This window comes from Kineosporia sp. NBRC 101731 (assembly GCF_030269305.1).
Taxonomy (GTDB): domain Bacteria; phylum Actinomycetota; class Actinomycetes; order Actinomycetales; family Kineosporiaceae; genus Kineosporia.
Genome location: NZ_BSTC01000001.1, coordinates 1,464,943 through 1,522,613 on the forward strand (window position 1 = coordinate 1,464,943; position 57,671 = coordinate 1,522,613).

Genomic DNA, 57,671 nt, shown 5'->3' on the forward strand with positions numbered 1-57,671 from the left:
GCGGTGCCGTTCATCGCGCTCAGCACCGGGGCCGGGCTCGCGCCGTTCGCCGTGCGCTGCGGGGCGATGGTCGCCGGGGCGTGGGACGCGGCGGCCACGGTGGCCGGGGTCACCACCGGTGGGGTGGCAGTGACCACCGAGCCGTTGGCCCCGCTGGTGTGCGGCTGAGCACCGGGAGCACCGGGAACAGGGGACGCGGGATGCGGTTGCGGGGGAGCCGGCGCGGGTGGCGACGGGGCCGGGGCGACCGGGCTGACCGGGCCGTGCGTGGCCGCGGCCTGCATCGCGGGCGAGGGCATGGGAGCCGGTTTCGCGACCGGTGCGGGAACTCCCGAACGACCCTTGACCACCCGCACCGCCGTCGCCTTGAGGCCGCGCTCACCCTCGATCACGTCGAACTCCACCGGAACGCCCGGCTGGTACTGGTGCTTTTCCGCAAGCAACGCATTCGCGTGAAGAAAGACGTCTTCCCCACCCGAGTCCGGCGCAATGAAGCCGTACCCACGAATTTCGTCGAACCGCAGGATCTTTCCTGTCGCCACAGCAGTCGCATCCTTCTCGTCGTCAGGTGCGCGAGGTGGCCGATAATAGCGGATCCGTCCTCGCTGAATCCTTCTGGCGGACACTCTTCCAGATAACAGAATGCCTGATCAGGGGGGCTGCGAGAACTTTCCGCCGGGGGTCGGAAATAACTCGCGAGTATCTTCGGGGTATAACGATGTCAGTGGACTTTCGGTTCCGTTCAGGCAAGTGGTAAATCCGCCGAACGGCCAGATGCCAATGCCCGGAAGCGGGAGATCAGATCAGCCTGGCGGGACGGAAGAAACTCCTGGGCCAGAGCCGTCGCGTCGTCGTAGGCGGAGATCAGGAGTTTCCGGGCGATGGGTTGTCCGGTGCTCTCGATCAACGTGAGTGTTGCCAGAGTGAGGGCGAATCGCAGCCGAGGTGGAAGTGCAGCCGTGTGCAGTTCGCCGTCCCGCGGAATGTTGGGCACGCACTCGCCGAGATTGCTCATGGCGGCCGAGGCCAGGGCGTGCCGGGCTTCCGGATCGTTCTCCCCGGCGCAGGCCAGCAGGGAGTTCTCGGCGGTGGCGATGCGTGGATCGGGCTCGGGTTCCGGGTCGCGGGAGTGGATCACCTCCAGCCGGTCGAGTCCCTCGTGACCGCTGCGGATACTGCGGACGATCGGCGCACCGGACGCGCCCGGCGCACCTGGTGCGGGGAGCGGCTGCCGGGTCGGCTGCGACGTCCGGGTGGTCCGGGGGCCGCGGTTGACGGGAGAGGCGTGGGAAGTCGGCGGAGCCGGGGCCGCAGAGTGGGAGGGGCGAGGTGCCGACCCGGGCTGAGGCGAGCGGGCGCGAGGCGTGCGCGTCCGGCGGAGCGCCGGGTCCGGCGGCGGATCGTTGCGTGGGGTGCGGGTCACCGGGGTGGGTGGAAGTGAGACCTGGGGGAATGAGGCCGCATGGAACGGGGCCTGCGGGGGCGGAGCGGAAAGGAAGGACGAGGGTGGGGCCGCCGGAGAGTCCCCGGAGAGGTCCTGCGGGGACGGCTCCGCGAGGGACAGGTCTTGCGGATGCGCACCCGAGGGGAGCGGCCTCTGAGGGGCAGAGCGGGATCGGCGCATCCGCGGGAACGCGGGCGACGGGGATTCCTGCGGGTACGGGGTCGAGCCGGCCGAGCGGGCCGGTGGGGTGGAGGCCACGTGCGATCGGGATGAACGGGACCCGGCTGATCCGGCTGATCCGGCTGATCCGGCTGATCCGGCTGAGCGGGCCGATCGGGTCGACCGGCCCGATCGGGTCGGCTCCGCCGGAGCCGGGGGGAACGGAGCGGGGGCCTCGGGGCCCGACGGGGACATCGGCGAAGCGAGCGCATCGCTCGCCAAGGCGGGGGATGCGGTGCCCGGGGAGGGCTGGCCGGCGCCCGGTGCCCAGGAGGTGTCGTCGCGCGGGTCGTCCGAGGACGCCGGTGCCGGCGGCTGCCAGGGAGCCGGGCCGGCGGGGTCGGCCGATCTCCGGGGCTGCCGGGTGCGCGAGGAAGCGCCCGTGGTTCGGGCTTTGCCGGATGCGCGGGCCCGGCCGGGCTTCCCGACGATCGCGGAGTCGTCCGCGATGGCGAGGTTCTCTCCGGACGAGGGGTTGGCGCCGGTCGGCAGATCCTTTTCGGGCAAGGAGTTTCCGTGCTGCACCGAGTTTCCGGGCGGTGTCGGGTTCTTGCCGTGGGCCGATGCCCGGCCGGGCGCCTGACCACGGCCGCGGGTCGGGGAGTCGCCGGTCGGCCCACCGGCGGGCGGAGCGCTCGCACCAGCCGACGTGTAGCCGCCGCTCGTGTAACCACCACTGGTGAAACCGCTTGTTGTAGAACGGTTACGGGGCTGGTCGCCGCGTTCGGGGCGACGGGCCCGGGGCGTGGAGCGCGGGGGCCGCGGGCGTGAACGCGTCGGTCGCGTGGGCAGTGGTTCGGAGGGCAGTGGTTCGGAGGGCAATGATGCTTGAGGACGAGGTTCCTCGAGTGGCGCGGTCACCGTCGGCTGAGGGGGGCGGTGGCTCTCCGGGTGGTCGCCGAAGTCATCGAGGGCGGGGTCGGTGAGGTCCAGCGACGGCGGGGGGACCGGCGAGGAGACGGAGGTGATGCGGTGAGCCAGGGCGTCGGGATGCAGCACCCGGTAGCGCGGCGAGGCGGGGTGGGCCTGGTGGCGGGGGATCCGCTTGGTGAAGAGATCACCGTGCTCGTCCAGCACGAGCATCACCCGGGCCTCGTCGGTCTGGCAGTACGCGGCCACGGTCGCGGCGTCGAACTCCTGCAGTCCTGCCGCGGTCGACAGCACGTCCACGTCGATCACGGCGGTGGCCCCCTCAGGCGTTCAGCTACTCCTAGCGATCATGAGAGGCCATTCTCTCGACACACAGTGACCGTGGTCCGAGCGACACGCCCTGAACTTCTGTTACTGGAGAGATTCGGCTGAACAGTTGGGGTGCGCGGGCTGGAAGGTGAGCCGACCGCGATCGGTGCGCATCCGCGTCCTCAAGCAATAAAAAAGTTCGTGATCATGCAGAGCGTCCCCGGGGACACGCTGCATGATCACGAACGGGTGAGCGGTGGTGGATCAGCCGAGGAGGCCGCGGACCTCACCGGAGATCTGCAGATCTTCGCGGGCGGTGATGACGAAGGTGCGTGCCGTCGCGTTCTCGGCGCTGATCTCCAGGTCGCTGTGGGCCTGCTCGTTCAGGGCGCTGTCGACCGTGAGCCCGGCCCAGCCGAGCGCTGTGGCCACCTGGCCGCGGATGATCGGCGAGTGCTCGCCGACCCCGCCGGTGAAGACGAGCGCGTCGATGCCGCCGGCTGACGCGATCATCGAGCCGATGCTGCTGATCAGCCGGTGCACGTAGGTTTCGAGCGCCAGGATCGAGCGCTCGTCACCCTTCTCGAAGCCGTCCTCCACGTCCCGCATGTCGTTGCTGCCGGACAGGGCGAGCAGGCCGCCCTCCCGCTCCAGGCCCTGGGCCACGTCCTCGACGGACAGGCCGGCCTGCTGCTGCAGCCAGAGCACGATGTTCGGGTCGACCGTGCCCGAGCGGGTGGCCATGACCAGCCCCTCGAGCGGGGTGAACCCCATGGTGGTGTCCACGCTGTTGCCCCCGGCGACCGCGCAGAGCGAGGCACCGGCACCCAGATGGCACACCACCGTGCGCAGTTCCGACACCGGACGCCCGGCCAGAGCAGCGGCCCGGGCCGACGCGTAGGCGTGGGAGAGACCGTGGAACCCGTAACGGCGGATGCCGTAGGTCTCCCGCCACTGCGCCGGCACCGCGTAGGTGTAGGCGCCGGGGGCCAGCGTCGTGTGGAACGCCGTGTCGAAGCAGGCGACCGCGGGTACGTCAGGCAGCAACTGGGTCACTGCCTCCACCCCCGCGAGCGACTTCGGCTGATGCAGCGGGGCGAGCGGGATGGTGCCCCGCAGCTGCTCCATCACCTCGTCGTCGATCCGGGCGGGCCCGCTGAACTGCGTGCCGCCGTGCACGAACCGGTGGCCAACGGCCTGCGGTCTCGGCCATTTGTTCAGTGCCGCAGACAGTTCGGCCACATCAAAGCCGGATGTGTCTGCCGGCAGGTCTACGGTGCCGATCACCTCGTCCGCATCCCCGAGGAGACGGACCTTGAGGCTCGACGAGCCCGCGTTGACCACCAGTACGTGCATCGTTGTTACTCCTGCTCCGTGCTACCGCTTGCGTCGCTGTCACTGTAGGGCCAGGACCAGTCGGCGATCTCCGGGGCATCCTCGCCGTGTTCCCGGGTGTAGGCCCGGGCGGCGATCCGGAAGTCGTCGAGCTTCTGACGGAGCACGGCCCGGCTGCTGCCGAGCGCGGGCACCCGGTCGATGACGTCCATGGCCAGCCGGAACCGGTCCAGGTCGTTGAGCATCACCATGTCGAAGGGCGTCGTGGTGGTGCCCTCCTCCTTGTACCCGCGGACGTGGATGTTGTTGTGGTTCCGGCGCCGGTAGGTGAGCCGGTGGATCAGGGTCGGGTAGCCGTGGTAGGCGAACACCACCGGCTTGTCGGCCGTGAACAGCGCGTCGAACTCGTTGTCCGACAGACCGTGCGGGTGCTCCGACTCCGACTGCAGGCGCATCAGGTCGACCACGTTGATCACGCGGACCTTCAGCTCCGGCACGTACTGGCGCAGCAGGTCGACCGCGGCCAGGGTCTCGAGGGTCGGGATGTCACCGGCGCAGGCCATCACCACGTCGGGCTCGTCCTCGCAGTTCGACGCCCACGGCCAGATGCCCAGACCCCGCGTGCAGTGCGCGATCGCCTCGTCCATCGTCAGGTAGTTCAGGGCCGGCTGCTTGCCCGCCACGATGACGTTGACGTAGTTGGTGCTGCGCAGGACGTGGTCGGTGACCGACAGCAGGGTGTTCGCGTCCGGCGGCAGGTAGACCCGGACGACCTCTGCCTTCTTCTGCACCACGTGGTCGATGAAACCGGGGTCCTGGTGCGAGAACCCGTTGTGGTCCTGGCGCCAGACGTGGCTCGTCAGCAGGTAGTTGAGCGACGGGATCGGGCGCCGCCACGGGATCTCCGACGTCGTCTTCAGCCACTTCGCGTGCTGGTTGAACATCGCGTCGATGATGTGGATGAAGGCTTCGTAGCAGGTGAACAGGCCGTGCCGGCCGGTCAGGTTGTAGCCCTCGAGCCAGCCCTGGCAGAGGTGCTCGGAGAGAACCTCCATCACCTGGCCGCTCGGGTCGAGGTGGTCGTCACCCTCGATCGTGCCGGAGTTCCAGGCCCGGTCCGTGACCTCGAAGACCGGGGAGAGCCGGTTGGAGGCGACCTCGTCCGGCCCCATCAGCCGGAAGTTGGTCGGGTTGGCCTTCATCACGTCACGCAGCCAGATACCCATCTGGCGGGTGGCCTCGCTCGACGTGGTGGCCGGCGTCTTCACGTCGACCGCGTAGTCACGGAAGTCGGGCAGACGCAGGGCCTTCGTGAGCAGACCGCCGTTGGCGTGCGGGTTGGCGCTCATGCGCCGGTTGCCCTCGGGGGCCAGGGCGGCCAGCTCCGGCAGCAGCGAACCGTCGGGTCCGAACAGCTCCTCGGGGCGGTAGCTACGCAGCCACTCCTCGAGCTGACCGCGGTGGTTGGCGTCTTTCCGGGTACCCGTGAGCGGCACCTGGTGCGACCGCCACGAGCCTTCGACCTGATGGCCGTCCACGACCTTCGGGCCGGTCCAGCCCTTGGGGGTGCGCAGCACGATCATCGGCCAGGCCGGGGGCTCTTCGTGGGTGACACCGGTGCGGGCGTCGGTCTGGATGCGCTCGATGTCGTCGAGCGCGGCCTCGAGCGCCGCGGCGTAGGCCTGGTGAACCTGCGCCGGGTCATCGCCGGTGACCAGGTACGGCTTGTGGCCGTAACCCTCCATCAGCGCCACCAGCTGCGTCTCCGGGATCCGGGCGAGCAGGGTGGGGTTGGCGATCTTGTAGCCGTTCAGGTGCAGCACCGGCAGCACCGCGCCGTCACGGCGCGGGTCGACGAACTTGTTGGAGTGCCAGCTCGCCGCCAGCGGGCCGGTCTCGGCCTCACCGTCACCGACCACCGTCAGGGCGATCAGGTCGGGGTTGTCGAAGATCGCGCCGTACCCGTGAACCAGGGCGTATCCCAGCTCGCCGCCCTCGTGGATCGATCCAGGCGTCTCGGGTGCCACATGGCTCGGAATGCCACCGGGGAAAGAGAACTGACGGAACAGCTTTCGCAGTCCGGTCTCGTCCTCGGTGATGTGCGAGTAGACCTCGCTGTACGTGCCTTCGAGGTACGCGTTCGCCACCAGGCCGGGGCCGCCGTGGCCCGGGCCGGTGATGTAGATCGCGTTGAGGTCGCGCTGCTTGATCACGCGGTTCATGTGCGCGTAGATCAGGTTCAGGCCCGGGGTGGTGCCCCAGTGGCCCAGTAGGCGGGGCTTGATGTGCTCAGCTACCAGTGGCTCGTGCAACAACGGGTTGTCGAGCAGGTAGATCTGGCCAACCGACAGGTAGTTGGCGGCGCGCCAGTAGGCGTCGATTGCGGTGAGCTCCTCATCGGTGAGGGGCTTTTCGCCGGCCGCCGGGGCCGTACGGGTCGGGGTTACGTCGGTCATGGCTTCGGTCATCGCCTGGACCGCTCCTCTCGGATTGTTTGATCCGGTTTGATCCTCCCGAACCTTCAGGCGAGTGCCAACAGGACTTTCGTCGGGCCCGGGGTGGCCACTCGGCACCACCTGCGGCGGCAAGTGGCCCCCACCGGGCAGAACGGTCAACTTTGCTTGTCGGACAAGGGGTCCGGTTGTCCGGACATCCGTTCAGGCTGGTGGTAACCAAGGCCTGGCTCCGCACTTCGGAGCTGTTACCGATAATTGCGCGGGGTCACTGGTCCTGGCAGGAAGTGCCATGGGAGCGGTGAATTTTGGGTGGAGGTGTGTTCCCTGCTGGGCGGACGCCCTGAGCCGGCTGGACCGTCGACCTCTACTCCGTGGCGGGCCGGTCCCACGCGCTGACATAGACATCACCGGTCGAGCCGATGTCCAGATACGCCATGAACATCTGCTCCAGCTTTCCGGACGTCAGCCGCACGCCACCCGCCTTCGCCGACCGGTCGTCCTCGCTGAGGGTGACAGTGCTGCGCCAGGAGAGGGCCGACGAGAGCTCTTGGCCCGGCTCCAGCCGGAAGGTGCTCGGCCGGGGCGACGACATGCCGGTCGCGGCGGCCTCACCATGTTCGACCGTCACGTCCAGCGGACGCTGGAACTCGTCGACCACGGTCAGGTCGGGGTAGCCCTTCACCGTCCGGACGGCCGAACCACAGTTCTTCACCGTCAGCCCGGTGACGCGCAAACCCATTGCCGCGTCTGTAAAACCGACGGCGTAGGTCAGGCCGCCGGGTGGGCAGCCGGTAGCGGTGGCCGTGCTGTACGGCGTCTCCGGGGTGGCGTGACCACCCACGTACGGCGCCGGCTCGGTGGTGTACCAGGCCTGGGTCGGGGGTACGGACGAGGTGGTCGTCGGGGCTGTCGTCGCGGCGGTCAGGGTTGGTGGGGGTGTGCCTGCGTCCGCGGCTACCTCTCCGCAACCGGCCAGGAGTGCGGTGAGGCCGAGCAGGACAGTTGTCCGGACGGGGCGCATCGCCACAATCTAGGGCATGTTCTTCGGGGCCTACGGGGTCTGCTGTTCGGCGATGTCGATGACCGGGTCGAAGAGGTCGCGTACCGGGGCAGGAGGGGTCGGCCCCGTCAGCCGCTGCAGCTCGGCCGGCGGGACCGGCCCGATCCCGCCGGTCCCTACTGGAGGTATTGGCCCAGTTCAGCGGCCCATGAGCCCGTCGAGGAGTGGCCGTACTGGCCTCCGGGGCCGAACCTGAGCATTCCTACCGGAATCCGCAGGACTCCTTCGACCCACCAGAGGTCAGACGAGTGACCACTTCTGGTTTCCCCCGTCCGTGCACGTCCACACCTGGGTGCGCGTGTAGTCGGCCGAGGAGTTGTCCTTCAGGTCAAGGCACTTGTCGGCGTTGGGGTTCACCAGCTCACGGTCTTCGTAGTACCACTGCTGGGCGACGGTGCCGTTACAGGTGTAGATCTGCACCACGGAACCGTCGGTCGTGCCGCGATCCTTCACGTCGAGGCACTTTTCGCCCACTCGAACAGTGCCGTCCCCGGGGAACGTCCAGTCCTGGGTCGGTGCGCCGGTGCACGGGTACAGATCCACCGCAGTCCCGTCGGTCGTCGATCCGTTCGCGGCTCCCAGGCACTTGCTGTCGAGGCCCTGGATACGGTGCTGGCCGGTCGGGAGCAGCGTGGACGCAGCTGGCCCGGCGAAAACCGTGTATGCGTCCAGGTCGTCGAGCTTGGTAGGCGTGACCTGGGTGTCGGTGCAGTCACCATGAACGGTCTGGTTGTACCCGGCCTGGTACTGGTAGCTGTCGGCAGTCGCGTTCGTGGGGTTGGCCTGCGGTTTCGCCCAGACGACCGCACTCGTCGGCACCTGAGCGCACGGCACCGAGGTCCCCCAGTACTCACTGAAGTTGACCAGTCGGTCATTCGCGAGCCACGGGCTACGGTTGTGCAGATCACCGAGGTAGAGCGAGGTGCCGGCCGTGACATCGTCGATCCAGCCACCCCACCACTGACCGGTCGCATCAGTCTCGAGTTTCTTGACCCGGAACTTGTAAGTGCTGGAGACATCGATGGCCGCTGCCGCCCGGCAGGACAACCCCACGCCTTCACCGCCGAAGGTGATGCACCGGCCTTGCTGGTTGCGGAAGGCATCGGCGTTCCAGACGGAGAAGATCGCCATCTCCCCCTTACTGCCGTCGGGCCGGGTGGCATCGGTCTGGAGACCCATGTAGCCCTGCTGCTCGCCCGCGTCGCCGCTAGCGCCCGTCATCCCGTAGAAGAGCGACCAGTACGACGATTTCGTCTTCTTCTTGATAGTCATCTTCTGGTGGACCTCGGTGAGGTTCTCGGCCCCCTTCATGTTCCACCAGACATCCACATGCGTACCGGTGGCGGTGCTCATGCCATCGCCGGCTGCGGCAGGGCCGGCGGCGGCCGCTACCACGAGACCGGACGTCAGCAGGGCTGCCGCCAGGATCCCGGCAGTTCGCTGCGGCTGCAGTCTCAGGGGTATGCGAATCATTCAGGGCTCCAGGGTCATCGAATCTATCTGAAAACGCCCGGACAGTAACAGCAATCGGTTCGGATGATCTAAAGGGAAGGATTTGGCGTTCATTCTTACCCTGATGTCTTCGGTCCCGTCCTGCCGCCGCCGAGTGGGAACGCACGGGGGGACCTTCGGCTTCACCTGCAACTCTTGCGTACAACGGTCTCAAGGTGCCCACGTGAACCGATTCCGAGCGATGTCTTGGCTCTCGTCGCCACCGGATAGGGCGCATTCATTCATCGGTGCATCAAAATGGTTTCACAGTAATACTTTTCGTCACATCCAAGGAATCTGGGCGACGGCTTACGCGGCGAGGCCGCAGCCCGATCGTCCAGCCGTCGCCGGCCCAAGGCGCCGATCCGCAGCGTGCATACACTGACGACGTGCTCAAAAGATCAATGACAGTAGTCTTTGTGCTTGCTTTCGCGACAGCGTGTGGCAGCACTTCGACCGCCTCGCCGACCGTTACCGCGTCCACTACAGAAGCCCAGGGTGCGGGTGCCTCGCCGACCGCGACCGTAACATCGGGTGCAGTGGCCACTACCGACGCCACCGATGCGGCCGGCACACCGACCAGTGGCGGCGCCCAGCCGATGGGGACCGTGCAGCGGATCCACACCACGAAGTTCGATGCCGACGTGACGGTGACGGAAGCCACCGATCTGACGCAGGAGGAGCTCGGCGACCCTGCCTATGCGGTGGACGTCAAGGTGCAGATGATCCGGGGGGACTGGACCGTCCTCACCTCACCGATTCAGTTCGTCTATGCGAACGGTGCCGTCTTCGACCCGATCGATGTCCCGGGCGAAGAGGACGGAACCCCCGAAGTTCTGGAGGGGGAGAGCAACACCTGGAGATTCTTCTACGAGACCTCGGCCGGCGCCGGGATCGGCGATGGTGCCGCCGTCACCATCAAGTCCAGCACCGGGAAGCTCATGGCCACCTGGCTGACCTGACCGGGTTGCTGAGGGGCCGTCCGGAAACCGGACGGTTCCTCAGCCTGCCGCATCCTTGCCCAGATACGATCCTCGAGGTCTACAGACACGGGCAGGTTTTTCGGAGCCTATGTGGTCTGCTGTTCGGGGACGCCGATGACTGGATCGAAGAGACCGCGTACCGGGGGGAGGAGGGGCTGGCCTTTCTTGCCTCGTCCTCGGTGTGCCCGGACGGCTGTTCGCTGGGCGTTGGCGGCGAGGCCTTGTGCCTTGAGTCCTGATGCACACATGGCTCTTTCGATCTCGGCGACCATTTTCTCCGGGCGAGCGGTGCCGATGGGCCAGTACACGAAGCGTGGTTGGCGGCCTTGCTTGAACCCGCAGACGACGATGCCCCGGTCGGCCAGGCCGGCGTGGTGGGTGGGTGAGAGGGAGTTGAATTCGGGGTGAAAGCCGGCGGAGAGAAAGTTCTCCACGATGTGGACCCGGCCCGGATCGATGGTTGTCCAAGGGACGAGCGAGCGGCCGCTATGCGCCTCTTCTAATCTGCGCAGAGATGTCCAGATCAGGGAAATGGAGCTGAGCACCCCGGCCGGATGCGAACCTGTGCTTTCGCCTCCGGAAGGTGACGCTCATGGTCGCCAGTACAGCTCACGGCGTGAGTGTTCAGATGGGGCTCACCGCACTGATGGCCTGGTCGAAAGCGGTTCCAAAGCGAGCGATTTCCGCTGTGGAGATGCCGTTCCGACGGGCGACCGACTGCCGGTCCTCCGTGGCCTCGGCGACTTCCCGGAGGACAACGCGTGCCTGTGCCTTCGTCAAGCCGAAGCTGTCCGCGTAGAGAAGGAGCGCGCTGACCTCGTCGGCCGGAGTGCTCGCTCCGCCGATACTGGTCACGCGCTGCCCGGCAAGGTCGGGGTTGGGGTTTATGTCAAAAGCGGGTGACAGTTTCCAGCCGGAGCTGTGACGCAGGAACCCGTGGTTGCGGAGGTGGTCGTCGGTGTTGTGGATGGCGATGGAGAATGCGATGCGTCGCCACAGCTGACGGAGGTCGTCAGCGGGAGCGGAGCTGTTCTCCGGGAGAGCCTCGGCGATCTCGGTGTAGTCGCGGGGCTGCCCGTCCCGGCCCTCGAGCAAGGTCGTGGCGCTGATGTAGCCGACCCGACGTCCTTCATCCCGGTCGAATCGGTCGAGCAGGAGTACAGGGTTTCCTTCGATGCCGACCAGGCGTCTGCCGGGGACGGAGATTCCCGCTGCCTCGGCCAGGTCAAGAGCGGTCTTTTCCCAGGCAATGACACTCCAGTCATCGGCATGGTGCGGAACTTGGCGATCATGAGCCGGTCGCCGTCGCGAACTGACGCCTTGGGCCGGGCTCCGCCCAGCGAACCGGTTCCGGCATCCAGGAGTGTCTTGATCGCTTCCATGTTGTCCGGCTCGTTGCGCGAGACCGCGTTGGCCGCGTGCAACAGAGAAGGAAGGGCGATGAGTTTTGGCACGTCCGGCGCCGGGTGCTGGAAGACGTCATCCTGATCTGTCTTGAAACGTATTGCACCCTGACGAGTCTCATCACTTACCCCGAGCAGAAAATCCCGGTCGTTAAGGACAGGTGCGGGTCGGCCCTCGGCGCCGGCCTCGGCACGAAGGCGCCTGGCGATCAGGTTCCGGCCCATCGGTCGGGAGCAGCGTCGCCGAAGGCTCCGGGGAGTCCTTGCGGTAGCGCCCAGGAACCCGTGGTGAGACGAAGTGAGGGGTCGATGGCGTAGGCGCCGGGCCGCGCGATGTAGGCGCGATCATAGGAAAAGGTGCCGGTCAGGCGGCCACGGCGAAAGTTGAAGTAGGCATCCCCGGCAGGGACGACGCGATCGTCGATCTCGAGGTAGGCGAGAATCCGGCTCACTGGCGTACTCGCTTCGGCAGGGTTTCGTCGGCGCGTGCTCGGCCGAGGTCGGTCTCGTAAGGATCGGTGGCGGTCACGACGGCATCCAGCACTCCGAGGGCTCGGGCAACGCCGAGGAAGGCCTGCAGGCTGACGCCGGTGTCACCAGTCTCGACCCGGCGCAGCGTATTCCGTGAGATCCCCGCCCGCTCGGAGACCTGGACCGTGGTGAGCCTCTGCAGCTTGCGCCAGGTAACCAACTGCTCGCCGATGCTGCCAGCGGCAGCGGTCACGCGTGCGGAGGGGCGGGGCATGACAGCTCCTACGATATACGGGTCATGATGGTCGCCACTATACGCGTTAAGGAGCAGCATCCTGACCATAAATTAAATCGCGGCCGCGGCCGCACGGAGGGATGGCCCCGCCGGGCCGGCAGCTGATGCGCGGCACTCACAGCACTTTCGAGCTCGAAAGGCATGATCTGGGTGCCATCCGGTGCACAAGGCGGCGAAGATGTCAGCGCCTCCCGGCGGTCAGCAGCAGCACGCCGTCTTCCCGTGTGGTCTCCGGGTCGGCAACGGATAGAGGAGGCGCTGGGACTTCCGAAGATCCAGCAAGGTCCCACACGTGATCGGGAAGCCGGCCAAACTCAGGCTCGCCCTCGGCGAGAAGGACCATTGCAGCTCGTAGAGCGTCGTTCAGCACCGGACACCAGCAGAAAGGCCGCTGATCAGGTTTCCCTGGTCAACGACCCTTTTGTTGTTCAAGCGATGGTGCCCCCGGCAGGATTCGAACCTGCGCTTTCGCCTCCGGAGGGCGACGCTCTATCCCCTGAGCTACGGGGGCTCGGGTGTCCCCGAGACTAGCAGTCCGGCGCCTCCGACCGCCAATGCGTTGCCGCCGGGTCGCCCGATACCTACTCGACGCCCCGCCGGACCTCGAGATCCAGGGCGACCGCCCCGTCTTCCATGTCGCTGCCCGCGATCAGGGCGTCGAGGAAGGCCGCGGCCTCGGCGGCCGCCGCTTCGGCGTCGCCCATGATCACGGCATCCACCAGGGCGTGGTGGTCGTCGTCGCCGGGAGCGATCACCGCGACGTTGAACCGGACATTCTCCTGCAAGGCATCGACCAGGTTCTCGTAGAGATCGATCATCACCGGGTTGTGCGAAGCCTGCACGATCGCGCGGTGCAGGCTGACGTCGCTGACCACGAGCTCGTCCACATCACCCGAGTCGCGGGCGTTCTGCCGGTCGGCATGTAGCTCGCGCAGCAGGGCGATGTCGGCGGGGGTGCGGCGGCTGGCGGCGAGACGGGCCGCGCCGACCTCCAGCGTGCGGCGGACCTCGAGCACATCAAGACGTCGCGCCCCGGCAACCCGCCGGCTGACGGCCCCCGCCAGCTCGCTCGCGGCCAGGACATAGGTGCCCGACCCTTGTCGTCGTTCCAGCAGTCCGGCGTGGACCAGTGATTGCACGGCCTCGCGGACGGTGTTGCGGCTGGTGGCGGTGAGCTGGGAGAGCTCGGTCTCGGTCGGGATGCGTTCTCCGACGGCCCAGGCACCCGAGGTGATCTGAGTGCGGAGCTGCTCGATGACCTGGTCGATGAGACCGGCTCGCCGGGTGGTGCGCAGCGAACTGGGAGCCTCACTCACCGGGGCTGACATCGCTTGGAACCTACCCATCGCTGATAACCGGGTGTTACCTGTCGTGGTGCCGTGCCGAACGTCGTCCGGGTCGGAACAGGCCGGTCATTTCCCGCCGGTACTTGACGCGGGAGACCTGCTGGTGCGTCAAGACTGCCACGTTCCAGGGGTGCCCGTTGCCGATGAAGGACGTTCCGGTCACCGTCCGGCCTGTCGGCCGGTTCGCGGTCCGGGTAGGTGAGGAGACGTGTGTTCCCCGGCCACGTCGTCCGGATGTCGCCGTCACTCCGGGGATTTCGCGCACCGGCCGAATGCGGTTACGCAGGTGTTTTGGGGCAGGAGTTCTTCGATGTCTCAAAGTGGGGGCCTGAAGACTCCTGGTGAGTATGAGGCTGCTCCGACGTAGGGGGATGTGGAACGCGAGGGGTGTCGGCGGGGGCCCTTGGCAGCCAGAACGTTATTCGTCCGTCATCCAGCTGAGCCCTGACCTCGTACGATGTGGCAGGTGAGCATGGTTTCGTCAGCAGTGCCGTCGGAGCAGTCGCAGGATGCTGTCCTGGAGGGCTTGCCGCTCCACAACCGTCCACACCGTGTCGGCCGGCTGCATCTCGCCCAGCTTCTGGTGCTCGAGGTGGTGCTGCTCGGCGTGGCCGCGGCCTACGGTCTCGGCCCGATGCCGATGGCGGGTGTGGCCGTCGCCGGTCTGGCTGTCGTGCTGATCACCTTCCGGCGTCAGCAGCGCCGCTGGGCCGCCGAGTGGCAGATGCTCCGCTGGGGCCTGAAACGCCGCACCCGGGGCCGCAGTCCCAAGCACCCCGACCCACGCATCACCGCGCTGCGTGCGGTCGCTCCCGGCCTTGACGTGGCCCCGGCGGAGACCGCCGACGGTATCCCGGTGGGTATTGCCGGTGACCGGGCGGGCTGGTTCGTCGTGCTCGAGTGCGTCGGCTCGTCCGAACATCTCGCAGACACCGTGCCCGGCCCGCCGCTCGACCGGATGGCCCAGCTGGTCGCCGAGTCCGACATCCCCGGTGTGCGGGTCCAGGTCGTCACCCGCACCGTGCCCTCGTCCGTCGGTGCCGCTCGGGCCCAGGCCCTCGGTGCCCCCGAGTTCGGCCCTACGGCGCGGCAGGTCACCACTTGGGTCGCCGTCCGGCTGGACGCCACCGCGCTGGCCGAGCAGGCGCGCAGCGCCGATGTCTCGCCCCCTGACGTCCTGCTCTCCCTGGTCCGCCGGATCGAGAGCCTGCTGAAGCGCACCACCCGCGTGCAGTGGCGGGTTCTCGACACCGAGGGCGTGGTCGAGGCCCTGACGCGTTCGTGCGGGGTGGACGGCGCGATCGAGCCGGTGGAGGACTGGGAGCGGCTGCGCACGGGCCGGCTCAACCACGTGACCTTCTGGGTGCGTTCCTGGCCGGCCGACGGTGAACCCCGCCTGCTGCTCGACGCTCTCGCCCTGGTGCCGGCCGCGTTCACCAACGTGAGCATCCTGCTGGAGCCGGGTGAGAAGACCACGCGGATGCGTTGCCTCGTGCGGATCTCCGCGGAGATCACCGAGTTCGAAAGCGTCGTGGACACGGTCTATCAGGTGTCCGAACAACTCCAGGCCGAACTGCAGAGGCTGGACGCCGAACAGGGTCCGGCCGCCTATGCCAGCGCGCCCAGCGGCGGCGGCATCGGGTAAGAGGTTTCGCCCACAAGACGATGTCGTAGCGTGGTGGGGTTGTCCGGATCGTCGAGGGGTGCCGTGAAGCCGTGAACAGGACGCGTTCGGTTCGATGGGCGGGGTTGTGCGCCGCCGCGGTTCTCGGTGTCTCCGCCGTGCTGGCAGGCCCTTCCGGAGCGGCCTTGGCCTCCACCGGACAGCAGACGTCCGTCGGCCAGAACGCCGCCGGTGCCGTGCAGAATGCCGACAACGACGACAAGAAGACGGCGAAGAAGAAGCCCAGCAAGAAGTCGGCCAAAAAGAAGAAAGCGAAAAAGAAGAAGCCTGCCCGGCCCACGAAACCGACGTGCACGAATGTGGGAAAACCTGGCTCCGACGTCAGTGCCGTTCCCTGGCAGCAGAAATGGATCTCGCCCGAACGCCTGGCCCCGTTGGCGAACGGCAGCGGACAGGTCGTGGCGATCGTCGACTCCGGCGTGGACATCGGTAACCGCCAGCTGAAAGGCCGGGTGCAGAGCGGTTACGACGTGACCCGAGGCGGAGGCGTGCTCGGCGGGTACGCGGACTGCCTCCCGCACGGCACCGGAGTGGCTTCGATGATCGTTGCCGACCAGGTGGACACAGCCGGCTTCCGGGGGATCGCGCCCCAGGCCGAGATCATGCCGGTGCGGGTGACACTGGCCGTTCCGGCGACCGGGCCCGGGGGCACGGAAGGCACCAACCCGGCCCGGGTGGCCAAGGGAATCATCTGGGCGGCGCAGAACGGGGCCACGGTCATTGAGGTGTCGTCGTCCTTCCGGGGTGACGACGCCGACAAGAACCTGAAGAAGGCCGTGCAGTTCGCGCTACGGCGTGGTATTCCCGTGGTCGCGGCCGTCGGCGACATCCACAACGCCGACCTGCCGTCCGACCCGCTCACCTACCCGGCGGCCTACCCCGGCGTGATCGGAGTCGGTTCACTCGCCCAGGACTTCACCGTGGCCGGCACTTCCGCGGTCAGTTCAGCAGTGGACGTGGTGGCACCCGGCGAGGCAGTGATCGCCAGTGCGCTGGCCGGCGGGCAGCAGCAGTACAGCGGAACCAGCCTGGCAGCCGGTGTGGTGGCCGGAACAGTCGCCCTGGTGCGCCAGACCTCTCCCTCGATGACACCTGACGAGATCGCCAAACGCCTTGTCGCGACCGCAGATCCGATGCCGGCGGGAGCGTCGGGCCTGGCCTACGGGGCCGGCCTGATCAACCCCTACCGGGCGATCACCGAGCGTGCCTCGGTGGCATCCGCGCAGCAGATCGCCGGTGCGGCGGTGCCCACCGTCGACCCGGTGGCCGTACGCACCGAGAAGGCTCGTGAACATGCTCAGGGCCTGGCGTTCAAGCTCGCGGGCCTGGTGGTCGGGCTAGTGGTGCTGCTGGCCATCATTGCCCTGGCACTGCCCCGGGGACGGCGCCGTTCATGGGTGCCGGGCCGGGCCGAACCAGCCGCCACCACCCGGCCCCGGCCCGAGATCCCGCTCGAGGAGGAGTCACCGTTCGCGCTGCCTGAGACGAATCGCGGTTGACCGCAATACTCCGTAGCTTTTGTGGTGTGACAGCCGATCGGCTCACAGGTGCGATTACTTTCACACAGTGTTTCACCTGGACTTGACGATGGCCTGTATAGCGTCGTCGTGTGGAGCACATGACCATTTGGCGCCGAGGTGTGGTGAAGGCCCCCACACTGCTGGCCGTGGGAATGCTAGTGCTAGGTATTGCTGCGTGCGGGGGTTCGTCGGGGGCGCTGATCGAGGCGAGTCCGTCGGTGACGGCAACTGGTGTGCCGTCTGCGACTGTGCCCGCGCCCGGGGAAACTGAGGACGCGGCCCCTACTGTTTCCGTTTTTGCTCAGACCGATGCGCCTGCCGATCAGGTTCTCGCGAGTGCGAGCGAGGCAGTTCAGAAGACGCCCGATGAGGTGATGTCTGCAATCGCGCGCCTAGTCGTGTCGTATCAGGTTCAAGGGCCAGTGCAGTACGCGCGAGTTTCTAAGTCGAGTGTCTTTACGAAAAGGATGAAATGGTTTCCTGACGACGAATTGGATGGCATTACGTACTTGGTCGTGGTGCCGCATCGGCAAGAAAGAATGCACTACCTCTTGGTCACTGCCCGTCCAGCTACTGATCTACGCCAGACCTATTGGACTCAGGATACCTTGCCGGCAGATTTGACATCTCTGGGGAAAGTCCAGTCGCTGACTCAGGATGATTTGGAGTCCGTTTCGGACTGGAGGCCCTTTATGAATAGGTCACCGGAGCCAACAAAGGGAAGATGGGGTGAATGAGATAATCGGGTACCGTATTCACGATTTTCGCCGCTTTGTCGATGTACTGATAATTCAAATTTTGGCGTGAGAAATTGCGTCAAGAAGAGACGCATCCTGCGAGGAAGGGCTTTTGGTAGAGGGTTTTGGCGTTCATATGTTCGATTGCGCCAACGGCAACCCATGCTTCAAGGCGCGTCGAGCGGAGTGCCGCACCTACTGATCCTTCCTGCGCTGGCCCCGGCATTCTGGCGAGGGAGGGAGGTTTGGCGATATGAGTGAGTCTATATGAATAGCTCTACACCAAGGTATGGCCGCCGTCGTGGTGTTAGGTGATGACTTTCCCTGTGCGTGGGGACTGATGGCTTATGCACGTGCGTCGAAATCAAGCGACCTAGCGGATCGGATGAATCTTTTACGCGCGGTGTGTTGCAAGATTTGGTCTATCTGGCGGTCGTTTCATGTCAAATGAGGATGTCGTAAACCTGGTCTATGCTCGGGGTGTGGCCCACGTAGTAACAAATTTTTGAACCGCGTCGGCTTTAAAGGTCCGTGCGATTAATTTGTGGGCATGGGGAAAATCGAAGCTAACGAATGGTGGCTTGAAGTCCATGATGAAACTGGATACTAGGTCTGAAGTAGATGCCGGTTGTATCAGGCAAGACGTAAAATCGAATGCGGTCTCATGCGCAGGATTTCTTGGGTGGACGCGGATCACAAAACAGTGATGGCGGCCCCGGCAACCGGGACCGCCATCACTGACCTGAGATCAGGCGCCGCCGAACAGCCCCGCGTTACGGGCCTCGGTGGCCGACATGTCGTCGGAGTTCGCGAGAACGGTGCGCGAGAGCTGGTTCAGCGCCGAGACCAGGTTGTCACAGGCCGAATCCCACTTCGTCTGCACGGTGTCCCAGCTCTGGCTGGCCGAACCGCTCCAGTCCGCAGCGAGCTGCCCGGACGACGACTTCACGTCACCCTTGAGCGAGTCGACGCTGGAGTGCGCCTTGCCGATGGCTCCTGAGAGTTCCTGCAGGTCGCCGAAGTTGTAAGCAATCATTGGTGTTTCCCCCTCCTAGGAAAAGTGGATCAGCGAATCAGAGCGGACGTGATGTCGCTCGTCGGAATCTGCTTCTGGGCGGCGGCACCCGTGGTGTCGGTGTTGCCGTACTCGCCGCTCGAGGTGTTGATATTGGTGGCAATCTCGTCGAGGACCACGTTGAGCTTGTCCCAGGCGGTGTTCACGCCCTCCATGGCGGTGACCCAAGCGTTCTTGGCCTCACCGCTCCAGCTCGCGGAGTGGGAGTCGGCCTCGCCGCGGAGAGTCTGGATGGCTGACTGCAGACTTTCGTAGTCACCCACCATCTTCGAGGAGACGCCACCCAGGACGTCAAGATCGGCCTTCAGCTGACCGGAGCCTACGCTCATGCCTTGTCTCCATTCGTTGTATCTCGTTGACCGTCGCCTGTTCTGAGCGAGCAGACGGCGCTCTGGGGTGAAAAGCCTGTCCCCAGAAGATCGTAATCGCAGGTCAGTCCGGATATCACGATCCGGTGACTATGTCGTTTATCTCCTCTTCTCGCTGCAACGCGGCTCGGGCCACGTCCGGGTTCAGAGAAGGGCCTTCGGGGATGCGGGCCACGAGCGAGGCCGGAAGCGAATAGGTTTCGACTCCGCCGAGGCCCAGGGCCGACTGCGCCGTGCTCGTGGGAATGGCATATCGCAGACCCTGATCCGTGACCAGATACAGGGGTCCACTGTTAGCTGGAGTCTCGGGCGAGGGCTGGGAGTGCACCAGCGTGGCCTTGCCCGGTTGCACCCAGACGCGGTCGGCGAGGGCGGTGGACGAGCTGGAGACCGCCTTGGTGTCGATGCCGCTCGCGACCGGGACCTCGCTGTTCAGGTACACGGTCGGGGTGAAATCGCCGTCGTCCCAGGCGGCACAGATGACGCTGTTCACCTGGCTGGGGCTGGTGAAGGTCGGGATCGTGGCCGGCGGATCGGTCGAGCTGGGCTTGGCGTCGGTGGAGCTGTCGGCGGCGGCCGCTGCGACGGCGTTGGCAGTGGCCGACTTGGGTGCGTCGCCCGATGCGGCTTCTTGAATCTTGGCCTGGAACTCGGTGATCGGCACCAGACGGCTCGCGGTGACGAGGAAGTAGGCGGTGTTCGAACCGTTGTCGACCGACCGCACCTCGCCCACGCGTGCGCCGTCCATGGCTTTGCTGGCTCTGTTCTGGCCCGAGACCTCTATCGGCGCAATGACTTTACCTGCCGGAAGCGACTGCAGCCAGGAGTCGCCCGCCAGGGCGTAGGCTCCGCCGGTCATGCCCATGGCACTGGCGACGATTTTCTCGTCGCGGACCGGGTAGCGGGTGTTGTGCCAGATCAGGGAAAGCCCGTTGTCGGTGGTGTTGCGCACCAGGAGGGCGTTGTCGGTGAGGGCGTCACCGGAGCCCGGTCGTTTGCCAACCACCATCCAGGTACGGCTGACCTCGTGCCCACTGCTGCTCACCTGCTGCGTGCACTGGGACCACGGTGGGCTGACCAGATCGGAGCTCGAGGGCAGGTTGCTGGGTGCACCGACAATGCCGAGTTCCGGCCCGCGGGCTGCCCCGGTGAGGGACTTGGTGGAGGTGGAGGTCTTGGTGCTGGTGCCGGCGAGCAGGGCGGCGGACGCGAAGTTCGGCGTCGGGTAGAGCCGCTGGGCGGTCGCGTCGTAGTAGTAGGTGGCGCCGGTCTCCTTGACCACCACCACGGACTTGCCGTCTTCCCAGGAGGTCTTGCCGCCCGGGCGGATCAGACCCCAGACCCCGGCCCCGGCCAGCGCCACGACGGTGATCATGACGGCGGCGAAACCGGCGCCACCGAGCCGCCGGTAGGGCCACTCGGTGGGATCGGTCTCTTGCGCCACGGTGGCGCTGACCACCCGCCGGGCGGCGAACTGGTAGCTGTCGAGAAGATCTCGGCGAGAAGCCATCAGCCGGCCAGCCCGCGCATGTACGAGAACAGGCCGAGCACGCTGGCCGCGAGCGGTGCAGCCGCGAGGGTCAGCACGATGTCGAAGATGTCGGCCCACCGTCCGAGCCGGGGGGACGGGGCTCGCCGGCTGTGGACGAGCGCCACCACACACGAGCCGATGGCGAAGACGATCAGAACCGGCACCACCGAGAAGAGGCGCTTCTGATCGTCCATCCCCATGGTCAGGCCGGTCGCCGTGACTCCGAGACCGACCAGGCCGCTGACGAGTGGCAGCAGCCGCTGCTGGGCGGAGACGAGCATGCGGGCGCGCAGCAGGTGGGCGGCCGAGATGACACCCGCCAGGATCAACGGGACCGTCGATCCGTCCAGGGCCAGCACCACGATGCAGGCCAGGGTGATGACCGCGGTGCCGAGCAGCAGGCCGGTGAGGATGTCGGTGGCCCGCGTCACACGGGCGACGGTGTCCTGGAAGGACGGGCCGGTGTCGGCCGTGCGCAGGTCGTTGATGTCGCGGGGCACGGAGGGTAGCGGAACCTGGCCCATCCGTACCGAAAGTATCGGGTAGGCCGGGCTGATGAGCAGGACGGTGGTGCCGAGGAGGGCAGCTGCACCGACGGTTCCGGGGGCGTTCATGGCCAGGGCCGCACCGGCGATGCCACCGAGCGCAGCGAAGATCGCCCCGACGAAGACCCGGCGCACGTCGGCGACGCCGATCATGGCGGCCACGGCGACGAGGAGCATCGCCGCCGATCCGATCATCAGGTGGGCCGGGCTGAACCAGGGCCGGTCTTCACCCTGGGCGAGTAATACTCCGCCGGCCAGGGCGACGAGCGTGGCCGGGGCCGCGACGACGGCGCCCGCGCCGGCGTCGGAAAGGGCCCGCGAAAGGAAGGTGCCGCCCGCGGTCAGGACCACGGCCAGACCGATCAGGACCAGACCCGATCCGTAGGCCGCGCCGGGGGTGAGAAGAAGCAGGGCCGTGATCAGCAGCACGGTGCCGACAGTCACAGCAAGTCCACAGGTGCGGGTGGCCGAGGGGGCCCAGACCCGCTGGGCCCGGCGGGCGCCGTCTGCGATGGCGTCCACGACGTCGTCGAAGTCGGGCTCGGGCCACTCCTGGTGGACGGGCACCAGGCAGAGCATCTCGCCGTCGTGAATACCTTGCGGCGCGAGCCCTCTGGTTACGTCGAGTGGCGTGCCGTCAACGCGGCGTAATGTCCATCCGCCGGTAGTGAGGCCGTCGATCGCCAGGTCGTCACCACCCTGCCGGAGCAGGCCGGGCAGTAATGAAGACACCGGAACCTGTTCTGGTAGAGCCACAGTCAGGCGACGCTTCGGTGTCATCACCACCACGCGGGCGAGGCCGAGGCGGTCCGTGATGGCTGTCATACTGCTTACTTCCGCCCCTGGGTCGGTCTGAAGTGTGCCGCGGTGCCCCCCACCCCGGACGCATCACTGAACTACTTGAATACAGTTAATGCAAGGGGTGGTTCCTTAGGCCTGCCTCAATTTTCGGTTAGGTTTACCGAAATGTACGTGCGCCGGAACACATTGGAGTAACAGCGTATCTGGAGCCCTAGTCTGGGCCTCTAGTTTCTTTCGTGACTCGAGAACGACGCGTTCGGTGCAACTCCCGTCCGCCGTCGTGCAACATGATGGCCGTTCCCCGCGTCCCCTCGTCGGTGTGGGGGCGCGCTGATTCGGCTGAGGGAGGGGACAGGGCATGGCGACCGTGGTGGTGAAGCGTGCCGCGCGGCGCCCGGAACCGGAGTACCCGTCCGGGGAGATCGTTCTTGAGGCGCCGCCGGAGATCCTCCAGTCGGAGGGTCGCGCCTGGATGCAGATGCTCATGGTCATGCCGATGCTGGCCGGCTCGGCGGCGATGGCGCTGATGTACACGTCCAACCGCAGTAGCAGCAGTCCGCTGATGTATGTCGCCGGTGGTCTGTTCGGGCTCTCGGCGATCGGCATGATCGGCGCCCAGATGCTGTACAGCGGTGGGCGCAACAAGCAGACGATGCGGGCCGCGCGCGCGGAGTACATGCGATACCTCTCGCAGCAGCGGGCCCGGGTCCGGCGCATCATCGTGCAGCAGCGCAGCGCCCTGCACTACCGCTACCCGGCACCGGGTTCGCTGTGGTCGTTCCCCGACGGCCCCCGGTTGTGGGAGAGGCGTCCCTCGGACGGGGATTTCGGCATGATCCGGATCGGTCTCGGTCCGCAGGAACTGGCCACCGCCCTGATTCCGCCTCAGACCAAGCCCCTTGATCAGCTCGAGCCGATGTGTGCGGCCGCGCTGCGCCGTTTCATCCGCTCGTACGCGGTGGTGCCCGACCTGCCGGTGGTGATGGCGCTCGACGGGTTCTCCCGCATCCACGTGCGGGGTGACGGTGACCGGGCCCGGTCGATGGTGCGGGCGCTGCTCGCCCAGGCCGTGGTGCTGCACGCTCCTGACGACCTGATCGTGGCCGTGTGCGTGGCTCCGGATCGTCGTGCCGACTGGGAATTCGCGAAGTGGCTGCCACATGCACAGCACCCGGACCGCACTGACGCGCTTGGCCCCTTGCGCTTGATCGCTGACAGCGTTACTGGTCTTGAGGCCATGCTCGATGACGTCGTCGGTCGCAGGCCGAGATTCGACCCCTCCACCGCGTCCGGCCGGGTCGGCCAGCATGTGCTGGTCGTGCTCGACGGCGGTGCGGTAGCCGGTTCCGACCACCTGATGACCGACGGAGGTATCGAGGGCGTCACCGTCTTCGATCTCCGCGGTGAGGTCCCGCGGGTGCTCGACTACGCCACGCTGGTGCTCGATGTCGAGGCCGACGGCAAGCTGCGCAGCACCACGCTCAACGCCACCAGCGAGATGGGCACCGCCGACATCTTCAGCCCGCACGAGGCCGAGGCGCTGGCGATGCAGCTCTCCCCGTTGCGGATGACGCTGGCGGCCCGGGGCGACGTCGGCCTGTCTGCCGACCTCGGCCTGACAGAGTTGCTCGGTATCGGTGACGCCGCCCAGCTCGACACCTCCGTCACCTGGCTGCCCCGGCCCAGCCGCGATCGGCTCCGGGTGCCGATCGGCGTCTCGCCCGAGGGCATGCAGATCGACCTCGACCTGAAGGAATCGGCGCTGGAGGGCATGGGCCCGCACGGCCTGCTCGTCGGGGCGACCGGCTCGGGTAAGTCCGAGCTGCTGCGCACCCTGGTGCTGGCCCTCGCCGCCACCCACGACTCCCAGGTGCTCAACTTCGTCCTCATCGACTTCAAGGGTGGGGCGACCTTCACCAAGCTGGACCGGCTCCCGCACACCAGCGCGGTGATCACCAACCTGGCCGACGAGCTGCCGCTGGTCGACCGGATGACCGACGCGATCAACGGTGAGCTGCTGCGCCGCCAGGAACTGCTCCGTGCGGCGGGCAATTTCGCCTCCCAGCGCGACTACGAACGGGTTCGGGTGTCCGGTGCACCCCTGCCGCCGCTGCCCAGCCTGCTGATCGTCTGTGACGAGTTCTCCGAGCTGCTCTCGGCCAAACCCGACTTCATCGAGATGTTCGTGCAGATCGGCCGGCTCGGCCGGTCACTGGGTGTGCACCTGCTGCTCGCCTCGCAGCGCCTGGAAGAGGGCCGGCTGCGCGGCCTGGACACCCATCTGTCGTACCGGATCGCGCTGCGGACGTTCTCGGCGATGGAGAGCCGGATCGCTCTGGGAACCTCGGACGCGTTCGAGCTGCCCCGCTCTCCCGGTCACGGGTACATCAAGTTCGGCACCGAGCCACTGGTGCGTTTCCGCGCCGCCTATGTATCGGGCACCTACCGGCACGATCACACCGGTCCGATCTCGGTGGCGGCCCAGGCGATCATCGACTTCACCTCGCAGTACACGCCCGCGACGCTGGGCGCCGGGAAGGAACTGGACGTCCCGGTGGAGCCCGACGAGTCTGCCGGTGGTGACACGCTTCTCGACGTCATGGTGGGACGCCTCGAAGGACGCGGCGATCCCGCTCACCAGGTCTGGCTGCCGCCCCTGGGCGATTCGCCGTCTCTCGCCGAGTTGCTGCCGCCGCTGGAGGTACAACCCGGACGCGGTCTGGTCGCCTCCGGAGCAGCGTCCGGGCTGGTCGCCCGGATCGGCATCGTCGACCGGCCGTTCGAGCAGCGTCGCGACGTGCTCGAGGTGGACCTGGCCGGCAGTGGTGGGCACATGGTGGTGGTCGGTGGCCCGCGCAGCGGCAAGAGCACGGTGCTGCGTGACCTGGTGCTCTCCCTGGCCCTGACCCATACGCCGGCCGAGACCCAGTTCTACGTGCTGGACTTCGGCGGTAGCGCGTTCTCGGCCATGAACGGTCTGCCGCACGTCGGTGGGGTGGCCGGTCGTCTCGACGTCAGCAAGGTCCGCCGCACGGTGTCCGAGGTGATGACCGTGCTGACCGCCCGCGAACAGCTGTTCGCGCGGCGCGGCATCGAATCGATGACGGAGTACCGGCGCCTGCGGGCGGCCGGCGAGATCACGGACGACGTGTTCGGCGATGTCTTCCTGATCGTCGACGGCTGGGCAACCCTGCGCAGCGATTTCGAGGACCTCGAAGCCGTGATCACGCAGGTTGCCGCGCGTGGCCTGACGTACGGCGTGCACCTGGTGGTCGCCGCCAGCCGCTGGATGGAGATGCGTCCCGCCGCCCGGGACATGTTCGGCAGCCGCCTGGAACTGCGGCTGGGTGACATCGCCGACTCCATGCTCGACCGTCGCACCGCGATGAACGTGCCGGAGGGAACGCCGGGCCGCGGCATCACCCCCGACCGCTTCCACTTCCTCGCCGCGCTGCCCCGCATCGACGGCAAGCACACCAGCGACGACCTGGCCAAGGCGGTCAACGACACGGTGACCTCGATCGCCCGGCACTGGTCCGGTCCCTCCGCACCGCCCGTCCGCCTGCTGCCCGCCGAGTTCCCTTACAAGGAGATGGACCTGGGCGTCTCGGGCGGGATCCCGATCGGTGTGGCCGAGAGCGACCTCGGAGTGGTGCGCCTCGACCTCGACTCCGACCCGCACTTCCTGCTCTACGGCGACTCCCGCTCGGGCAAGACCTCGTTCCTGCGGGCCTTCGGCAAGGCACTGACCGAGCGCTACGACTCCGAACAGGCACGCATCGTGGTGATCGACCACCGGCGCAGCCTGCTGGGCGCGATCACCGAACCGCACCTGATCGGCTACGGCACCGGGGCCGCACGCAGCGAGGAGATCCTCGCGGAGGTGGGCCAGGCCCTGCGCACCCGCCTGCCCGGCCCCGACGTCACAGCCGAACAGTTGCGCGACCGCAGCTGGTGGCGCGGCCCGGAACTGTTCGTCCTCGTCGATGACTACGAGCTGGTGGCCACGGCCAGCGGTAACCCGCTCGCGGTGCTGCAGGAGTTCGTCGGCCAGGCCCGTGATGTAGGCCTGCACCTCATCATCGCCAGGCGTGCCGGTGGTGCGGGCCGGGCTCTGTACGAGCCGGTGACGATGGCTCTGCGGGAGATCGGATCGGCCGGCGTGATCCTGAACGGTCAGCGTGACGAGGGTGCTCTCCTGGGCAACGTTCGCCCGTCGGCGCAGCCGCCGGGTCGGGGTTGGCTGGTGGATCGGGAAAGGGGCACGGAGCTGGTGCAACTGGCCTGGCTGCCGCCGGCGGAGTGATGAAAGACGTATCACCTGACACAGGTGATTTGGGTACTGTTGAAAGAGCGGGGCCTGTGGTGCGGTCACGACGTCCTGGGGGGAGAGTCATGAGAGCCAGGATTGAAGTCGGCTTGGGGCGGGGGCGATGTGCTTAGCTTCGATCGCGGAGATCGCCTGATGGTGTATCGCCGGGGAGCGGTTGCCGCGGTGGCGGCATCTGTGGTGCTGTGGGCTTCGGCGTGTGGGGGTTCGTCGGCGGGGGGAACCGAGGCGAGCGCGTCGAAGACCGCGATGGCTGTGCCTTCGGTTACAGGTTCGCCCTCGGCGACGTCACCCTCGTCGGTGGAGTCCGGTGGTGCGTCGCCGACGGTCACGGTTTTCGCTCGCACCAGTGCGCCGGCAGATGAGGTTCTTGCTGGTGCAAGCGCCGCGATACGAAGGACTCCACGTGACGTCATGTCGTCATTGGCAGGAGAGATTCTGCTGTTTACTTCGATGCGTGGGCCGGTGCAGTATGCCCGCGTCACGAAGTCGAGTGTCCTGACGGAGCGGATGAAATGGTTTACCGATAAGGAGTTGGAAGGGGTGACCTACCTTGTTGTGGTTCCGACGTGGGAGGAACGGAACAACAGGATGTCCTACTTCTTGATCACTGCTCGTGCGGCCACTGATCTTAGTAACATAAATTCCACCTCGCATCTGGTGCCTGCGGACCTGTCTTCCTTAGGGGATGTTCAGACGCTCACGCAAGCCGATATTGACTCTGTGTCTGACTGGCGACCGTTTATGGACAGACTGATAATGGTCTCTCATATACGGTGAAAGCTAATTTAATGTTTGTTCTCGCGGTGACTGATGAAGCCGAACGGGAATATTCATTGCATAAAAAATACAACAGTCGTTGTTGTCGGAGCCTGTTGATCGTGGCGATGATGAGTGAGCGACCGGAGGTCCGGTCGCAATTCCCTGGGAGGGATCGTTGTGGGTGGAAAAGTTGAGGTCGACCCGTCTTCGTTGACGGCGTTCGCGAAGACGGTGAATTCGCTGGCGGCGGATCATGCCGAAGCGGCTGGGACTCATCCGGAGGATCTCGAAACGTACACGAATGCTATGTTTGATGAGTCGCTCGGATTTCCTGAGGCGCGTACCTTTTCGAGTAGTCATGCAACGCTGGCTACCTCGGTCCAGCGAATGCTGACGGATGTTATCGCTGGTTTTGAGAGCTTGGGTAACGGCGCCGAATATTGTGCTTTCAGCTACACCAACAGTGACCAGCGTAATGCTGCAGCGCAACGGAAGCTTGACAGTGCTCTGGGGCCTGATCAAGCCAACGAACTGGATGCGCCGCGTAGCGTTTCTGAGGAAATTCTCATCCGTAAGGAAGAGAATTATATGAAGCAGTATCCGGGATTCGCGACTGAAGACTCCGGGTATGGCGATGACGGTTTCGAGCTCACGACTCGCAGCGGTAGGACTATCACCGTGGCGCCCGAACCGGGTACTCCTTCCGGTAATTGAGACGGGTAGAACATGCCAGATCAGGGTGATGACTGGGGCTTCAGGCTGGAGCAGCTGGCCAAGGACGATACCCAGAGGAAAGGTCAGTTCTACAGCAACTCCACCTCCGTGATGGGGATGGATTGGGGGCGAAAAGACTGGGCCTACTCGACAATCGAGCAGATCAAGTGGATGGCTGACTCTCAGAATTCAGCCACTCACTCCCAAGCGGCTACTACTTGGGGTCGCATCGTAGCCATGCTTGAGGGTATGAGGTCTGGATTGCGGGCGGCCGGAACTTCCATGCAAGAAGGATGGGATCCGTCGGTAACGCAGGCCGCTGCGAATTTCTTCAGTCACATTGGTGCCAGTGCTTGGTCATTGGATGACTGGATCACCTATGCCAAGGGTAACCAAGCTGCGCTGGAGAGTATTGCCAGCGAGGTTAATGAAGCAAAAAAGAACATCAATGCAATTTATAATAATTTTGAAAGGGAATATAATAATAAGGTAGTGGAAATTGGGCGAGCAAGCCCTCTTTTAGGCAATGCGTCGGATGATTCCGGTTCTGTCGATGGCCAGAAGGCGGTTGATGCGCTGAAGGTCGATTTGAATCAGATCATCGAAAATTACACGAAACAAGCAGCGGTTGTCATGAATGCGCTCGGTGATAGCTACATCACTAACGCATACCAGCTGGCTGAAGGTCGTAAGTATCAGGGCCCCACGACATCCAAGACCGCGCCCAACTCGTCTCCGAGTAATTCTTCCTCGAAGAACAACGCCCCGTCCGGTAGTGGCCCTGGCACCGGTAGGAAGAGTGATACCCCCAATCCCACCCGTGATAACAGTGGTACCGGCAAGGCCAAGGACGCGACCGATCCCGAAGGCAGGACCCCGAACCCCACGAATCGTCGTCGGCCGTCCACCGGCGATGGCGCTGATACGCCGAAGGGCGACCCGAAAGATACCGGTGACACGGGTGATACCGGTAATAAGGGCGGAACCGGCGGCACTGATGACACTGGTGGTACTGGTATTACCGGGGACTCGGGCGGTACGGGTGGAACCGGGGACGAGGGCGGAAGCGAGACACCTACAGCGGTTGTGGGTCAGCCTGCTCCGTCGGCGGAGACGGCGACCGGGGACCCTGCCGACGTCGGTAGCGGTTCGCCGACCGGTGATGGCACGGGTAACGCCACGGGTACTGGCAACAGTGTGCCGGTGGCTTCTCGCCCTACCGTCATTCGTGGTACTCCGGCGTCCACGGGAACTCCCGTCGGGTCCGGTGGAACGCCCACCAGCACTACTCCTACTACCCGTTTCGGTACCCCTGCCGGTTTGACCCCTGATGGTGGAGGTGCTGGTCGTCCGTCGGCCTTTCCGTCGAATCCGGCTGGTGGAGTGCCAGGTTCACCGATCGGCCGGGGCGCGGGTGGTAGCAGCGGATTCCCGGGTGGTCCTGGTGGGCGTTCGGGTCTTCCTGGTGGTGCTGGCATGCGTAACTCGTTGCTGGGTCGTCTGGGTGGAGGCGGCGGTGGTGGGACGTCGTCGTTCCCGTCGGGCGGTGGTGGTTCGCGGGGTGTCAATGGTCTGAGCGGTGGTGCTGGCGGTGGGACTCGCGGGATTTCCGGCGGTGGTGCTGGTAGTCGCGGTGTCCCGGGCGCTGGTGGTGTTGCGGGCCGGGGGATGTCGGGCTCGGGTGGTGGCCCGAGCGGTCGCGGTATGCCGGGGTCCCCGGGCCAGAACGGCAAGGGGCGGAACGGTATTAGTGCCGGCCGTAAGAATGGTCGGCGGCTCGAGGACGGCGAGGATGCGAAGAAGGGTCCGAGTTACCGCGAGGACAGCGCCGAGTATCTGGGTGACATGCCGGAGATGCCTCAGCAGTTGCTGGGTCCGGCGCGTCCGAAGGTGGAGCCCGGTCGTCGTACGGGGTTCAGTCTTGGCCGGCTGAGTAAGAAGCGCCGGGTTGAGGAAGAGCTTGAGGGGCGTCGGTCGCGGCCGCAGGTCGGGGATGAGCTGATCGTGATTCCGGCTGAGCGTAAGCCGGACCTGACCGGGCGGCGGGCGTTCGGGGGTCTTGAGATCGAGAAGGCTGCTCCGGTGGGTCTGCCTGACCTGTTGAAGGGTGGTCACGCGGCTCCCGAGGTTGTGGCGCCCGAAGGGGCTCGGCGTGGGGCCCGGCGGGGTGAGGGCATCGAGGCTGAGCAGTGGCAGGTCGATGTTCCCGACCGGATCGTCGCGGCGCAGGAAGAGGTGGCGCAGCACCGGGGACATGCCCTGGCGGCTGAGAACCGGCGACCCAGCACCCCTAGTTCGTAAAGCGCATGAGCAGTAGCAACCCCAGAACGATGACGGAGCAGCCGTAGACATGGCACGGATCCAGGTGGCGGCTCCCGGCCGCCGAAGTGGTTGTGCACACCACGATTGGTTACCTCCTGAGTGATGCCCCGGCAGACGCTGTTACCCAGCGGGCGAGAGATACCGAACTGATGCACCTGGCTTGGTCGCCTTCCGAGGAATGACCTTCGGGGAGAAACCACGGTGGGGTGTCGCCGGAAAGAGCCGGGAGCCGAGGGTAGCGCGGGCGATGCGGGTAGGACGAGTAGGCGGAGAGAGCGGGGCGCATGAGCGGGCACATCGAGGTAGCGGTGGAGGATCTGCGCTCCCGCGCGAGGGAGGCCGAGTCGGCCGCAAGCACCGTGGGCGGGCTCGATCCGGGGGTCGATCTCACGTTGGCCGCGCACGAGATTCCTGGTGCTGGCAGTGTGGGGGCTCTGAAGCAGGTCGCCACCAAGTGGGACAGTGACCTGCGGCTCTGGCGGGACACCATGCGCAGGTTCGGGGAAGGGCTGGACGCGGCCGCTGATGGCTACGAGAGCAGTGACGAGGCTGGCGCCGCCGCGTACGCCGCCCTGAGTCCGGAGTACGGCCTCGTGCCGGACAGTTCAGCCGTCATCGATCTGACCGGTCCGTCGGTTTCGCCGTCCGACCGCTCCGACCGCTCCGACCTTTCCGGCCTGGATCTTTCGGTGCTCCGTCGGGGCGGCGGCCAGTGAGTGCGGATTGGGCACAGGTCACCCTGTGGAGATCGGCGCCGCTCGATGAGCATGCGACGAGCTTGCTGGCGACCGAGGACACCCTCGTCCAACTCGGCGAAGACGTGTTCGGTCAGGCACTGGGAAACTGGACAGGGGCAACGGCCCTGCTCGCTGGTATGCAGCGAAACCTCTTGAAAGAGAGCCTGGAAGACAGGATCACTGAGGTCTCCGCGGTTCGCCGGGCCCTACAGGCTGCGTCGGACTCGGTGGCCGGAGTGGAGAGCGCTGTCCGGTCGGCGCAGGATTACGCCACGGACAACGGCCTGTGGATCGCTGGCGATGGAACGGTCAACGACGAGAAAGGATTGAGTTTAACTAGTTTCACCAGCGATGATGATGCCGAGGCGGCGCTGGCCGATCGCCAGGCGGTCGTGGACGAGTGCGCCGCCCGGGTCGAGGAAGCGGTTCGTCGGGCCCACTATGTCGACGCCGATCTGTTCGCTCTACTGAACGGTGAAGTGCTGAGCGGGAATCTGGCCCGGCGGGATGCCTCCGATTTCAAGGACGCGGAACGTGACGGTGCCGAGGCCGGCCGACTGGATCCGTACGGGCCACCTCAGGACAGCGCGACTCCGGCGCAGAACGCGGCCTGGTGGAACGGGCTCACGGAGAAAGAACAGAACGTGATCCGGGATGACCATCCGGAGTGGATCGCCAACCGTGACGGCCTGAGCGCGAAGCTGCGCAATGAGGCGAACGCCGTGCTTCTTAAGCGGTACACCAAGTACTACACGGATGAACTCGACCGACTGGGAGCCGAGTTCGATGCCGATCCCACGGTGGAGACAAGCCAGAAGTACGTGTGGATCCGTGATGAGGTTCTGCCGGCGCTGAACAAACTGAACGAGATCACGGCACCGAAGATTGATGACATGGGAAGAACCGTTGCTACGGATCGTCAGCTCCTCGGTCTGACGATTGTGCCCGGTGAGCGAGTCCAGGCCGTTGTTGCGGTGGGCGATGTTGATACAGCTGACAAGGTAGCGGTTTTCACGCCAGGCTTCACTACTACTGTTGCCAAGCTGGGAAATTACGTCAACAAGATGACCGACCTGAAGGTACGCGCCGAGGACATGGGAAGCTTGAATAACGGTGTGGGTAAGTCACCTACGGTTGCTACCGTCACCTGGCTCGACTATCAGGCTCCGCAGTGGAGCACAGTGGCCTCGAACAATTCTGTGCTGTCGGCGCGCACTGCGGTCGCGGCGGGTAGCGACCTGGCCGACTTCTATCAAGGCATCAATGCCTCGCGATCCGACGACCCCCATCTTGTGGGGTTGGGACACTCGTACGGTTCGGCCGTGACGGGCGCGGCGCTGACCAAGGAGAGTGGAGTGGATGCTGCGGTGGTGTTCGGGTCGCCCGGACTGCCTATCAATACGGTCGACGAGCTCAAGCTCCATGGCACGCTCTACAACGAGCAGGCCGACGGTGACAGGCTCGTCGGGAACTCCGGGGCTACGGGATTCGATCCGGACCGGATACCCGGCACCGTTCAGCTCGCCACCGGTGCCAGCACCAGTCTGAAAGGAGAGCCGTTGAGCGCGTCGCACGGGCACAGCGAATACCTGGACGATAGGACCACCAGCCAGAACAACCTCGCAGCTGTGATCATGGAGATGCGAGATGAGCTGGTGGCCAGGGAATGAGCCAGGATCGGCTTGACAGAAGCGGCGAACGGGCCCCCGGCAGCTGGCGACGCCCGAGCGCCTGCGCCGTGGTCGCGTTCATCATGGCCGGATTATCGGTGGCTGGATGTGGATCGAACGGGAAAGGAAAAATGGCCATGGATCCGCTGGAGACGTTACGGGCGCGGCCTTCGTACGCGCAGTCCGGTGCCGACTATCGGGCCCTGCTGGGTGAGATTCGCGACGTACTCTCCACCGTTGAACCGAGCATCTTGTGGGAGGAGGAGGGAGCACGCCAGATCAGCACAGGTTCGTGCGGCGATCCGTTCAGCGATGTGTCGGGCGCTTGGGACGCGAACTACGGCCTGGGTACCGGTCGGGGCGGGATCTCAGCCGATCGCTGGGCCGAAGTCAGGGATCGGGTGGTCGCGGTAGCTACCCAGTACGGTTTCACCCAGGTCACTCTGGACAAGCATGACACCGCTGTGCTCACTCTGGTCATCGCCGGGAAATGGGACGACACCCTGGAGCTACGGAGCGAGGGCAATACCCGGGTCTCCGTCTTCGGCGGATGCTTCCTCCAGGACGATTCCACGGGGACGGCGACTACTTCGCCCTAGTCTTGGCCGGTAAGCCAGGGAAAGCGCGCACATCAGGGCAGGAAACGGAGCAGCGGCAGACATGGCACGGACGATCCAGGTGGCCCCCGGCCGGCGTGGTGCCTACACCACGATCGGTGACGCTCTGAGTGATGCCCCGACGGACGCGGTCATCGAGGTGGCCGAGGGCACCTACCGGGAAGCGCTGCATCTGAGCGGCAAGACCGTGACCATCCGCCCGCTGCCCGACGGCGGTCCGGTCGTCATCGACGCCGACGGGGCGCCGCATCCGGCGATCAGCTGCCGCGACGGTGGGGTGCAGCTGGAAGGGCTGACGCTGCGGGGTGGTGAGGGGGCCGCCCTCTCGGCGGAGCGTTCGCAGGTGCGCGTCGAGCGTTGCACGCTCAGTTCGCGTCAGGCGGCCGGGGTGAGCATCAACGGCGGACGCGTCGACCTGCGTAAGTGCACGGTCGAGAACGCGTTGTTCGGGTTGCTGATCGAGGACGCGGACGGCTCGGTCACCGATTGCACGATCACCGACATCGCGGAAGACGGTGTGCTGGTGCGGATCGGCGCCGCTCCGGTGATCCGCGCGACGACGGTGAGTGGTTGCGGCAGCCGCGGCATCTACGTTTACCAGTTCGCCCGCCCGACGATCGAGGGCTGCGAGATCTCCGGCACCGGCGGTGAGGGCATCTCGGTGGCCTACCGCAGCGAGCCGACCCTGCGCCGCTGCAAGGTGCACGACACCCAGGGCCCGGGCATCGCCTTCGGCAAGGGCTGCGGCGGCCTGGTGGAGGAGTGCTCGCTGGAGAACACCGGCAGTCCCGCCCTGGACATCGACGAGGACGCCCATCCGGTCGTCCGCGAGCGCGCCGAGGGGATGTCCGGCGTCGGGGGCGGCTACGGCGACTCCGGAGAGTCCGACGAGGGCGTGGAGAAGCTGCTCGCCGAGCTCGACACCATGGTCGGGCTGACCGAGGTGAAGGCCGAGGTGCGGGGCCTGATCGACGAGCTCCAGGTGAACGAGTGGCGCCGCAGTGCAGGGCTTTCCGTCGCGGCGGGCAGTAATAACCTGATCTTCACCGGTGCCCCCGGTACCGGTAAGACGACCGTGGCGCGGATTTACGGAAAGCTGCTCGGTGCCCTGAAGGTGCTGCCGGGTGGTGGTTTCCGGGAGGTCAGCCGGCGCGACCTGGTGGGGCAGTACCTGGGGCACACCGCCGAGAAGACCGCCTCGGTGTTCGACGCGGCGATGGGAGGCGTACTCTTCATCGACGAGGCGTACACCCTGTCCCGATCGGCCGGCAGTAACGACTTCGGCCAGGAGTCGATCGACACCCTGGTCAAGCTGATGGAAGACCATCGCCACGAGATCGCCGTGATCGTGGCCGGTTACACCAAGGAGATGGCCGACTTCCTGGATGCCAACCCCGGTCTGGCGTCCCGGTTCTCGAAAGCCGTGGAGTTCACCAACTATGCCCCTGACGATCTGCTGCTGATCATGGAACGCATCACCGCGTCCGGTGACTACCAGCTCACCCCGGGTACCCAGCCGCTGCTGCACCGCTACTTCGCCGGGCTCTCGCACGACCCCAACTTCGGTAACGCCCGTGAGGCCCGCAAGCTCTTCGAGAGCATGCGCAAGGCGCAGGCCCAGCGCCTGCGCCGGGCCACCGTGCGGCCTACGCTCGACGACCTGCGTTCGCTGAACGAGCAGGACCTGTTCGACGTGATCGGCGCCGTCGACGGGGCGGGCCCCCGATGAGCGAGCACGAGGGCAACGGCCACGCCCTTCGCCGGCCCCGCCCGGCCGAGGCCGAGGTGGAGGTCACCGGCCAGCCGGAGACCACCGTGGTGGCCCGCGGGGCCACCCAGGAGGAGGGACGCGCCTCCGCCCAGCGGGTCAGTCAGGCGGTCGCCGAGCAACTGATCGAGGCCGGCCGGCGCGGCATCCCGAGTGCCGTTCCCGACCTGCCGCAACCGACCAGCCGGGCCGAACTACGGGACCGCCCGAACGACGCCCGCCGGCGCCGGGGACCCGGGTCCCGCGTCCACCGTTTACGCGTGGACTGGCACGACGCCACCCCGGCCGCCCTCACCGGGCTCACCCGGCGGATCGCGCCCACCGGTGTCCTGATCGGTCGGGGTACCGACGGCACCCAGATGCGGGCCTCGCTGTTCCGGTCCACACCGGCTCGCATGATCGTCATCGGACGGCACCGGCTGGGCCGTCTCCTGCTGCTGCGGGCCGCGGCGGCGGGTGCCCGTCCGGTCGTACTGGCCGATGCCCTCGGTGCTTGGGAGGAGTTCGCCGCCCGGCTGGGGCAGACCGGGACCGGCACGACCGTGCTGCCGGCCGAGGCCCCTTTCCTGATGGGTGGGTCGGGTACGGAGCCGCTGTTCGTGCTGCACTCGGCCGACGAGGACCCGGCGACCGCCTACGAGGAGATGTCCGAGGAAGGCTGGCGCTGCGACGCGGTGCTCACGCCCCGGGTCGGCCCCGAGGTGCTCACCGCCCTGCGTCTGGGTGGGTTGCTGGTCACCGGGCGCCTCACTGCGGACGACGCGGCGCGGTTGTGCGCCACCCGTCTGGTGGGCGAGCTGACCCCCGAGGTGCTGACCAGCTTGTCCGAAGACACGGTGGCCGTGGTCGCCGACGGCCGGGCGCGGATGATGCGGGTGGAGGAGTCCCCAGGTGAGGAGGCCCTGCTCGGTCTGCCCTGGCACGGTAACCGGCGCTGATGAAGGCCATGGTCCGGGCACCGTTTAATGCCTGCGAGTTCCACCTCCACCAGCGGATACCCTTGACCGCGTGACTCCCGACGAACTGTCCTCCGCGATCCGGGCGTGCCTGGAGGCCGCCGTCGCTGCCGGTGAACTGACCGTCAGCGTCCCCGACGAGATCCGCGTGGAGCGACCGAGGCAGCGCGAGCACGGCGACTGGTCCACCAACATCGCCCTGCAGCTCGCCAAGCCGGCCGGCAAGCCGCCGCGGGCGGTCGCCGAGCTGCTGTCGGCCCGTCTGGTCGACCTGCCGGGCGTGAAGAGCGTCGACATCGCCGGGCCGGGCTTCCTCAACATCGTGGTCGACACCGCCTCGGCGGCCGAGCTGGTGCGCACCATCGTCAGCACCGGCACCGCCTACGGGCAGAACCAGCAGCTCGCCGGCACCGTGCTGAACCTGGAGTTCGTCTCGGCCAATCCCACCGGCCCGCTACACATCGGCCACACCCGGTGGGCGGCCCTCGGTGACGCCCTGGCCCGCGTCCTCACGGCCAGCGGCGCCCAGGTCACCCGCGAGTACTACGTGAACGACGCCGGCGCCCAGATGGACCGTTTCGGCGGCTCGATCCTGGCCCGGCTGCGGGGCACCGACATCCCCGAGGGCGGCTACCACGGTGAGTACGTCGCCGAGCTCGCCGCCAAGGTGCGCGAGCAGCGTCCCGATGTCGACGACCTGCCCGAGGCCGAGGCCCTGATCGTCGCGCGGGAGGTCGGCTATGCCATTCAGCTGGCCGAGAACCGGCAGACGCTGAGTGATTTCGGTGTCGAGTTCGACGTCTGGTTCTCCGAGCGCACGCTGCACGAGTCCGGTGCCGTCGAGCAGGCCGTCGCGCGGCTGCGCGAGCAGGGCCACGTCGACGACCGTGACGGCGCCGTCTGGCTGCGCACCACCGACTTCGGCGACGACAAAGACCGGGTACTGATCAAGGCCGACGGTGAGAAGACCTATTTCGCGGCCGACGCCGCCTACTGGCTGTCGGTGCGTGACCGGGGTTTCCCGAAGAAGATCTACATGCTCGGTGCCGACCACCACGGCTATGTGCAGCGGCTCAAGGCGATCGCGGCCTGTGCCGGCGACGACCCGGAGACCTCGCTCGAGGTGCTGATCGGTCAGCTGGTCAGTGTGGGCGGCGCCCGGCTGAGCAAGCGGGCCGGCAACATCATCGAGCTGAAAGACCTGGTCGACTGGCTGGGCGCCGACGCCGTGCGCTACAGCCTGGCTCGTTACCCGGCCGACTCCCCGCTCACGCTCGACGGTGAGGTCCTGCAGAAGAAGACGAACGACAACCCGGTCTTCTACGTGCAGTACGCCCACGCCCGGCTCTGCTCGCTGGCCAACCAGGCCCGGGAGCACGGCGTGGACCGCTCGGTGTTCGAGCCGTCGCTGCTCGACCACGCCACCGAGAACGCCCTGATCGCCGCGCTCGCCCAGTTCCCGGCGATCGTGGCGCAGTCGGCCGAATTGCGTGAACCGCACCGGGTGGCGCGGCATCTCGAGGTCGTGGCCGGCGCGTTCCACAAGTGGTACGACGAATGCCGGGTCACGCCGCGTGGCGACGACCCGGTGGAAGACGTGCACCGCACCCGGCTCTGGCTGGCCGAGGCCAGCAAGCAGGTGCTGGCCAACGGTCTGAACCTGCTGGGCGTGAGCGCGCCCGAGCGAATGTGAACCATCAGACGTGAGGAAGAGCGGAAGCATCATGGGTGCGCATGAGGCGGGCGAGCTGCACAGCCCTGGGTACGGCGGCGTGGCGACGGTTCCGGCCTGGCTGAGGCCGCCGGACGACGTCAACGACCTGCAGGAGGGGCTGTGGTCCCAGACCGTCCACCGGGCGGACGACGGCGCGCTGAAGATCGGCGGTGTGAGCGTCGCCGATCTGGCGGCCGAGTTCGGAACGCCGGCCTTCGTGCTCGACGAGGTCGACTTCCGCGCTCGCGCAACGGGTTTCCGTGATGCTTTCGCCTCGGCCTTCGCCGGGGTCGGCGGTGCGGACGTCTACTACGCGGGCAAGGCATTCCTCTGCACGGCGGTCGCCCGCTGGATCGCGGAAGACGGCCTCTTCCTTGACACCTGCTCCGGCGGTGAACTTGCCGTCGCGCTCCGGGCCGGTGTGCCGGGCGAGCGGATCGCCCTGCACGGCAACAACAAACTCGAGAGTGAGATCGACCGGGCGGTCGCGGCCGGCGTCGGCCGCATCGTCATCGACTCGATGATCGAGATCGACCGCGTCGCCGAGGCCGCGGCCCGGCACGGCGTGGTGCAGCCGGTCTTCGTACGGGTCACGGTCGGCGTCGAGGCCCACACCCACGAATACGTCTCGACCGCGCACGAAGACCAGAAGTTCGGTCTCTCCCTCGCGGGTGGTGTCGCGGCCGAGGCGATCGCGAAGGTCCTGAACACCCCGTCGCTGCGCCTGCTCGGCCTGCACAGCCACATCGGGTCGCAGATCTTCGACACGCAGGGCTTCGAGGTAGCCGCGCGCCGCCTGCTCGGCCTGCACGCCTCGGTGGAGAAAGACCACGGCGTGGTGCTGCCCGAGATCGACCTGGGCGGTGGCTTCGGCATCGCCTACACCAGCCAGCACGACCCGCTCGAGCCCAAGGCCCTGGCCGACCAGCTCGCCGAGCTCGTCATCCGCGAGTGCCGGGGCCTGGGCATCGCGGTGCCGCGGGTCTCGATCGAGCCGGGCCGGGCGATCGCCGGTCCCAGCACGTTCACGCTCTACCGGGTCGGCACGCTGAAAGACGTCACGATCGATCACGGCGGTGTGCGCCGCTACGTGTCGGTGGACGGCGGCATGAGCGACAACATCCGCACCGCGCTCTACGACGCCGACTACTCGTGCACCCTGGCCTCCCGCACGTCCGACGCCACGGCTGCGCTCTGCCGCGTGGTGGGCAAGCACTGCGAGAGCGGCGACATCGTGGTGCGCGACGAGTTCCTGCCCGGCGATGTCGCCCCCGGCGACCTGCTCGCCGTCCCGGCCACCGGCGCCTACTGCCGCAGCATGGCCAGCCAGTACAACCACGTCCCCCGCCCGCCGGTGATCGCCGTGCGTGACGGCAAGGCCCGTGTCATCGTGCGCCGGGAAACTGAAGACGACCTGCTCGCCCTGGACGTCGGCTGACAGTTGGTGCGTAGTGGTCAGTAGTGGTCAGTAAGGGGACGGCGCCGAGCATGCATCGAGCTCGGTGCCGTCTTCCTTTTGCCCCGATACTGAGTCGATGAGCCGAACCCCCGCCGGGGTACCCCGGGCGATGCGCAGGCTGGGTACCGACCTGGCCACGTGGCGGCGGATCCGGCGGCTGACGGTCGAGGAGTTGTCGCAGCGTTCGGGGGTCGGGATCGCGACGATCACCCGCCTCGAGGGGGGTCAGGGGGCACCGCTGGAACACGTGATGCGCGTGGCGGCGGCGCTCGGGGTCGGGGAGGTGCTGGCCACAGCTCTCACACCGCGCAACGTTCTGGCGCGCAGCACTCCGGTGACGTCCCGGAATCCTCCGGCCCCTAAGGTGCCCCCTAAAGCCTGACGTTTCGCCACGTTGCGGCAAAAAGCCTGGTGGGCGGGGTTGTCAGCCCCTATTTCTGTGGCGTAGTTCAAGTTCGGGCCCTGTGCTTGAGGGCCCGGCCTTCCTAAGCTGAGGCCCATGGACGATCTGTCGCTCGCCGCGCTGTTCGATCCGGCCGAGCGCGCCGCCTGGCTGAAGCTGGTGGCCTCGGCCCTGGTCAAGGCCGGCCGGATGACGCCCGATCAAGACCCGGCCGAGGCAGAACGTCTGCTCACCAGCTTCACCTATGACGGCATCGGGGTGCGCCCCCTCTACACGCAGGACGACGCGATCGGTGACGACGTGGTCGGGGTGCCGGGCCGCGCGCCCTTCACCCGGGGCACCCGGATCTCCCCGGCGGACGGCTGGGACGTGCGCCAACTTCACCTCGACCCCGACCCGGCGGTCACCCACGAGGCGGTGATGGCCGATCTGGAGAACGGCGTCACCTCGCTCTGGCTGGCCGGAATGCCGCCGGGCAGTCTGAAGCAGGTGCTCGACGGGGTCCTGCTCGACCTGGCACCGGTGGTGCTCGACGCGGGTACCGGCACGCTTGAGGCTGCGGACGAGTTCCTGGCGCTTCTCGGAGACGTCCAGCCGGCCGGCGGAAATCTCGGTGCCGACCCGATCGGCCTGCGGGCGCGGCTCGGGAACTCCTACGAGCCCGATCTGGCCGAACTCGCCGCTCTGGCCCGGCGCTCACCGGTGCCGGTCGCCACGGTGGACGCCACGGTCTATCACGACGCGGGGGCGAGCGACGCCCAGGAACTGGGCGCCTCCCTGGCCACCGGGGTGGCCTACCTGCGGGCCCTGACCGATGCCGGGCTGGATCTCGCGCAGGCCTTCGACCAGCTCGAGTTCCGCTACGCGGCGAACGCCGACCAGTTCCTGGTGATCGCCAAACTTCGCGCTGCACGCCGACTCTGGTCACGCGTTGCCGAGGTCTGCGGAGCCGTGGAAGCAACCGGCCAACGTCAGCACGCCGTCACCTCGTCGGCCATGATGACCCGCCGCGACCCCTGGGTGAACCTGCTGCGCACCACCCTGGCCGCGTTCGGCGCCGGGGTCGGCGGGGCCGGAGCGGTGACCGTGCAGCCGTTCGACGCCGCGATCGGTCTGCCCGACGCGTTCTCCCGGCGCATCGCCCGCAACACCTCCTCGCTGCTGGTCATGGAGTCGCACCTGGCCCGGGTCACCGACCCGGCCGGGGGCTCCTGGTACGTCGAGCAGCTCACCGCCGAGCTGGCGCAGTCGGCGTGGGACGAGTTCACGGCCCTGGAACGGGAGGGCGGGATGCTCGCAGCGCTCGGGAAGGGCCGGTTCGCGGCGGAGATCGGCGAGGTCTGGCAGCGGCGGGCGCAGAACCTGGCCCTGCGGAAAGACCCGCTGACCGGGGTGAGCGAGTTCCCCCACCTCGGCGAGCCCGAGGTCGTCCGTAAACCCTTGCCGAAGAGGCCCGGCGGTGGGCTGCCCGTACACCGCTACGCGCAGGAGTACGAGGCGCTGCGCGACGCGGCGGGCGACGCCAAGGTCTTCATCGCCACCATCGGCCCGGTGGCCGTGCACACCGCCCGGGCCTCCTTCGCCGCCAACCTCTTCCAGGCCGGTGGCCTCCAGACTCCTACGGGGGAGGGAGCCCAGGGTTTTCGGGAGAGCGGTGCCACCGTCGCCTGCCTGGCCTCCAGTGACAAGTTCTACGCCGAGCACGCCGAAAGAGTCGTGAAGGAACTGAAAGAAGCCGGGGCGCAATACGTCCTGCTCGCCGGGAAACCGGCGGACCACGTGGGTGCCGACGCGTACGTGTTCGCCGGGGTGGATGCCCTGGCCGTGCTGCGCGACGTGCACCGGCGCATCGGGATCGGGAGCTGAGCCGACATGATCGTCCCCCATTTCGCGGACGTCCCCCTGGGAGAACCGCGACCGGACGGCCCTCACGAACCCGGCGGACCGCTCTGGCGGACCCCCGAGGGCATCGACGTGAAGAACTTCTACACGCAGGAAGATCTGAAAAACCTTGACTTCCTGAGCACCTACCCCGGGATCGCGCCCTACCTTCGAGGGCCGTACCCGGCGATGTACGTGACGCAGCCGTGGACGGTGCGGCAGTATGCCGGATTCTCCACCGCGTCCGAGTCGAACGCGTTCTACCGGCGCAATCTCGCGGCGGGCCAGAAGGGCCTGAGCGTGGCCTTCGACCTGCCCACCCACCGCGGCTACGACTCCGACAACCCGCGGGTGCTGGGGGATGTCGGGATGGCCGGGGTGGCGATCGATTCGATCCTGGACATGCGCCAGCTGTTCGACGGCATTCCGCTGGACAAGATGAGCGTGTCGATGACGATGAACGGCGCGGTACTGCCGGTGCTGGCGCTCTACGTGGTGGCGGCGCAGGAACAGGGCGTGGCCCCGGCGCAACTGACCGGCACCATCCAGAACGACATCCTCAAAGAGTTCATGGTGCGCAACACCTACATCTACCCGCCGGCCCCGTCGATGCAGATCATCAGCGACATCTTCAGCTACACCTCGGCGAACATGCCCAAGTTCAACTCCATCTCGATCTCCGGCTATCACATCCAGGAGGCCGGGGCGACGGCCGATCTGGAGCTGGCCTACACGCTGGCCGACGGGGTGGAGTACCTGCGGGCGGGCACCGCGGCGGGCCTGGACATCGATGCGTTCGCGCCCCGGCTGTCGTTCTTCTGGGCCATCGGCATGAACTTCTTCATGGAGGTGGCCAAACTCAGGGCAGCCCGGTTGCTCTGGGCGCGGCTCGTAAGGCAGTTCAACCCCCAGAGCGCCAAGTCGCTGAGCCTGCGCACCCATTCCCAGACCAGTGGCTGGTCGCTGACCGCCCAGGACGTGTACAACAACGTCGTCCGTACGTGCATCGAGGCGATGGCGGCCACCCAGGGGCACACCCAGTCGCTGCACACCAACGCGCTGGACGAGGCGCTGGCGCTGCCCACCGAGTTCTCCGCCCGGATCGCCCGCAACACCCAGCTGCTGTTGCAGCAGGAGTCGGGCACCACGCGGGTGGCCGACCCCTGGGGCGGCAGCGCCTACGTCGAGAAGCTCACCTACGACCTGGCCCGCCAGGCCTGGCAGCACATCGAGGAGGTCGAGAAGGCCGGGGGGATGGCCCGGGCGATCGACGAGGGCATCCCGAAGCTGCGGATCGAGGAGGCCGCGGCCCGTACCCAGGCCCGCATCGACTCCGGGCGTCAGCCGGTGATCGGGGTGAACACCTTCCGGCCGGCGGCCGACGAGCCGATCGACGTGCGGGCGGTGGACAACGCCCAGGTGCGGGCCGAACAGTTCGAGAAGCTGCGCCGGCTGCGGGAGGAGCGCGATTCCGGGGTGACCACGGCGGCTCTGGACGCCCTCACGAACGCGGCCTCGCAAACGTCCACAAGCAATCTTCTCGACCTGGCCATCCAGGCGGCCCGGGCGAAGGCCACGGTCGGTGAGATCTCCGACGCGCTGGAGAAGGTCTACGGGCGCCACACCGGCCAGATCCGTACGATCTCGGGGGTGTACCGGGACGAGGCGGCCGGGGCCGGCAACGTGGACGCGGTGCGCGCGGCGACCGCGCAGTTCGAGCTGGCCGAAGGCCGTCGCCCCCGGATCCTGGTGGCGAAAATGGGTCAGGACGGCCATGACCGGGGCCAGAAGGTGATTGCTTCGGCGTTCGCCGACCTGGGCTTCGACGTGGATGTCGGCCCGCTGTTCCAGACCCCGGAAGAAGTGGCGCGCCAGGCTGTTGAGGCCGACGTGCACATCGTCGGCGTCTCCTCGCTGGCGGCGGGACATCTGACTCTGGTGCCGGCGTTGCGCGAGCAGCTGGAGGCGATGGGCCGGGCCGACATCCTCATCGTCTGCGGCGGGGTGATCCCGCCGGGCGACTACGACCGGCTGTACGCCGACGGCGCCACGGCCATTTTCGGGCCGGGCACCGTGATCGCCGACGCGGCCCTCGACCTGCTCACGACCCTGGCCGAGAACTAAAGTGCTCGGCATGGCTGACGTATGCACTCATCTCGACACGATCCACGACGTCACCCCCAGTGCCGCCGGCTGTGAGGACTGCCTGAAGTCCGGCGGCACCTGGGTCCACCTGCGCCTGTGCCGCGAGTGCGGCCACATGGGTTGCTGTGACTCCTCACCCTCGAAGCACGCGACCGCGCACTTCCACTCCACCGAGCACCCGATCGTGCAGTCCGCCGAGCCCGGTGAGGACTGGCTCTGGTGCTTCCGTGACGAAGTGGCCTTCGAGCTGGGATGAGGCCACCTTTCGATCCGGAGGAGGCGGCGCGGCACGTCCGCGCCGGGTCGCGGGCCTGGATCGCCCGCGCGATCACCCTGGTCGAGTCCACCCGGCCCGACCACCGGCGTCTGGCCCAGCACCTCCTGTCGTTGCTGGCACAGGACGCACCTCCCACCATCCGGGTGGGCGTCACGGGGGTGCCGGGGGCGGGTAAGTCGACGTTGATCGATGCTCTCGGAGGCCGGCTCCTCGATGCCGGGCACGCGGTCGCGGTGCTCGCGGTCGATCCGTCGTCGTCGCGTCACGGTGGCAGCATCCTCGGTGACAAGACCCGGATGCCCCGGCTGGCAACCGATCCGAAGGCTTTCGTGCGTCCCTCGCCGAGCGCGGGCACCCTGGGTGGGGTGGCCCGGTCGACCCGTGAGGCGATGGTCGTGCTGGAGGCGGCCGGGTACGACGTGATCATCGTCGAGACGGTCGGCGTGGGGCAGTCCGAGACCACCGTGGCCCAGATGGTCGACACGTTCCTGCTGCTCACCCTGGCCCGTTCCGGGGATCAGTTGCAGGGCATCAAGAAGGGCGTGCTCGAGCTGGCCGACGTGATCGCGGTGAACAAGGCCGACGGTCCGCACCAGGCCGAGGCGTGGCGGGCCGCCCGGGAACTCAGCGGGGCGCTGCATCTTCTCGGAACCGGCGACGAGACCCCGGTTCTCACTTGCTCGGCCCAGGAGGGCACCGGGCTGGACGAGGTGTGGGCCCAGGTGCTCAAACACCGGTCGGAGCTGGGCGAGGAGCTGCAGGCCCGGCGTCGGCAGCAGCTCATCGGCTGGACCTGGTCGATGGTGCGCGACACCCTGATCGACCAGTTGCGCGAGTCGCCCGCCGTGCGCGAGCTCACCCCCGTCGTCGAGGGGCAGGTGCTGGCCGGTGAGCTCACCCCCTCGGCCGCTGCCGAGCAGATCCTGCGGGCTCTCAAGAGCCAGAATTGAGGACGAGGCTGAGCCCGGGTCTTTCGGGTCAGCTTTCCCACAACCGTTCTCTCACCTTCGTCACAGCCAGTACCTGTGAGAATGCGGGTATGAGCACCGAGCACGGCTGGCGGTTCGACGCCGCGGCGGCCCCGCACCGGCTCCTGCCCTCGGTCCGGGCCCGGTCCACGGTCTCGGCCGTGCTGGTGGTCGGGCTGGGCCTGACGCTGGCGGGTGGGCTGATCTTCTACGTGCTGCAGCGCAGTCTGATCGGCGGGCTGAACCGGGCGGCGGACGCGCGGGTCAGCGAGGTCGCCGGGCAGCTGGAGCTGATCGGCGAGGGAGACCTGGACACCCAGCTGAAGAAGGAGCAGAACCAGCGCGACGGCCAGTGGGTACAGGTGCTCCGGGGGGATGCGGTGGTGTCGGCCTCCACCTGGGACTCCGACCAGGGGCCGATCACCGGTCTGCGGCCGCAGGTCGGGCAGACGATCCGGGAGGAGGCCGGGCTGCTCAAGATTCTCGACACCACCCGGCCGTTCCTCGTGGTCACGCGCGGGGTGGACTACGACGGCAACACCGACACGATCATCGTGGCCACGTTCTACTCCGGTCAGCGCGACACCGTGCTCAAGATGCTGCTGGTCCTCGGGGTCTCGTTCCCGTTGCTGCTGGCCGCTCTCGGGGCGCTGGTCTGGGTGATGCTCGGGCGGGCGCTGCGGCCGGTGGAGGAGATCCGCGCGCGGGTGGCGCGGGTCGACGAGCGGGACCTGGACGACCGGGTGCCCGTGCCGCCGACGCGCGACGAGATCGCCCGGCTGGCGGTCACGATGAACGAGATGCTCGACCGTCTCCAGGCGGCGCAGAAGGCCCAGCGGCAGTTCGTCTCCGACGCCAGTCACGAGCTGCGCAGCCCTCTGGCCACCCTCTCGGCCACGCTCGAGGTGGTCGATTCCGACGTCAGTGGCCGGGCCTGGGCCGAACTGCGGCCGGTGCTGCAGAACGAGACCGAGCGGATGGGCGTGCTGGTGCAGAACCTGCTACTGCTGGCCCGGGCCGACGACCAGGGCCTGAAGATCGTGTCGGTCGAGGTGGACCTGGACGACCTGGTGATGGAGGAGGCCCGGCGTCTGCGGTCCTCGTCCTCGTTGGAGGTGCCGCTCTCGGTGGTGCCGGTGCGCATCCTCGGCGACCCGTACAAGCTCGGCCAGGTGCTGCGGAACCTCGTCGACAACGCCACCCGGTACGCGCAGTCCACGGTCGCGCTGACCGTCACGACGGCCGGGACGACGGCGCTGATCATGGTGGACGACGACGGCCCGGGGATCGCTCCGGGCGACCGGGACCGGGTGTTCGAGCGTTTCGTGCGGCTGGACGAGAGCCGCGACCGGGCCAGTGGGGGAGCGGGTCTGGGACTGCCGATCGTGCGCGAGGTGGTGCGCGGCCATCACGGTGACATCGCGGTCGGCGTCTCGCCCTACGGCGGCGCCCGGTTCCAGGTGCAGCTGCCGATCACGATCGACCAGGCCGCCGGGCTGCTGCCCGGTGAGACCGGCGAGATCCCCGTACTGGGCTCCTGATCAGCCACCGGTGGTCGAAAGGCGATAGCCCATGCCGCGGACCGTCTCGATGGCGCGGCGCTCGAACGGGGCGTCGATCTTCCGGCGCAGATACCGCACGTAGACCTCGACCACGTTCGGGTCACCCTCGAAGGCCGGGTCCCAGACTCCCTCCAGGATCTCGCTCTTCGTGACGACGTCGCCCTTGTGCCGCATCAGGAACTCGAGCAGGCCGTACTCGCGCGGCGTCAGGCTGATCTCCTGGCCCGCCCGCTCGACACGCCGTCGGACCGGGTCGAGCGTCAGGTCGCCACAGGCCAGCACCACCGGGCGTTCCGGGGCGCCGCGCCGGATCAGCGCGCGCAAACGGGCCACGAGCACGATGAAACTGAAGGGTTTGGTCAGGTAGTCGTCGGCCCCGAGGTCGAATGCGTCGGTCTGGTCGTAATCGCCGTCTTTCGCGGTGAGCATCAGCACCGGCGTCCAGATCTCGCGGCGCCGCAGCTCGGTGAGCACCTGATAACCGTTGCCCCGCGGCAGCATGATGTCCAGAACGATGGCGTCAAAACGCTTTTCGGTCGCAGCCCAGAGAGCGTCCTGCCCGTTGTGGGCCATCTCGACCACGAAACCCTCATCAGTGAGCCCACGCCGGATCGTCTCAGCCAGTGGACGTTCGTCATCGACGATCAGTACCCGCACGGTTCTCCTTAGTCAGACCTGCAAAGATACTTGCCAGGACGATGGCCGAGCGGGTGAACTCAGCAGGTTCTCAGGTCGCAGATGGGCCGTCATTCTCACATGTCGAGACAAAACACGAGTCAGGGAGTCACGGTGGAGCCGCTGAAGGTTGCGCTGCTGGGTAGCGGGTCGGTGGGCACGCAGGTTGCCCGCCTCCTGACGGCGCATGCGCAGGAGCTGGCCCTGCGGGTCGGTGCGCCTCTCGAACTGATCGGGATCGCCGTGCGCCGGCTGGGGGTGGACCGGGGGGCGGGTATCGACCCGGGCCTGTTCACGACCGACGCGCCCGAGCTGGTCAAGCGCGCCGATCTGGTGATCGAGCTGATCGGCGGCATCGAGCCCGCCCGCACGCTGATCCTCGACGCCCTGGCCTCCGGCGCGTCCGTGGTCACGGGCAACAAGTCGCTGCTGGCCGAGCACGGCCCGGAGCTGTACGAGGCCGCCGACGCCGGTGGTGTGGAGCTGTACTACGAGGCCGCGGTGGCCGGGGCGATCCCGTTGCTGCGCCCGATCCGGGAGTCGCTGGCCGGTGACCGGGTGCAGCGTGTGCTCGGCATCGTCAACGGCACCACGAACTACGTGCTCGACAAGATGGACACCGCCGGTCTGGACTTCGCCGACGCGGTGGCCCAGGCCCAGGCGCTGGGTTACGCCGAGGCCGACCCGACCGCCGACGTCGAGGGGTACGACGCCGCCGCCAAGGCCGCGATCCTCGCCTCGCTGGCGTTCCACACCCGGGTCTCGGCCGACGACGTGCACCGCGAGGGCATCTCCGGTGTCACCGCCGCCGACGTCGCCTCGGCCAAGGCCATCGGGGCCGTGGTCAAGCTGCTGGCCATTTGCGAGCGCGTGGTCGCCGCCGACGGCAGCGAGGGTGTGTCGGTGCGCGTGCATCCGGCGATGGTCCCGGCCTCGCACCCGCTGGCCAGTGTGCGGGAGGCGTTCAACGCCGTGTTCGTCGAGGCCGAGGCCGCGGGCGAGCTGATGTTCTACGGCCGGGGCGCCGGTGGTCTGCCCACCGCGAGCGCCGTGCTCGGCGACCTGGTCTCCGCCGCCCGTAACCGGGTGGGGGGCAGCCGGGGTCCGGGGGAGTCGACCTACGCCCAGCTGCCGTTGCGCCCGATGGGCGAGGTGGTGACCCGCTACCACATCAGTCTGGACGTGGCCGACCGTCCCGGTGTTCTCGCGCATGTCGCGAAAGTTATTGCCGATCACGGGGTCTCGATCGAGACCGTGCGGCAGCAGCAGTTCCCGGAGCCGGAGGGCGCCGGGGAGGAGAAGCCGGACCGGGCGTCGCTGGTGGTGGTCACCCACTCCGCGACCGACGCGGCACTGGAAGCAACGGTCTCGGCGCTGGCCGGGCTGGACATCGTGACAGCCGTGGTCGGCGTCATGCGGGTCGAGGGTGAGGACTGATGGCACATCTGTGGCGCGGCGTCGTCGATGAGTACCGGGACCGGCTCCCGATTCTGGGTGACGCCCCGGCGGTGACCCTGGGCGAGGGGGGCACGCCGCTGGTGCGGGCCCACAAGCTCTCCGAGCACACCGGGTGCGAGGTCTGGCTGAAGTGCGAGGGCGTCAACCCCACCGGCTCGTTCAAGGACCGCGGGATGACGGCCGCGATGACGGCGGCAGCCGCGGCCGGAGCCAAGGTCGTCGTGTGCGCCTCCACGGGCAACACCTCGGCGAGTGCCGCCGCCTACGCCACCGCGGCCGGGATGAAGTGCGCCGTGCTGGTGCCGGACGGCAAGATCGCGATGGGCAAGCTGGCCCAGGCGATCGCCCACGGCGCCGAGCTGCTGCAGGTCGACGGCAACTTCGACGACTGCCTGACGGTGGCCCGCAAGCTGGCCGACGCGTACCCGGTCGAACTGGTGAATTCGGTGAACCCGGCCCGTATCGAGGGGCAGAAGACCGCCGCGTTCGAGATCGTCGACGTGCTCGGCGACGCCCCGGACATCCACTGCCTGCCCGTCGGCAACGCCGGCAACATCACCGCCTACTGGCGTGGCTACACGGAGTACGAGGCCGACGGCCCGGCTTCGAAGACCCCGAAGATGTGGGGTTTCCAGGCCGCCGGGGCCGCGCCGATCGTGCTCGGTCACCCGGTCGACCACCCGGAGACCGTGGCGACCGCGATCCGGATCGGCAACCCCGCGTCCTGGCAGCAGGCCGTCCAGGCCCGCGACGACTCGGGCGGGCGGATCGACGCGGTCGACGACCCGGCCATCCTGGCCGCGCACCGCTGGCTGTCCTCGAAGGAGGGCGTCTTCGTCGAGCCCGGGTCGGCTGCCTCGGTCGCCGGTCTGCTGCAGGTGCACGCCGCCGGTGAGCTCGAGCCGGGTCAGCGGGTGGTCTGCGCGGTCACCGGGCACGGGCTGAAAGACCCGCAGTGGGCCCTGAAGAACGCCGACGGCGACGACGTGCAGCCGACCCGGATCCAGGTCGACGTGGTCAGCATCGCCTCGGCGCTCGGGCTCGGCTGATGTCGCTCGATTCCGCCCCGGTGGCCGGCCGGGGGCTGCTGGCCCACCGCCGCGCCACCGTGCGCGTGCCCGCCACCAGCGCCAATCTCGGCCCCGGCTTCGACAGCATGGGCCTGGCGCTGGCGCTCCACGACGTCGTCACCCTCAGCCCGGCCGCGTCCGGGCTGGAGGTGACGGTCGAGGGGGAGGGGGCCGGCGGCGTGCCCCTGACGGAGGACCACCTGGTCGTCCGGGCCGTCCGCGCCGGTTTCGACCACGCCGGGGTACCGCAGCCGGGTATTCGCCTTCACTGCGCCAACTCGATCCCGCACGGCCGGGGCCTGGGCTCGTCCGCCGCCGCGGTGGTGGCCGGTCTGGTCGCCGCCCGTGGCTGTCTGGCCGAGCCGGAGGCCCTGGACGACGCCACGGTGCTCGCCCTGGCCACGTCGCTCGAGGGGCACCCGGACAACGCCGCGGCCGCGCTGCTGGGCGGCTGCACGATCTCCTGGCTGTCGCCGAGCGGCGTCCCGCGCGCCGAACGGGTCGAGGTCCGGGCCGATCTCGACCCGGTGGTTTGCGTGCCGTCCGGCGAGCTGTCCACCAACACCGCGCGGGCGATGCTGCCTGCGCTCGTCCCGCACCCGGACGCGTCGTTCAACGCCGGGCGGGCCGCACTGCTGGTGCACGCCCTGACCCGGCGCCCCGATCTTCTGCTCGAGGCCACCGAAGATCGTCTGCACCAGGCGCAGCGGGCGCCCGCCATGCCGGAGACCGCCGAGCTCGTCCACCGGGTGCGTGAGCTCGGTGCGGCCGCCGTCGTCTCGGGGGCCGGCCCGTCCGTGCTCGTCCTGGGGGTCCGGGGCGAGGCGATCGACGCTGTGAATTCTGCCCTCGGCGGCCCGACCGCACACCGCTGGACCGTGCTGCGACCGGGAATCGATACGGTGGGATCGATTCTCGCTACAGAAGGTGAATGATCCGTCCGAGTAGTCTGCGGGGCGGCACGGTGTAAGAATGTCCGAGCGCCGAGTGACGGATCGAACATCGTTTTACCGTGAGATCTGTCGCTTGGCCGGATTCGGGTTCTTCGTTCTGGGCCGCACCGGTGTTACAGTACGTATGCAGCCGCTGGATGCCGTAGTACCAGGCACACGTGCTGCACTCCGCCGCTCATTCCAGGTTTCCGCGCATGCGCGTGGTCGTCGCGGCGTACCACCACCCGGACTCTCCGGGTGTGAAAACCCGCTGGCCGTGACCATGTCGCGGCCGAGGAGGGGGAAGACCTTTCGTGACAGATACCACCGAGATGTCGGCCGCCGTCGACCTCTCGACGCTTCGCCTGCCGCAGCTCCAGGCGGTCGCCTCGCAACTGAACATCAACGGCACGGCGCGCATGCGCAAGGCCGAGCTCCTCGAGGCGATCCGGAGCCACCAGAGTGGTGGCGCCGCAGCTGCCCCACCAGCAACCCGCTCCCGCAGGGCCGCCACCGCGCCCGCCGGGGCCCCGGCCCGCACGCGCCGCACCTCTGCCGCGGCTGCTGCCGCCGCTGAGCCCGTGGCCGAAGCCGCTGCCCCCGCGCAGGAAGCACTGATCGAGGCGCCGGCCCCGAAGAGCACCACGACGACCGGTACCAACGGCCGTCGCAGCCGGGCCGCCGCGGTCGCCGCTCCGGTCGAGGCCGAGCCGGCCAAGGCCGTCGAGGCCCCCGCCGAGCAGCCCGTCGCCGAGGCCGAGCCGGTCGAGCGTCCCACCCGTGGCCGGGGCCGGAACAACCGGGCCGACCGTCCTGACCGCGCCGACCGTCCTGACCGCGCCGAGCGGGCCGAACGTCCCGACCGCGCCGAGCGTTCCGACCGGTCCGACCGGTCCGGGGGCGACCGGTCGGAGTCTCGTCCGGACGGCCGTGACGGCAGCCGGGAGAACACCCGCGACAGCAACCGGGACGGCAGCAGCCGCACCGACAGTCGTGACGGTGGCAGCCGGGACAGTCAGAGCCGCAACAACTCCCAGGCCCGGCGCAACCCGGTCCCGGTCAACGTCAGCAATGTCAGCAACGACGACGACGATGACGAGGACGGCCGCGGTCGTCGCCGGGGTCGCCGGTTCCGTGACCGCAAGCGTGGCCGCGGTCGCGAGGGCGAGCCCGGTCAGGTCGACGACGTCGAGGTCAGCGACGACGACGTGGTCGTTCCGGTCGCGGGCATCCTCGACGTGCTCGACTCGTACGCGTTCCTGCGCACTTCCGGCTACCTGCCGGGCCCGAACGACGTCTACGTCTCGCTCGGCCAGGTGAAGAAGTACAACCTGCGCAAGGGTGACGCCGTCACCGGCGCCGTGCGCCAGCCGCGCGAGGGTGAGCAGGCCAACCAGCGCCAGAAGTTCAACGCGCTGGTCCGGCTCGACACGATCAACGGCAGTGCACCCGAAGAGGCGCGCAACCGGCCGGAGTTCAACAAGCTCACGCCGCTCTACCCGCAGGAGCGCCTGCGGCTGGAGACCGAGCCGAACATCATCTCCACCCGGATCATCGACCTGGTGGCGCCGATCGGTAAGGGCCAGCGTGGCCTGATCGTCTCCCCGCCGAAGGCCGGTAAGACGCTCATCCTGCAGGCGATCGCCAACGCGATCACGCAGAACAACCCCGAGTGCCACCTGATGGTCGTGCTCGTGGACGAGCGGCCCGAAGAGGTCACCGACATGCAGCGCACGGTGAAGGGTGAGGTCATCGCCTCCACCTTCGACCGTCCGGCCGACGACCACACGGCCGTCGCCGAGCTGTCCATCGAGCGGGCCAAGCGCCTGGTCGAGCTGGGCCACGACGTGGTCGTGCTGCTCGACTCGATCACCCGTCTGGGCCGCGCCTACAACCTGGCCGCCCCGGCCAGCGGGCGCATCCTCTCCGGTGGTGTCGACTCCAGCGCGCTGTACCCGCCGAAGCGGTTCTTCGGTGCCGCCCGGAACATCGAGCACGGTGGCTCGCTGACCATCCTCGCCACCGCCCTGGTCGAGACCGGCTCGAAGATGGACGAGGTGATCTTCGAGGAGTTCAAGGGCACCGGCAACATGGAGGTCCGCCTGTCGCGCCAGCTGGCCGACAAGCGCATCTTCCCGGCCGTCGACGTCAACGCCTCCAGCACCCGCCGGGAAGAAATCCTGATGGGCAAGGAAGAGCTGGGCGTCATCTACCGGCTGCGCCGGGTCATGGGCGCCCTCGAGGCCCAGCAGGCCATCGAGCTGCTGCTCGACCGCACCAAGAAGAGCTCGAGCAACGCCGAGTTCCTCATGCAGGTGCAGAAGACCTCGCCCTCCGGCGAATAGTCATCACCGCGTTCACCCCGGGAATGCTCCCGGGGTGAACGCGGTTATGGCTCCCGTCTGCACATCTGGCAGACTGACTCAGGCTCCGGTTCACGAGCGACGCGCCCGCGCCGCACGACCCGGCGGCGACAAACGAGGAGAATCATGAAGGCCGACATTCACCCGCAGTACGTGACCACCACGGTCAAGTGCGCCTGCGGCGAGACTTTCGAGACCCGTAGCACCGCGACCAGCGGCACGATCTCCACCGAGACCTGCAGCGCCTGCCACCCGTTCTACACGGGCAAGCAGCGCATCCTGGACACCGGTGGCCGGGTCGCCCGCTTCCAGGCGCGTTACGGCAAGAAGACGGCCGACGCGGAGAAGACCGCCGACGCCGAGAAGTAGCCGAGCCGACGCCGGTCGTAGCCCTCATCGAGGGCGACGACCGGCGTCGTCGTTTGTCACCACCCGAGTGCCTGCACGGCAGCAATTTCTCTTGATGACGTAGAAGAAGGCAGAGATGACCCAGCTCACCCCCGACGAGTCCGCCCAGGCTGCGGTCGGGCCGCTGCTCGACGAGTACGAGGAGCTGGAGCGTCAGCTCGCCGACCCGTCGATCCACGCCGATGCCGGCGCCGCCCGCAAGCTCGGGCGCCGTTACGCGGAGCTGGGGGCTGTGCACGCCGGGTACGTGGTCTGGCGCAGTGCACTCGATGACCTGGAGGCCGCCCGTGAGCTGGCCGCCGAAGACTCCTCGTTCGCCGAGGAGCTGCCCGCCCTGGACGCCACGCTGGTCGAGGCCCGCGAGCGGCTGCACCGGCTGCTGATCCCGCGCGACCCGGACGACTCGCGCGACGTGATCCTGGAGATCAAGGCGGGGGAGGGCGGCGAGGAGTCGGCCCTGTTCGCCGGTGACCTGCTGCGCATGTACCTGCGGTTCGCCGAGCGCAACGGCTGGCGCACCGAGGTTCTCGACTCCACCGAGAGCGACCTGGGCGGCTACAAGGACATCTCGGTCGCGGTGAAGACCCGCGGCAACCCCGCCCCCGGCGAGGGCGTGTTCTCGAAACTGAAGTACGAGGGTGGCGTGCACCGTGTGCAGCGGGTGCCCGTGACCGAGTCACAGGGGCGCATCCACACCTCGGCCGCCGGCGTGCTCGCCCTGCCCGAGCCGGACGAGACCGTCGAGATCGAGATCGACCACAACGACCTGCGGATCGACGTGTTCCGCTCCTCCGGCCCCGGTGGCCAGAGCGTCAACACCACCGACTCCGCCGTGCGCATCACCCACCTGCCCACCGGCGTCGTGGTCTCCTGCCAGAACGAGAAGTCGCAGCTGCAGAACAAGGAACAGGCCCTGCGCATCCTGCGGGCCCGGCTGCACGCCCTCCAGGCCGAGGCCGCCCAGGCCGAGGCGTCCCAGGCCCGGCGCTCGCAGGTGCGCACCGTGGACCGTTCCGAGCGGATCCGCACCTACAACTACCCGGAGAACCGGATCGCCGACCACCGAACCGGTTACAAGGCCTACAATCTCGACCAGGTGCTCGACGGCGACCTGGGTCCGGTGATCCAGTCGTGCCTGGATGCCGACGAAAGTGCCCAGCTGGCCGCCCTCCAGACCTTCGGCGGCTGAAATGCCCGAGCTGAAGCACGTTCTGGCCTCGGCCACCACCCTGTTGTCCGAGGCCGGGGTACCCTCGCCCTCGGCCGACGCGAACATCCTGGTGGCCCACGCCCTCGGGGTCGAGCGCCGCGACCTGGCCCGCCGGGTGATCCTCGGCTACGAGCTCAAGCCCGACGAAACCACCCAGGTGGCCGAGCTTCTCGACCGGCGCTCACAACGTGTTCCGCTGCAGCACCTGATCGGTTCGACCGGTTTCCGCCGACTTGAACTCCTGGTCGGGCCGGGCGTTTTCATCCCGCGGGTGGAGACCGAATGGGTGGCCGGCCTGGCCGTCGACGCCGCCTCCGCCCTGGAAGACCCGCTCGTCGTCGACCTGTGCACCGGCTCCGGCGCGATCGCCCTGGCGGTCGCCGACGAGGTGCCCGCGGCCCGGGTGGTCGCCGTCGAGCTGGACCCGCCCGCCGTGGAGTGGGCCCGCCGCAACATCGCGGCGCTGGGTTCCCGGGTGGACCTGCGAGCAGGGGACGCGGTGCGCGCCGACGAGCACCTGCTCGCCGATCTGGTGGGCCTGGTGGACGTGGTGGTCGCCAACCCGCCGTACATCCCGCCGGACGCCGAGCCCACCGAGCCGGAGGTCCGTGACCACGACCCGGTACTGGCGCTGTACGGGGGAGGGGACGACGGCCTCGCCGTCCCGCGCGGGGTGGTCGCGACCGCCGCCCGCCTGCTGCGTCCCGGTGGACTCCTGGTGATGGAGCACGCCGACGTCCAGGGCCCGGGGGGCCGGGCCCTGACCAAGGCCCCGGACTGGGTGGACGTGAGCACCCAGCGTGACCTGACCGGGCGCGACCGGGCGCTGGTGGCACGCCGGAGCGGTTGAGCCGATTCGTCGGCGTGGTCCGGCGCTCCGCACGGCCGTGGCGGAGCGCGACGGGGTGGGCTCTCTGCGTCGTGAATCCGGTGCGTCAGGTTCCGGGGGCAGGGGCAGCACCGCCGAAATGCGCGCCCCGGGCCCCGGTAGTGCCACACTCGGGGGGTGAGTGTGCGTTACGACTGCGCCCTGGAAGTTCAGCGTTCGCGCGGGATCGCCAAAGCCGCCGACGTCGTCGCGGAAGGTGATCTCGTCGTCCTGCCGACCGACACCGTGTACGGCATCGGCTGCGACGCCTTCGACGCCGAGGCGGTGTCAGCCCTGCTCGCCGCCAAGGGGCGGGGGCGGGCCATGCCCCCGCCCGTGCTCGTGCCGCACGTGCGCACGCTGGACGGCATCGCCGCGGGCATCACCCCCGACATCCGGGCGCTGGCCGAGGCGTTCTGGCCCGGCGCCCTGACGATCATCACCCGCGCGCAGCCCACGCTGCGCTGGGACCTGGGCGAGACCAACGGCACCGTGGCGCTGCGCATGCCGCTGCACCCGGTGGCGCTGGAACTGCTCGAGCGCACCGGGCCGATGGCGGTGTCCAGTGCCAACCTCACCGGTCACGACGCCGCACTGACCGCGCAGCAGGCGCAGGAGATGCTCGGTGACTCGGTGGCGGTCTATCTCGACGGGGGCGAGGCCGAGCTCGGTGTCGCCTCGACCATCGTCGACTGCACCTCGGGCACCCCCCGGGTGGTCCGGCAGGGCGCGGTGGCGTTGGAAGACCTGCGCTCGGTCGTGCCCTCCACGCTCGGTCTCGGCGAGACCCCCGACGAAGAGGTGGAACAGACGCAGTGAGGGGTTACCTCTTCGTCCTCCTGATCGCCGCGACGGTCACCTACCTGACCACCCCGGCGGTCCGGCGCCTGTCCCGCCGGATGGGCGCGGTCACCGCCCCGCGTGAGCGCGACGTGCACACCGTGCCGATCCCGCGCCTGGGCGGCGCCGCCATCTATGCGGGCATCGCCATCGCGATGCTCACCGCGTCGCAGGTGAAGTTCTTCGAGGGGGTCTTCGACGGCCGTACGGCCTACGTGGCCCTGCTGTCGGCCGGCGCGGTCTGCCTGCTGGGCGTCTTCGACGACCTCTGGGAGCTGGACGCCGTGACCAAGGCGGCCGGGCAGATGCTCGCCGCCGGGATCATGGCCTGGCAGGGCATCCAGCTGGTCTCCCTGCCGATCTTCGGCACCTTCATCCCGAGCCGGATGCTCCTGATCTTCGTCACCGTGGTGGCGATCATGGTGACGATCAACGCGGTCAACTTCGTCGACGGGCTGGACGGGCTCGCGGCCGGGATGGTGGCGATCGCCGGGTCGGCGTTCTTCGTCTACTCGTACCTGCTCGCCCGTGACTCCTCGCCCAACGACTACGCCTCGCTGGCGTCCGTGCTCACCGCCGCCCTGGTCGGCGCGTGCCTGGGCTTCCTGCCGCACAACTTCAACCCGGCCCGGATCTTCATGGGCGACAGCGGCTCCATGCTGCTGGGCCTGCTGATGGCGACCTCCACGGTGGCGATCACCGGCACGGTCGAGCCCTCGACACTGGAAGAGGCCCGGATCATGCCGGCCTTCCTGCCGTTGCTGCTGCCGCTCGCCGTGCTCGCGCTACCACTCATCGATCTGATGCTGGCGATCATCCGACGCACCCGGGCGGGCAAGATGCCTTGGCAGCCGGACAAATTGCACCTGCACCACCGCATGCTGAGCCTCGGCCACAGCCACGCCGGCGCCGTGCTCATCCTCTACTTCTGGACGGCCACCGTCGGTTTCGGAGTGGCCCTGTTCGCGCTGGTGAGCCCGCGCAAGGCCATCCTGATCGGGGGCACGGCCGTGGTCTTCGCCCTCTTCCTCACGGTCGGCCCGCGCCGCTGGCGCCGGATGGCGGCCACCGCCGTCCCGGGGGCCGGGCCACGCACCGCAACCGTGGTGATCCCGGCCGAGCCGGGCCTGCCGCGGGCGGCGGACGACCCGGATCTCACCACCGAGCCCGGGGGAGCGACGAAACCGAGCGCACGCCAGGTTCGTTCACCCGGAGCGACCCAGGACTCCACCGGGGACGACCGTTCGGACACCCACCGTGACGGTGCCGCCGTGAACTCTGCAATGAACGGATCGTGAACATGTCCGACCCGAAGACCAACCTGATCAAGGTCTCCCGCCAGCCCGAACCGGTGTCCGCGCTGTGGCTTGCAGCACTTCTGCCCTCCCTTGCGCTGGGCGGCCTGACCGCCGGGGTGGCCTGGCTGGTGGGCCACGACGAGGGGCTTTCGGCCCTCCTGGGGCTCGGTCTCGCACTGGTAGCACTGACTCTCACGTCGATGTTGCACTGGCAGATCCGGATGACCGACCCGACCTTCGGGATGATCTTCGCCCTGACCACGTATGGCCTGGTCATGGGCCTGATGTGGGCTGTCTACCTCTCGCTCGACGACGTGGACT

General features: G+C 67.8%; 45 protein-coding genes and 1 tRNA gene (2 of these 46 only partly in view). 29 read left to right on the forward strand and 17 right to left on the reverse strand.

Annotation, left to right across the window (positions count from 1 at the left end; genetic code table 11):
- From QSK05_RS36610 to QSK05_RS06530, 6 genes are all read right to left on the reverse strand, one after another.
- Window positions 1–542, reverse strand: the 5' portion of a protein-coding gene (locus tag QSK05_RS36610; RefSeq protein ID WP_285594900.1) for a cold-shock protein. The gene continues 172 nt to the left of window position 1, outside the view; only the first 542 of its 714 coding nucleotides appear in the window; it begins with the start codon at window positions 540–542; its stop codon lies off the left edge, out of view.
- A 200-nt stretch (window positions 543–742) separates the two neighbouring features.
- Entirely contained in the window at window positions 743–2,842 is a 2,100-nt protein-coding gene (locus tag QSK05_RS06510; RefSeq protein WP_285594901.1) for a hypothetical protein, read from the reverse strand.
- Window positions 2,843–3,106: 264 nt separating this feature from the next.
- Entirely contained in the window at window positions 3,107–4,198 is a 1,092-nt protein-coding gene (locus QSK05_RS06515) for an acetate/propionate family kinase (RefSeq protein WP_285594902.1), read from the reverse strand.
- 5 nt (window positions 4,199–4,203) lie between these two features.
- Entirely contained in the window at window positions 4,204–6,645 is a 2,442-nt protein-coding gene (locus QSK05_RS06520) for a phosphoketolase family protein (RefSeq protein ID WP_285594903.1), read from the reverse strand.
- Window positions 6,646–6,997: 352 nt separating this feature from the next.
- Window positions 6,998–7,654 (reverse strand): DUF4232 domain-containing protein, encoded by a 657-nt coding sequence (locus QSK05_RS06525; protein WP_285594905.1) that lies wholly within the window; start codon window positions 7,652–7,654, stop codon window positions 6,998–7,000.
- A gap of 279 nt (window positions 7,655–7,933) precedes the next feature.
- Complete coding sequence (locus QSK05_RS06530; RefSeq protein WP_285594907.1) at window positions 7,934–9,166, reverse strand: ricin-type beta-trefoil lectin domain protein; 1,233 nt, start codon at window positions 9,164–9,166, stop codon at window positions 7,934–7,936.
- 557 nt (window positions 9,167–9,723) lie between these two features.
- Between QSK05_RS06530 and QSK05_RS06535 the strand changes: the two genes are divergently transcribed.
- A complete protein-coding gene (locus QSK05_RS06535) occupies window positions 9,724–10,146 on the forward strand; it encodes a hypothetical protein (protein ID WP_285594909.1) in 423 nt (140 codons plus the stop codon).
- Between the two features lie 107 nt (window positions 10,147–10,253).
- Here the strand turns inward: QSK05_RS06535 and QSK05_RS06540 are convergent, their stop codons facing one another.
- From QSK05_RS06540 to QSK05_RS06565, 6 genes are all read right to left on the reverse strand, one after another.
- Complete coding sequence (locus QSK05_RS06540; protein ID WP_285594911.1) at window positions 10,254–10,712, reverse strand: hypothetical protein; 459 nt, start codon at window positions 10,710–10,712, stop codon at window positions 10,254–10,256.
- A gap of 79 nt (window positions 10,713–10,791) precedes the next feature.
- Window positions 10,792–11,418 (reverse strand): type II toxin-antitoxin system HipA family toxin, encoded by a 627-nt coding sequence (locus QSK05_RS06545; RefSeq protein WP_285595178.1) that lies wholly within the window; start codon window positions 11,416–11,418, stop codon window positions 10,792–10,794.
- A gap of 361 nt (window positions 11,419–11,779) precedes the next feature.
- The gene (locus QSK05_RS06550) at window positions 11,780–12,022 is read right to left on the reverse strand and encodes a hypothetical protein (protein ID WP_285594913.1); all 243 of its coding nucleotides are present in this window, start codon (window positions 12,020–12,022) and stop codon (window positions 11,780–11,782) included.
- Entirely contained in the window at window positions 12,019–12,315 is a 297-nt protein-coding gene (locus QSK05_RS06555; RefSeq protein ID WP_285594915.1) for a helix-turn-helix domain-containing protein, read from the reverse strand. Before QSK05_RS06555 ends, QSK05_RS06550 begins: the two co-directional genes overlap by 4 nt.
- Window positions 12,316–12,772: 457 nt before the next feature.
- Window positions 12,773–12,847: transfer RNA gene (locus QSK05_RS06560), tRNA-Arg, on the reverse strand.
- A 70-nt stretch (window positions 12,848–12,917) separates the two neighbouring features.
- Window positions 12,918–13,664, reverse strand: coding sequence for a FadR/GntR family transcriptional regulator (locus QSK05_RS06565; RefSeq protein ID WP_285594916.1), 747 nt, complete (start codon window positions 13,662–13,664; stop codon window positions 12,918–12,920).
- Window positions 13,665–14,154: 490 nt separating this feature from the next.
- On the opposite strand from QSK05_RS06565, the gene QSK05_RS06570 reads away from it, so the two are divergent.
- Both QSK05_RS06570 and QSK05_RS06575 read left to right on the forward strand, forming a co-directional pair.
- A complete protein-coding gene (locus QSK05_RS06570; RefSeq protein ID WP_285595180.1) occupies window positions 14,155–15,327 on the forward strand; it encodes a type VII secretion protein EccE in 1,173 nt (390 codons plus the stop codon).
- 164 nt (window positions 15,328–15,491) lie between these two features.
- Complete coding sequence (locus QSK05_RS06575; RefSeq protein WP_285594918.1) at window positions 15,492–16,865, forward strand: S8 family serine peptidase; 1,374 nt, start codon at window positions 15,492–15,494, stop codon at window positions 16,863–16,865.
- Between the two features lie 1,506 nt (window positions 16,866–18,371).
- On the opposite strand, the gene QSK05_RS06580 is transcribed toward QSK05_RS06575, so the two are convergent.
- From QSK05_RS06580 to eccD, 4 genes are all read right to left on the reverse strand, one after another.
- Window positions 18,372–18,659 carry a WXG100 family type VII secretion target gene (locus tag QSK05_RS06580; protein ID WP_285594920.1) on the reverse strand — a complete coding sequence of 96 codons (288 nt, stop codon included), beginning with the start codon at window positions 18,657–18,659 and terminating at the stop codon, window positions 18,372–18,374.
- A gap of 29 nt (window positions 18,660–18,688) precedes the next feature.
- Entirely contained in the window at window positions 18,689–19,027 is a 339-nt protein-coding gene (locus tag QSK05_RS06585) for a WXG100 family type VII secretion target (protein WP_285594922.1), read from the reverse strand.
- Between the two features lie 115 nt (window positions 19,028–19,142).
- Window positions 19,143–20,576: a type VII secretion protein EccB gene (eccB, locus tag QSK05_RS06590; protein ID WP_285594924.1), complete on the reverse strand. Its 1,434-nt coding sequence runs from the start codon at window positions 20,574–20,576 to the stop codon at window positions 19,143–19,145.
- A complete protein-coding gene (eccD, locus tag QSK05_RS06595; protein ID WP_285594926.1) occupies window positions 20,576–21,967 on the reverse strand; it encodes a type VII secretion integral membrane protein EccD in 1,392 nt (463 codons plus the stop codon). Before eccD ends, eccB begins: the two co-directional genes overlap by 1 nt.
- Before the next feature lie 334 nt (window positions 21,968–22,301).
- On the opposite strand from eccD, the gene eccCa reads away from it, so the two are divergent.
- The 16 genes from eccCa (at window position 22,302) to QSK05_RS06675 (ending at window position 46,207) form a co-directional block, all read left to right on the forward strand.
- On the forward strand, window positions 22,302–26,249 hold the full coding sequence (gene eccCa / locus QSK05_RS06600; RefSeq protein ID WP_285594928.1) for a type VII secretion protein EccCa: 3,948 nt from the start codon (window positions 22,302–22,304) through the stop codon (window positions 26,247–26,249).
- Between the two features lie 963 nt (window positions 26,250–27,212).
- Window positions 27,213–27,749 (forward strand): hypothetical protein, encoded by a 537-nt coding sequence (locus QSK05_RS06605; protein WP_285594930.1) that lies wholly within the window; start codon window positions 27,213–27,215, stop codon window positions 27,747–27,749.
- Window positions 27,750–27,761: 12 nt separating this feature from the next.
- A complete protein-coding gene (locus tag QSK05_RS06610) occupies window positions 27,762–30,050 on the forward strand; it encodes a hypothetical protein (protein ID WP_285594932.1) in 2,289 nt (762 codons plus the stop codon).
- 305 nt (window positions 30,051–30,355) lie between these two features.
- Entirely contained in the window at window positions 30,356–30,787 is a 432-nt protein-coding gene (locus QSK05_RS06615) for a hypothetical protein (protein ID WP_285594934.1), read from the forward strand.
- A complete protein-coding gene (locus QSK05_RS06620; protein ID WP_285594936.1) occupies window positions 30,784–32,478 on the forward strand; it encodes an alpha/beta hydrolase in 1,695 nt (564 codons plus the stop codon). Before QSK05_RS06615 ends, QSK05_RS06620 begins: the two co-directional genes overlap by 4 nt.
- Window positions 32,479–32,615: 137 nt before the next feature.
- Window positions 32,616–33,077: an LppA family lipoprotein gene (locus QSK05_RS06625; RefSeq protein ID WP_285594938.1), complete on the forward strand. Its 462-nt coding sequence runs from the start codon at window positions 32,616–32,618 to the stop codon at window positions 33,075–33,077.
- Between the two features lie 61 nt (window positions 33,078–33,138).
- On the forward strand, window positions 33,139–34,824 hold the full coding sequence (locus QSK05_RS06630) for a right-handed parallel beta-helix repeat-containing protein (RefSeq protein WP_285594940.1): 1,686 nt from the start codon (window positions 33,139–33,141) through the stop codon (window positions 34,822–34,824).
- On the forward strand, window positions 34,821–35,801 hold the full coding sequence (locus tag QSK05_RS06635; protein WP_285594941.1) for a hypothetical protein: 981 nt from the start codon (window positions 34,821–34,823) through the stop codon (window positions 35,799–35,801). Before QSK05_RS06630 ends, QSK05_RS06635 begins: the two co-directional genes overlap by 4 nt.
- A 70-nt stretch (window positions 35,802–35,871) precedes the next feature.
- Window positions 35,872–37,512: an arginine--tRNA ligase gene (gene argS, locus QSK05_RS06640; protein WP_285594942.1), complete on the forward strand. Its 1,641-nt coding sequence runs from the start codon at window positions 35,872–35,874 to the stop codon at window positions 37,510–37,512.
- Window positions 37,513–37,543: 31 nt separating this feature from the next.
- Window positions 37,544–38,971, forward strand: coding sequence for a diaminopimelate decarboxylase (lysA, locus tag QSK05_RS06645; protein WP_285594943.1), 1,428 nt, complete (start codon window positions 37,544–37,546; stop codon window positions 38,969–38,971).
- A 97-nt stretch (window positions 38,972–39,068) separates the two neighbouring features.
- Entirely contained in the window at window positions 39,069–39,374 is a 306-nt protein-coding gene (locus QSK05_RS06650; protein ID WP_285594944.1) for a helix-turn-helix domain-containing protein, read from the forward strand.
- A 117-nt stretch (window positions 39,375–39,491) separates the two neighbouring features.
- Window positions 39,492–41,261, forward strand: coding sequence for a methylmalonyl-CoA mutase subunit beta (locus QSK05_RS06655; protein ID WP_285594946.1), 1,770 nt, complete (start codon window positions 39,492–39,494; stop codon window positions 41,259–41,261).
- A 6-nt stretch (window positions 41,262–41,267) separates the two neighbouring features.
- Entirely contained in the window at window positions 41,268–43,400 is a 2,133-nt protein-coding gene (gene scpA, locus QSK05_RS06660) for a methylmalonyl-CoA mutase (protein WP_285594948.1), read from the forward strand.
- A gap of 10 nt (window positions 43,401–43,410) precedes the next feature.
- Window positions 43,411–43,677 (forward strand): UBP-type zinc finger domain-containing protein, encoded by a 267-nt coding sequence (locus QSK05_RS06665; protein WP_285594950.1) that lies wholly within the window; start codon window positions 43,411–43,413, stop codon window positions 43,675–43,677.
- Window positions 43,674–44,648 (forward strand): methylmalonyl Co-A mutase-associated GTPase MeaB, encoded by a 975-nt coding sequence (gene meaB / locus QSK05_RS06670; protein ID WP_285594952.1) that lies wholly within the window; start codon window positions 43,674–43,676, stop codon window positions 44,646–44,648. Before QSK05_RS06665 ends, meaB begins: the two co-directional genes overlap by 4 nt.
- Before the next feature lie 89 nt (window positions 44,649–44,737).
- Window positions 44,738–46,207, forward strand: coding sequence for a sensor histidine kinase (locus QSK05_RS06675; RefSeq protein ID WP_285594953.1), 1,470 nt, complete (start codon window positions 44,738–44,740; stop codon window positions 46,205–46,207).
- On the opposite strand, the gene QSK05_RS06680 is transcribed toward QSK05_RS06675, so the two are convergent.
- Window positions 46,208–46,885 carry a response regulator transcription factor gene (locus QSK05_RS06680; protein ID WP_285594957.1) on the reverse strand — a complete coding sequence of 226 codons (678 nt, stop codon included), beginning with the start codon at window positions 46,883–46,885 and terminating at the stop codon, window positions 46,208–46,210.
- A gap of 99 nt (window positions 46,886–46,984) precedes the next feature.
- On the opposite strand from QSK05_RS06680, the gene QSK05_RS06685 reads away from it, so the two are divergent.
- The 10 genes from QSK05_RS06685 to QSK05_RS06730 all read left to right on the forward strand — a co-directional run.
- Complete coding sequence (locus QSK05_RS06685; protein WP_352300122.1) at window positions 46,985–48,340, forward strand: homoserine dehydrogenase; 1,356 nt, start codon at window positions 46,985–46,987, stop codon at window positions 48,338–48,340.
- Window positions 48,340–49,410 (forward strand): threonine synthase, encoded by a 1,071-nt coding sequence (thrC, locus tag QSK05_RS06690; RefSeq protein WP_285594961.1) that lies wholly within the window; start codon window positions 48,340–48,342, stop codon window positions 49,408–49,410. The genes QSK05_RS06685 and thrC overlap by 1 nt, the downstream gene beginning before the upstream one ends.
- Window positions 49,410–50,366: a homoserine kinase gene (gene thrB, locus QSK05_RS06695; RefSeq protein WP_285594963.1), complete on the forward strand. Its 957-nt coding sequence runs from the start codon at window positions 49,410–49,412 to the stop codon at window positions 50,364–50,366. Before thrC ends, thrB begins: the two co-directional genes overlap by 1 nt.
- A 329-nt stretch (window positions 50,367–50,695) precedes the next feature.
- Window positions 50,696–52,708 carry a transcription termination factor Rho gene (rho, locus tag QSK05_RS06700; protein WP_352300324.1) on the forward strand — a complete coding sequence of 671 codons (2,013 nt, stop codon included), beginning with the start codon at window positions 50,696–50,698 and terminating at the stop codon, window positions 52,706–52,708.
- Window positions 52,709–52,852: 144 nt separating this feature from the next.
- Window positions 52,853–53,095: a 50S ribosomal protein L31 gene (gene rpmE / locus QSK05_RS06705; RefSeq protein ID WP_285594970.1), complete on the forward strand. Its 243-nt coding sequence runs from the start codon at window positions 52,853–52,855 to the stop codon at window positions 53,093–53,095.
- Window positions 53,096–53,210: 115 nt separating this feature from the next.
- Window positions 53,211–54,323 (forward strand): peptide chain release factor 1, encoded by a 1,113-nt coding sequence (gene prfA / locus QSK05_RS06710; RefSeq protein WP_285594972.1) that lies wholly within the window; start codon window positions 53,211–53,213, stop codon window positions 54,321–54,323.
- 1 nt (window position 54,324) lies between these two features.
- The gene (gene prmC / locus QSK05_RS06715) at window positions 54,325–55,194 is read left to right on the forward strand and encodes a peptide chain release factor N(5)-glutamine methyltransferase (protein ID WP_285594974.1); all 870 of its coding nucleotides are present in this window, start codon (window positions 54,325–54,327) and stop codon (window positions 55,192–55,194) included.
- Between the two features lie 156 nt (window positions 55,195–55,350).
- Window positions 55,351–56,031, forward strand: a complete 681-nt coding sequence (locus tag QSK05_RS06720) for an L-threonylcarbamoyladenylate synthase (RefSeq protein ID WP_285594976.1) — start codon at window positions 55,351–55,353, stop codon at window positions 56,029–56,031.
- The gene (locus QSK05_RS06725; RefSeq protein WP_285594978.1) at window positions 56,028–57,350 is read left to right on the forward strand and encodes a glycosyltransferase family 4 protein; all 1,323 of its coding nucleotides are present in this window, start codon (window positions 56,028–56,030) and stop codon (window positions 57,348–57,350) included. The genes QSK05_RS06720 and QSK05_RS06725 overlap by 4 nt, the downstream gene beginning before the upstream one ends.
- 2 nt (window positions 57,351–57,352) lie before the next feature.
- Window positions 57,353–57,671: the 5' portion of a hypothetical protein gene (locus QSK05_RS06730; protein WP_285594980.1), read on the forward strand. It continues 125 nt past the right edge of the window; 319 of the gene's 444 nt are visible here — the first part of the coding sequence; the start codon lies at window positions 57,353–57,355; its stop codon lies beyond the right edge, outside the window.

What these genes read in the sequence shown, in the direction of transcription:
- QSK05_RS06515 (WP_285594902.1), bottom strand. Translation starts at nt 4,198, where the DNA reads ATGCACGTACTGGTGGTCAACGCGGGCTCGTCGAGCCTCAAGGTCCGT.
- QSK05_RS06520 (WP_285594903.1), bottom strand. Translation starts at nt 6,645, where the DNA reads ATGACCGAAGCCATGACCGACGTAACCCCGACCCGTACGGCCCCGGCG.
- QSK05_RS06525 (WP_285594905.1), bottom strand. Translation starts at nt 7,654, where the DNA reads ATGCGCCCCGTCCGGACAACTGTCCTGCTCGGCCTCACCGCACTCCTG.
- QSK05_RS06530 (WP_285594907.1), bottom strand. Translation starts at nt 9,166, where the DNA reads ATGATTCGCATACCCCTGAGACTGCAGCCGCAGCGAACTGCCGGGATC.
- QSK05_RS06555 (WP_285594915.1), bottom strand. Translation starts at nt 12,315, where the DNA reads ATGCCCCGCCCCTCCGCACGCGTGACCGCTGCCGCTGGCAGCATCGGC.
- QSK05_RS06565 (WP_285594916.1), bottom strand. Translation starts at nt 13,664, where the DNA reads ATGTCAGCCCCGGTGAGTGAGGCTCCCAGTTCGCTGCGCACCACCCGG.
- QSK05_RS06570 (WP_285595180.1), top strand. Translation starts at nt 14,155, where the DNA reads ATGGTTTCGTCAGCAGTGCCGTCGGAGCAGTCGCAGGATGCTGTCCTG.
- QSK05_RS06580 (WP_285594920.1), bottom strand. Translation starts at nt 18,659, where the DNA reads ATGATTGCTTACAACTTCGGCGACCTGCAGGAACTCTCAGGAGCCATC.
- QSK05_RS06585 (WP_285594922.1), bottom strand. Translation starts at nt 19,027, where the DNA reads ATGAGCGTAGGCTCCGGTCAGCTGAAGGCCGATCTTGACGTCCTGGGT.
- eccB (WP_285594924.1), bottom strand. Translation starts at nt 20,576, where the DNA reads ATGGCTTCTCGCCGAGATCTTCTCGACAGCTACCAGTTCGCCGCCCGG.
- eccD (WP_285594926.1), bottom strand. Translation starts at nt 21,967, where the DNA reads ATGACAGCCATCACGGACCGCCTCGGCCTCGCCCGCGTGGTGGTGATG.
- eccCa (WP_285594928.1), top strand. Translation starts at nt 22,302, where the DNA reads ATGGCGACCGTGGTGGTGAAGCGTGCCGCGCGGCGCCCGGAACCGGAG.
- QSK05_RS06610 (WP_285594932.1), top strand. Translation starts at nt 27,762, where the DNA reads ATGCCAGATCAGGGTGATGACTGGGGCTTCAGGCTGGAGCAGCTGGCC.
- QSK05_RS06615 (WP_285594934.1), top strand. Translation starts at nt 30,356, where the DNA reads ATGAGCGGGCACATCGAGGTAGCGGTGGAGGATCTGCGCTCCCGCGCG.
- QSK05_RS06625 (WP_285594938.1), top strand. Translation starts at nt 32,616, where the DNA reads ATGGATCCGCTGGAGACGTTACGGGCGCGGCCTTCGTACGCGCAGTCC.
- QSK05_RS06630 (WP_285594940.1), top strand. Translation starts at nt 33,139, where the DNA reads ATGGCACGGACGATCCAGGTGGCCCCCGGCCGGCGTGGTGCCTACACC.
- QSK05_RS06635 (WP_285594941.1), top strand. Translation starts at nt 34,821, where the DNA reads ATGAGCGAGCACGAGGGCAACGGCCACGCCCTTCGCCGGCCCCGCCCG.
- lysA (WP_285594943.1), top strand. Translation starts at nt 37,544, where the DNA reads ATGGGTGCGCATGAGGCGGGCGAGCTGCACAGCCCTGGGTACGGCGGC.
- QSK05_RS06650 (WP_285594944.1), top strand. Translation starts at nt 39,069, where the DNA reads ATGAGCCGAACCCCCGCCGGGGTACCCCGGGCGATGCGCAGGCTGGGT.
- QSK05_RS06655 (WP_285594946.1), top strand. Translation starts at nt 39,492, where the DNA reads ATGGACGATCTGTCGCTCGCCGCGCTGTTCGATCCGGCCGAGCGCGCC.
- scpA (WP_285594948.1), top strand. Translation starts at nt 41,268, where the DNA reads ATGATCGTCCCCCATTTCGCGGACGTCCCCCTGGGAGAACCGCGACCG.
- QSK05_RS06665 (WP_285594950.1), top strand. Translation starts at nt 43,411, where the DNA reads ATGGCTGACGTATGCACTCATCTCGACACGATCCACGACGTCACCCCC.
- meaB (WP_285594952.1), top strand. Translation starts at nt 43,674, where the DNA reads ATGAGGCCACCTTTCGATCCGGAGGAGGCGGCGCGGCACGTCCGCGCC.
- QSK05_RS06675 (WP_285594953.1), top strand. Translation starts at nt 44,738, where the DNA reads ATGAGCACCGAGCACGGCTGGCGGTTCGACGCCGCGGCGGCCCCGCAC.
- QSK05_RS06685 (WP_352300122.1), top strand. Translation starts at nt 46,985, where the DNA reads ATGTCGAGACAAAACACGAGTCAGGGAGTCACGGTGGAGCCGCTGAAG.
- thrC (WP_285594961.1), top strand. Translation starts at nt 48,340, where the DNA reads ATGGCACATCTGTGGCGCGGCGTCGTCGATGAGTACCGGGACCGGCTC.
- thrB (WP_285594963.1), top strand. Translation starts at nt 49,410, where the DNA reads ATGTCGCTCGATTCCGCCCCGGTGGCCGGCCGGGGGCTGCTGGCCCAC.
- rho (WP_352300324.1), top strand. Translation starts at nt 50,696, where the DNA reads ATGTCGGCCGCCGTCGACCTCTCGACGCTTCGCCTGCCGCAGCTCCAG.
- rpmE (WP_285594970.1), top strand. Translation starts at nt 52,853, where the DNA reads ATGAAGGCCGACATTCACCCGCAGTACGTGACCACCACGGTCAAGTGC.
- prfA (WP_285594972.1), top strand. Translation starts at nt 53,211, where the DNA reads ATGACCCAGCTCACCCCCGACGAGTCCGCCCAGGCTGCGGTCGGGCCG.
- prmC (WP_285594974.1), top strand. Translation starts at nt 54,325, where the DNA reads ATGCCCGAGCTGAAGCACGTTCTGGCCTCGGCCACCACCCTGTTGTCC.